Annotated in this window: 46 protein-coding genes and 1 pseudogene (2 of these 47 cut by a window edge); 9 read left to right on the top strand and 38 right to left on the bottom strand. The window is 57.5% G+C overall.

Annotation, left to right across the window (positions count from 1 at the left end):
• The 14 genes from rpoB to ACWTU9_RS27105 all read right to left on the bottom strand — a co-directional run.
• Positions 1 to 1,324, bottom strand: partial view of a DNA-directed RNA polymerase subunit beta gene (gene rpoB, locus ACWTU9_RS27170; protein ID WP_455861007.1) — the start only. 2,813 nt of this gene lie to the left of the window's left edge; the window shows 1,324 of its 4,137 coding nt (coding positions 1-1,324); the start codon lies at positions 1,322 to 1,324; its stop codon lies beyond the left edge, outside the window.
• A 242-nt stretch (positions 1,325 to 1,566) separates the two neighbouring features.
• Positions 1,567 to 1,944 carry a 50S ribosomal protein L7/L12 gene (rplL, locus tag ACWTU9_RS27165; protein WP_142864855.1) on the bottom strand — a complete coding sequence of 126 codons (378 nt, stop codon included), beginning with the start codon at positions 1,942 to 1,944 and terminating at the stop codon, positions 1,567 to 1,569.
• 54 nt (positions 1,945 to 1,998) lie between these two features.
• Positions 1,999 to 2,517, bottom strand: coding sequence for a 50S ribosomal protein L10 (rplJ, locus tag ACWTU9_RS27160; RefSeq protein ID WP_023667437.1), 519 nt, complete (start codon positions 2,515 to 2,517; stop codon positions 1,999 to 2,001).
• Between the two features lie 375 nt (positions 2,518 to 2,892).
• On the bottom strand, positions 2,893 to 3,591 hold the full coding sequence (rplA, locus tag ACWTU9_RS27155; RefSeq protein ID WP_112566728.1) for a 50S ribosomal protein L1: 699 nt from the start codon (positions 3,589 to 3,591) through the stop codon (positions 2,893 to 2,895).
• A 4-nt stretch (positions 3,592 to 3,595) separates the two neighbouring features.
• On the bottom strand, positions 3,596 to 4,024 hold the full coding sequence (rplK, locus tag ACWTU9_RS27150; RefSeq protein WP_112566731.1) for a 50S ribosomal protein L11: 429 nt from the start codon (positions 4,022 to 4,024) through the stop codon (positions 3,596 to 3,598).
• Between the two features lie 172 nt (positions 4,025 to 4,196).
• Positions 4,197 to 4,724 carry a transcription termination/antitermination protein NusG gene (gene nusG, locus ACWTU9_RS27145; protein ID WP_125006877.1) on the bottom strand — a complete coding sequence of 176 codons (528 nt, stop codon included), beginning with the start codon at positions 4,722 to 4,724 and terminating at the stop codon, positions 4,197 to 4,199.
• Between the two features lie 27 nt (positions 4,725 to 4,751).
• Positions 4,752 to 4,955, bottom strand: coding sequence for a preprotein translocase subunit SecE (gene secE, locus ACWTU9_RS27140; RefSeq protein ID WP_023667439.1), 204 nt, complete (start codon positions 4,953 to 4,955; stop codon positions 4,752 to 4,754).
• A 532-nt stretch (positions 4,956 to 5,487) separates the two neighbouring features.
• Complete coding sequence (locus ACWTU9_RS27135; protein ID WP_455861006.1) at positions 5,488 to 11,010, bottom strand: DEAD/DEAH box helicase; 5,523 nt, start codon at positions 11,008 to 11,010, stop codon at positions 5,488 to 5,490.
• On the bottom strand, positions 11,007 to 12,026 hold the full coding sequence (locus ACWTU9_RS27130; protein ID WP_455861005.1) for a hypothetical protein: 1,020 nt from the start codon (positions 12,024 to 12,026) through the stop codon (positions 11,007 to 11,009). The genes ACWTU9_RS27135 and ACWTU9_RS27130 overlap by 4 nt, the downstream gene beginning before the upstream one ends.
• Positions 12,023 to 13,933, bottom strand: a complete 1,911-nt coding sequence (locus ACWTU9_RS27125) for a hypothetical protein (protein ID WP_455861004.1) — start codon at positions 13,931 to 13,933, stop codon at positions 12,023 to 12,025. The genes ACWTU9_RS27130 and ACWTU9_RS27125 overlap by 4 nt, the downstream gene beginning before the upstream one ends.
• Positions 13,930 to 15,537 (bottom strand): competence protein CoiA family protein, encoded by a 1,608-nt coding sequence (locus ACWTU9_RS27120; protein ID WP_455861003.1) that lies wholly within the window; start codon positions 15,535 to 15,537, stop codon positions 13,930 to 13,932. The genes ACWTU9_RS27125 and ACWTU9_RS27120 overlap by 4 nt, the downstream gene beginning before the upstream one ends.
• A gap of 23 nt (positions 15,538 to 15,560) precedes the next feature.
• Positions 15,561 to 16,763 carry a Druantia anti-phage system protein DruA gene (locus tag ACWTU9_RS27115; protein WP_455861002.1) on the bottom strand — a complete coding sequence of 401 codons (1,203 nt, stop codon included), beginning with the start codon at positions 16,761 to 16,763 and terminating at the stop codon, positions 15,561 to 15,563.
• Positions 16,764 to 17,221: 458 nt separating this feature from the next.
• Entirely contained in the window at positions 17,222 to 17,872 is a 651-nt protein-coding gene (locus tag ACWTU9_RS27110) for a hypothetical protein (protein WP_455861001.1), read from the bottom strand.
• 37 nt (positions 17,873 to 17,909) lie between these two features.
• Entirely contained in the window at positions 17,910 to 19,577 is a 1,668-nt protein-coding gene (locus ACWTU9_RS27105; RefSeq protein ID WP_455861000.1) for a DUF4403 family protein, read from the bottom strand.
• Positions 19,578 to 19,988: 411 nt separating this feature from the next.
• Here ACWTU9_RS27105 and ACWTU9_RS27100 point away from each other — a divergent pair, with 411 nt between their 5' ends.
• Positions 19,989 to 22,067, top strand: coding sequence for a DNA/RNA non-specific endonuclease (locus tag ACWTU9_RS27100; protein ID WP_455860999.1), 2,079 nt, complete (start codon positions 19,989 to 19,991; stop codon positions 22,065 to 22,067).
• 66 nt (positions 22,068 to 22,133) lie between these two features.
• On the opposite strand, the gene ACWTU9_RS27095 is transcribed toward ACWTU9_RS27100, so the two are convergent.
• From ACWTU9_RS27095 to ACWTU9_RS27075, 5 genes are all read right to left on the bottom strand, one after another.
• Positions 22,134 to 23,048 (bottom strand): ArdC family protein, encoded by a 915-nt coding sequence (locus ACWTU9_RS27095; RefSeq protein WP_455860998.1) that lies wholly within the window; start codon positions 23,046 to 23,048, stop codon positions 22,134 to 22,136.
• Between the two features lie 411 nt (positions 23,049 to 23,459).
• Positions 23,460 to 23,870 (bottom strand): arsenate reductase (glutaredoxin), encoded by a 411-nt coding sequence (arsC, locus tag ACWTU9_RS27090; RefSeq protein ID WP_455860997.1) that lies wholly within the window; start codon positions 23,868 to 23,870, stop codon positions 23,460 to 23,462.
• The gene (locus ACWTU9_RS27085; protein ID WP_455860996.1) at positions 23,867 to 24,565 is read right to left on the bottom strand and encodes an aquaporin; all 699 of its coding nucleotides are present in this window, start codon (positions 24,563 to 24,565) and stop codon (positions 23,867 to 23,869) included. Before ACWTU9_RS27085 ends, arsC begins: the two co-directional genes overlap by 4 nt.
• Before the next feature lie 373 nt (positions 24,566 to 24,938).
• Positions 24,939 to 25,292 (bottom strand): hypothetical protein, encoded by a 354-nt coding sequence (locus ACWTU9_RS27080; protein ID WP_455860995.1) that lies wholly within the window; start codon positions 25,290 to 25,292, stop codon positions 24,939 to 24,941.
• 395 nt (positions 25,293 to 25,687) lie between these two features.
• Complete coding sequence (locus ACWTU9_RS27075; protein WP_455860994.1) at positions 25,688 to 26,137, bottom strand: GNAT family N-acetyltransferase; 450 nt, start codon at positions 26,135 to 26,137, stop codon at positions 25,688 to 25,690.
• 539 nt (positions 26,138 to 26,676) lie between these two features.
• On the opposite strand from ACWTU9_RS27075, the pseudogene ACWTU9_RS27070 reads away from it, so the two are divergent.
• From ACWTU9_RS27070 to ACWTU9_RS27045, 6 genes and pseudogenes are all read left to right on the top strand, one after another.
• Positions 26,677 to 27,867, top strand: a pseudogene (locus tag ACWTU9_RS27070) (IS701 family transposase); the annotation flags it as partial.
• 739 nt (positions 27,868 to 28,606) lie between these two features.
• Entirely contained in the window at positions 28,607 to 29,170 is a 564-nt protein-coding gene (locus ACWTU9_RS27065; RefSeq protein WP_455860993.1) for a MucR family transcriptional regulator, read from the top strand.
• Positions 29,171 to 29,888: 718 nt separating this feature from the next.
• A complete protein-coding gene (locus ACWTU9_RS27060) occupies positions 29,889 to 30,941 on the top strand; it encodes an ABC transporter substrate-binding protein (RefSeq protein ID WP_455861013.1) in 1,053 nt (350 codons plus the stop codon).
• 30 nt (positions 30,942 to 30,971) lie between these two features.
• Positions 30,972 to 31,853, top strand: coding sequence for an ABC transporter permease (locus ACWTU9_RS27055; RefSeq protein ID WP_455860992.1), 882 nt, complete (start codon positions 30,972 to 30,974; stop codon positions 31,851 to 31,853).
• Entirely contained in the window at positions 31,829 to 32,575 is a 747-nt protein-coding gene (locus ACWTU9_RS27050; protein WP_455860991.1) for an ABC transporter ATP-binding protein, read from the top strand. The genes ACWTU9_RS27055 and ACWTU9_RS27050 overlap by 25 nt, the downstream gene beginning before the upstream one ends.
• A gap of 48 nt (positions 32,576 to 32,623) precedes the next feature.
• Entirely contained in the window at positions 32,624 to 33,970 is a 1,347-nt protein-coding gene (locus ACWTU9_RS27045) for an LLM class flavin-dependent oxidoreductase (protein WP_455860990.1), read from the top strand.
• A gap of 754 nt (positions 33,971 to 34,724) precedes the next feature.
• On the opposite strand, the gene ACWTU9_RS27040 is transcribed toward ACWTU9_RS27045, so the two are convergent.
• The 10 genes from ACWTU9_RS27040 to ACWTU9_RS26995 form a co-directional block, all read right to left on the bottom strand.
• Positions 34,725 to 35,018: a hypothetical protein gene (locus ACWTU9_RS27040; protein WP_455860989.1), complete on the bottom strand. Its 294-nt coding sequence runs from the start codon at positions 35,016 to 35,018 to the stop codon at positions 34,725 to 34,727.
• 27 nt (positions 35,019 to 35,045) lie between these two features.
• Entirely contained in the window at positions 35,046 to 35,453 is a 408-nt protein-coding gene (locus ACWTU9_RS27035; RefSeq protein WP_455861012.1) for a DUF6236 family protein, read from the bottom strand.
• Positions 35,454 to 35,463: 10 nt separating this feature from the next.
• Positions 35,464 to 35,682 carry a hypothetical protein gene (locus ACWTU9_RS27030; RefSeq protein WP_455861014.1) on the bottom strand — a complete coding sequence of 73 codons (219 nt, stop codon included), beginning with the start codon at positions 35,680 to 35,682 and terminating at the stop codon, positions 35,464 to 35,466.
• Positions 35,683 to 36,083: 401 nt separating this feature from the next.
• Entirely contained in the window at positions 36,084 to 36,266 is a 183-nt protein-coding gene (locus ACWTU9_RS27025) for a hypothetical protein (protein ID WP_454508448.1), read from the bottom strand.
• 307 nt (positions 36,267 to 36,573) lie between these two features.
• On the bottom strand, positions 36,574 to 37,887 hold the full coding sequence (locus tag ACWTU9_RS27020; RefSeq protein ID WP_454508449.1) for an O-antigen ligase family protein: 1,314 nt from the start codon (positions 37,885 to 37,887) through the stop codon (positions 36,574 to 36,576).
• Positions 37,884 to 39,023 carry a tetratricopeptide repeat protein gene (locus ACWTU9_RS27015; RefSeq protein ID WP_455860988.1) on the bottom strand — a complete coding sequence of 380 codons (1,140 nt, stop codon included), beginning with the start codon at positions 39,021 to 39,023 and terminating at the stop codon, positions 37,884 to 37,886. The genes ACWTU9_RS27020 and ACWTU9_RS27015 overlap by 4 nt, the downstream gene beginning before the upstream one ends.
• 7 nt (positions 39,024 to 39,030) lie before the next feature.
• Positions 39,031 to 41,409, bottom strand: a complete 2,379-nt coding sequence (locus ACWTU9_RS27010; RefSeq protein ID WP_454508451.1) for a GumC family protein — start codon at positions 41,407 to 41,409, stop codon at positions 39,031 to 39,033.
• A 45-nt stretch (positions 41,410 to 41,454) separates the two neighbouring features.
• Positions 41,455 to 42,195 (bottom strand): polysaccharide biosynthesis/export family protein, encoded by a 741-nt coding sequence (locus tag ACWTU9_RS27005; RefSeq protein ID WP_454508452.1) that lies wholly within the window; start codon positions 42,193 to 42,195, stop codon positions 41,455 to 41,457.
• A gap of 23 nt (positions 42,196 to 42,218) precedes the next feature.
• On the bottom strand, positions 42,219 to 43,028 hold the full coding sequence (locus ACWTU9_RS27000) for a tyrosine-protein phosphatase (RefSeq protein ID WP_454508453.1): 810 nt from the start codon (positions 43,026 to 43,028) through the stop codon (positions 42,219 to 42,221).
• 276 nt (positions 43,029 to 43,304) lie between these two features.
• Positions 43,305 to 43,814 (bottom strand): hypothetical protein, encoded by a 510-nt coding sequence (locus tag ACWTU9_RS26995; protein ID WP_455860987.1) that lies wholly within the window; start codon positions 43,812 to 43,814, stop codon positions 43,305 to 43,307.
• 497 nt (positions 43,815 to 44,311) lie between these two features.
• On the opposite strand from ACWTU9_RS26995, the gene ACWTU9_RS26990 reads away from it, so the two are divergent.
• Positions 44,312 to 46,198, top strand: a complete 1,887-nt coding sequence (locus tag ACWTU9_RS26990; RefSeq protein ID WP_454508455.1) for a hypothetical protein — start codon at positions 44,312 to 44,314, stop codon at positions 46,196 to 46,198.
• On the opposite strand, the gene ACWTU9_RS26985 is transcribed toward ACWTU9_RS26990, so the two are convergent.
• Positions 46,179 to 47,501 carry a hypothetical protein gene (locus ACWTU9_RS26985; RefSeq protein WP_455860986.1) on the bottom strand — a complete coding sequence of 441 codons (1,323 nt, stop codon included), beginning with the start codon at positions 47,499 to 47,501 and terminating at the stop codon, positions 46,179 to 46,181. The two genes, ACWTU9_RS26990 and ACWTU9_RS26985, sit on opposite strands and share 20 nt — an antisense overlap.
• Before the next feature lie 835 nt (positions 47,502 to 48,336).
• On the opposite strand from ACWTU9_RS26985, the gene ACWTU9_RS26980 reads away from it, so the two are divergent.
• The gene (locus ACWTU9_RS26980) at positions 48,337 to 48,669 is read left to right on the top strand and encodes a hypothetical protein (protein ID WP_455860985.1); all 333 of its coding nucleotides are present in this window, start codon (positions 48,337 to 48,339) and stop codon (positions 48,667 to 48,669) included.
• Positions 48,670 to 48,942: 273 nt separating this feature from the next.
• On the opposite strand, the gene ACWTU9_RS26975 is transcribed toward ACWTU9_RS26980, so the two are convergent.
• The 8 genes from ACWTU9_RS26975 to pseH all read right to left on the bottom strand — a co-directional run.
• Positions 48,943 to 50,025 (bottom strand): glycosyltransferase family 4 protein, encoded by a 1,083-nt coding sequence (locus ACWTU9_RS26975; protein ID WP_455861011.1) that lies wholly within the window; start codon positions 50,023 to 50,025, stop codon positions 48,943 to 48,945.
• Positions 50,026 to 50,146: 121 nt separating this feature from the next.
• Positions 50,147 to 51,280 (bottom strand): non-hydrolyzing UDP-N-acetylglucosamine 2-epimerase, encoded by a 1,134-nt coding sequence (wecB, locus tag ACWTU9_RS26970; RefSeq protein ID WP_455860984.1) that lies wholly within the window; start codon positions 51,278 to 51,280, stop codon positions 50,147 to 50,149.
• A gap of 98 nt (positions 51,281 to 51,378) precedes the next feature.
• The gene (locus ACWTU9_RS26965) at positions 51,379 to 52,287 is read right to left on the bottom strand and encodes a dTDP-4-dehydrorhamnose reductase family protein (protein ID WP_455860983.1); all 909 of its coding nucleotides are present in this window, start codon (positions 52,285 to 52,287) and stop codon (positions 51,379 to 51,381) included.
• Positions 52,288 to 52,366: 79 nt separating this feature from the next.
• Complete coding sequence (locus tag ACWTU9_RS26960) at positions 52,367 to 53,395, bottom strand: polysaccharide biosynthesis protein (protein ID WP_127229668.1); 1,029 nt, start codon at positions 53,393 to 53,395, stop codon at positions 52,367 to 52,369.
• An 18-nt stretch (positions 53,396 to 53,413) separates the two neighbouring features.
• Positions 53,414 to 54,580 carry a glycosyltransferase gene (locus tag ACWTU9_RS26955; protein WP_455860982.1) on the bottom strand — a complete coding sequence of 389 codons (1,167 nt, stop codon included), beginning with the start codon at positions 54,578 to 54,580 and terminating at the stop codon, positions 53,414 to 53,416.
• A 70-nt stretch (positions 54,581 to 54,650) separates the two neighbouring features.
• Positions 54,651 to 56,114 carry a capsular polysaccharide export protein, LipB/KpsS family gene (locus ACWTU9_RS26950; protein WP_455860981.1) on the bottom strand — a complete coding sequence of 488 codons (1,464 nt, stop codon included), beginning with the start codon at positions 56,112 to 56,114 and terminating at the stop codon, positions 54,651 to 54,653.
• Positions 56,111 to 57,172: a pseudaminic acid synthase gene (pseI, locus tag ACWTU9_RS26945; RefSeq protein ID WP_455860980.1), complete on the bottom strand. Its 1,062-nt coding sequence runs from the start codon at positions 57,170 to 57,172 to the stop codon at positions 56,111 to 56,113. The genes ACWTU9_RS26950 and pseI overlap by 4 nt, the downstream gene beginning before the upstream one ends.
• On the bottom strand, positions 57,169 to 57,671 hold the 3' portion of the coding sequence (gene pseH / locus ACWTU9_RS26940) for a UDP-4-amino-4,6-dideoxy-N-acetyl-beta-L-altrosamine N-acetyltransferase (protein WP_455860979.1). Its footprint extends 34 nt past the window's final position; 503 of the gene's 537 nt are visible here — the last part of the coding sequence; the start codon falls outside the window, past its right edge; the stop codon is at positions 57,169 to 57,171. Before pseH ends, pseI begins: the two co-directional genes overlap by 4 nt.

Raw genomic sequence — 57,671 nt, 5'->3', positions numbered from 1 at the left:
GCGTCTTGACCACGGCCAGGATGTCGTCCTTGCGCAGCACGCGCACGGTGTCCTCGGCCTTGAGCTCGAGGCGCATGTTCATCTTGACGCGGCCGACGGCCGACAGATCGTAGCGCTCGCTGTCGAAGAACAGCGAGTTGAACATGGCTTCCGCGGTTTCCAGCGTCGGCGGCTCGCCGGGGCGCATGACACGATAGATGTCGAACAGCGCGTCCTGGCGGCTCTCGTTCTTGTCGACGTTGAGCGTGTTGCGGATATAGGCGCCGACATTGACGTGGTCGATGTCGAGAACCTTGATCTCCTGCTCACCGGTGCCGAGCAGCACCTTCAGCGTCTTCTCGTCGATCTCGTCCCCTGCTTCGAGGAAGATCTCGCCGGTGCCGTAATTGACGATGTCTTCAGCCAGGTAATTGCCGAGCAGATCCTCGTCGGTCGCCTTGATCGCCTTCAGACCCTTCTCGCCAAGCGCCCTTGCCTGGCGGGCCGTGATCTTCTTGCCCTGCTCGACGACGATCTCGCCGGAGTCGGCATCGACCAGGTCGCCGACAGCCTTGAGGCCGCGGAAACGCTCCACGTTGAACGGAATGCGCCAATGATCGCCGGCGCGCTTGTAGGTGATCTTGTTGTAGAAGGTAGACAGGATCTCTTCGCCGTCCATGCCAAGCGCCATCAACAGCGACGTCACCGGGATCTTGCGGCGGCGGTCGATGCGGGCGTGCACGACGTCCTTGGAATCGAACTCGATGTCGAGCCACGAACCCCGATACGGGATGACGCGCGCGGCAAACAAAAGCTTGCCCGACGAGTGCGACTTGCCCTTGTCGTGGTCGAAGAAGACGCCCGGCGAACGGTGCATCTGCGAGACGATGACGCGCTCGGTGCCGTTGACGATGAAGGTGCCGTTCAAGGTCATGAGCGGCATGTCGCCCATGTAGACGTCCTGCTCCTTGATGTCCTTGATCGACTTGGCGCCGGTATCCTCGTCGATATCGAACACGATGAGGCGCAGCGTCACCTTCAGCGGCGCGGCATAGGTCAGGTCGCGCTGACGGCATTCGTCAACGTCGAATTTCGGTCCTTCGAACTCGTACTTCACGAACTCCAGCATCGAGGAGCCGGAGAAATCGGAGATCGGGAAGACCGACTTGAAAACAGCCTGCAGTCCTTCGTCCGGACGGCCGCCCTTGGGCTCGTCCACCATCAGGAACTGGTCATAGGATGCCTTTTGAACCTCGATCAGGTTCGGCATCTCCGCAACTTCCGGGATCTTTCCGAAGAACTTGCGTACGCGTCTGCGGCCATTGAAAGTCTGGGTCTGGGCCATCGTCGCTCCTTAGCTCTAAACTCGGGACGAGCCTCGCCGCGGCTCGCCTTGCATACTGAGCCGCCTGGGCAGCGGCCCTCTGTCTGTTTCTCCGGCAGGCTGCCGGTAAAACGGGAGAAAACCCGTTTCCTGAAGGCCGGTTTCGGCCCTCAGGAAAGAGGTTCCCGTACATCTCGCGCTACGCATCCTCCCTTCCGCGAAGGGAGTGGCGGACGGCGCGAGGCCGCCCGCCGCTTTTACGCTTACTTCAGGTCGACCTTGGCGCCGGCTGCTTCCAGCTGCGCCTTGAACTTCTCAGCGTCAGCCTTGGAAACGCCTTCCTTGACCGGCTTCGGAGCTGCTTCGACCAGATCCTTGGCTTCCTTGAGGCCCAGGCCGGTGATGGCGCGGACTTCCTTGATGACGTTGATCTTCTGAGCGCCTGCCTCGGTGAGGACGACGTCGAATTCCGTCTTTTCCTCGGCCGGAGCAGCAGCAGCGGCAGCGCCGCCAGCAGCGGCAACCGCCACCGGAGCAGCAGCCGAAACGCCCCACTTTTCTTCAAGAAGCTTCGACAGCTCGGCCGCCTCGAGGACGGTCAGCTTCGAAAGGTCGTCTACGATCTTTGCCAGATCAGCCATTGTTGTATTCCTTCATCAGGTTCGAACGTGTGTTTGTGATAGCGAGGAACGGCCTCATGCCGCCTCGTCCTTCCGGGCGTAAGCGCCGATGACGCGCGCGACCGAAGCCGCTGGCGCATTGACGATCTGGGCGATCCGGGTTGCCGGCGTGGCGATCATGCCAACCAGCCTGGCGCGCAGCTCATCGAGCGACGGAAGTGTGGCGAGTGCCTTCACACCGTCGGCGTTGAGCGAGGTGGTGCCCATTGCGCCGCCGAGAATGACCAACTTGTCATTTCCCTTGGCGAAATCGGACGCGACCTTCGGCGCCGCAATCGGATCCTCCGAATAAGCGATCAGCGTCTGTCCCTTGAACAGGTCGATGATCGATGCGGAGTCCGTGCCCTGAAGAGCGATTTTGGCGAGACGGTTCTTCGCGACTTTGACGGTGCCACCGGCAGCGCGCATTTTCGACCGAAGGTCGTTCATTTGCGCGACGGTGATACCGGCGTAGTGGGCCACGACGACTGAACCAGCGCCTGCAAAAGCACCATTCAGGCCCGTGACGAGTTCGCGTTTTTCCGCTCTGTCCACTGCCTATCTCCAGTTGACCCCTGCCCTTATGGAGGACAGGCGTCGGGTTGCCTTTTTGCCGGCCGGGCCATCCAGTAACGGATCTCCCGAACGACGCTCGAGGATCCTGCCCCCTTTCGCCACATCGACAGTCAAGCCGGCGATGCGCAGACAAAAGGCAAACACGGTTCGAACCTTTCATTGGAGCTTGTTGCTCCGTTGTCAGGTTTTCACCCGTCTCATGCAGGCCCAATTGAATTAAGGCTTCTGGGCCGCCTGCAATCTCGGACAGGATGTCCGGAAACCTCTCGGTTTCCGGTACCGGGCCGCCGACAAGTCGGAGGCCCGGAATTCACTTGCGGATCAGCGCTTTAGCGGCCGATCCAAATGTTCGTATCAGGACGCTGCGAGCGTCGAGACGTCGAGCTTGAGGCCCGGGCCCATCGTCGAGGTGACAGACACCTTCTTGACGTAGTTGCCCTTGGCGCCAGCCGGCTTCGCCTTGGTCACCGCATCGGCGAAGGCGCGGATGTTTTCTTCCAGCGCCTTGACGTCGAACGAGACCTTGCCGACGCCGGCCTGGACGATGCCGGCCTTCTCGACGCGGAACTCGACAGCGCCGCCCTTCGATGCCTTGACGGCCGCGGCGACGTCGGTGGTGACGGTGCCGACCTTCGGGTTCGGCATCATGCCGCGCGGGCCGAGCACCTTGCCCAGACGGCCGACCAGCGGCATCATGTCCGGCGTGGCGATGCAGCGATCGAAGTCGATCGTGCCCTTCTGGACGATCTCGACCAGATCCTCGGCACCGACGATGTCGGCGCCGGCGGCTTTGGCTTCCTCGGCCTTGTCGCCACGTGCGAACACGGCCACGCGGACCGAGCGGCCGGTGCCGTTCGGCAGGTTGACCACGCCGCGGACCATCTGGTCGGCGTGACGCGGGTCGACGCCGAGGTTCATCGCGACTTCGATGGTCTCGTCGAACTTCACCGTCGAACGGTCCTTGAGCAGCTTCAGCGCTTCACCCAGGGCATAAGCCTTGTTGGGATCGATGCCTTCGCGGGTCTTCGATACACGCTTTGCAAGTTTTGCCATGATCTCAGCCCACCACTTCCAGACCCATCGAGCGGGCGGAGCCCTCGACCATGCGCATGGCCGCTTCGACGTCGTTTGCGTTCAGATCCTTCATCTTCTGCTCGGCGATGGCGCGCACCTTGTCGCGGCCGATCGTGCCGACCTTGACCTTGCCCGGCTCCTTGGAGCCCGACTTCAGGTTCGCAGCCTTCTTCAGGAAGTAGCTCACCGGCGGCGTCTTCATGACGAAGGTGAACGACTTGTCCTGGTAGTAGGTGATGACGACCGGAATCGGCGATCCCTTTTCCATTTCCTGGGTCTGCGCGTTGAACGCCTTGCAGAATTCCATGATGTTGATGCCGCGCTGACCAAGCGCCGGGCCGATCGGGGGCGACGGCGTAGCCGAGCCCGCGGCAACCTGGAGCTTGAGCTGGCCTGCAATTTTCTTAGCCATCTCTATTCCTGCCTTTGTCTATGCCGGCCCCATCTGGGAAACGCCGGCGGTTGCAGTCTGGTGGTGCGGTTCGCGCGGCCGGCTAAAGCCGCCTTCGCCTCCCACCCGTTCATGGCCGCGCGGTTTCCCGCACCGCCTCCCCTTGCCGGCGAACCGGCGCAGGGTTTTCGGATCAGCCCTTTTCGACCTGTCCGAATTCCAGATCGACGGGCACGGCGCGCCCGAAGATCGAAACTTCCACCTTGAGCCGCGCCCGCTCCTCGTCCACTTCCTGGACGAAACCGTTGAACGAGGCGAACGGACCATCCGAAACGCGGATCGCCTCGCCGATCTCGAAGGTGACCGACGGCTTCGGCCGCTCGACGCCTTCCTGGACCTGGTTCAGGATCCGCTGCGCTTCCGCCTCGGTGATCGGCACCGGCTTGGAGTCACCGAGAAAACCGGTGACCTTCGGCGTGTTCTTGACCAGCGAGAACACCGCGTCGGTCAGGTTGGCCTTGAGCAGCACATAGCCCGGAAAGAACTTGCGCTCGGCATCGACCTTGCGGCCGCGGCGGATTTCGACGACCTTCTCGGTCGGCACCACGATCTGCTCGATATCGCCGGACAGGCCCTTCTGCTTGGCCTTGTTCTCAATGTCCTCGGCGACCTTTTTTTCAAAGTTCGAATAGGCGTGGACGATGTACCACCGCGCGGTCATTTCAAGACTTCTCCGTATTCGCCGAACTTAATGGCCGAGGCTCAGTAGCCGCTCGATCGCGTAGCCCATGGCCACGTCGGCGGTGAAGAAAAAGATCATCGCGATGACCGCAAACACGAGCACCATCACCGTCGAGATCATCGTCTCCCGGCGCGACGGCCAAGTCACCTTGGCGGTCTCCGCGCGGACCTGCTGGAGAAAGACGAAAGGATTTGTGGTTTTCGAAGCCATATGCCGCTCTGTCTTCAAGACCCGTTGGCCGGGTCTCCTGGATGATCCCGCTGGCCGGGACGTGCCGCCTGGGTTTCAAGTCAGCGCCGAATCAGCGCAACCATTTCGCCCATGCAAATCGGACGCGTAAAGCCGGCTTCCCAGCTCCACGCGTCGCGTGTCTGTTGTGTCTACATAAAACCGATTCTTGATCCACGCAAGTGGCAAGTGTCCGCTTTATGACCAAACGCCGCCTCGGAACCATCCAGTCGTCCCGTCCCGGCTATGAGGGCCTTATGCCTCAGTTTCCCTAATATGGCAAGCCACCTGCCATTTTTCAATGCGGGGCACAGGACCGAGTTCGTTCGTGAATCGCCATTTGAGAAATGGCACGGGCAGCAGGGCTCGAACCTACGACCTGCGGTTTTGGAGACCGAATAGCCTTTCCATATCCCATTGCCTACAAAGCGATATTTGGGATTTTGTGGATTGATGTGCAAGGATTTGTGTAACAATTTGGGGGCATTCCGAGTTCGAAAAGACAATCTGTGGGCTACTGCAAAACCGCTTTGCGCACCATCTGATGCTCGTCTGGCAGATTTCGCCCAAGGATGAACTCATTCAAAACAATCGTCGCCGTTCCTGCTTTTAAACCTCCAAACGAGTGGTCTTGCCATTCAGGCGCCAGGAGCGCCGGGCGGAGCCCAACCGCCACCTGTCGGTCCAGATGACGAACGACGAGTGGCACGGTCACACCTTGGACGTTCTCTGGGCTGCTACAGTCGAAGCTCTCCAGTTCAAGCAGTCGTCGTAGGTTGCGAAGCAAGGTGGCCTGCGCTTCCGGGGCCTTCTCTTCGGGCAACGTATCATCGAGCGCGTAGCGCAGCAGCTCGGCACCAAGGTTCCTATCAAGACGGTCCTTGATATATTGGTTGTGGTAGTGCCGCAGACAACTCTCGCATGAGGCCTCGCAGTGAGAAGGACACTGCTCCAGCAGAGCGAGGGTCTGTTGCAGAATCTCCTCGATGTTCCTCGCGGCAAGGTCGGCATAGCCGGCGCCGCCGGACAACGTGTCGTACAAGTAAACGTCAAGCAGCAGGGTTTGGTCGTCGTGGTTCGGGACGATACGAAAGCCCGCGCCGAACTCAGAAGGATCGAGGTCGATCTGACGGTGACGGCTGGCTGCCAAGCGAAGGCCTTCTGCCACCGAGTAGAGCGCATCTTCGAGTATTCTCAACTGCAACGGGTCGCCCGTATCGGTGATCAAGGGCGGCTTCAAGCTGATGCGCAGCAGCAACAAATCGGTAGAGAAGACGTGCCCTAAAAACACGTTCTCATCGGTGCCCGAACACAGTTGCCCATGCTTCGGTTTGCCGTACGAGGGCTCAATCTTATAGGGCCGGGTGTGGGGAGCATGCGGCGGTTCTTCCACCGACGCACGGCCGCACTGGTTGCAAATCCAGAATCCGCCACGACCTTCTGAGGTCTCCTGTCCCTTATTGACGGTCACCAATTGGCGATCAGTGGTGACCACGCAAGCGAGGTTGCGGCCGATTGTCCTTAGACTGGGCAGGTCGTCCTTGCCGACCGGCACCGGAAACTGTGCAGCGGTGGCGTAAGTAATGTCCTGCTCGCGATCATCCTCTCTCAGCGCTCGCCCATCCTCTGGCAGAAAGACTTGCGGCACCACCATATGAGTGTGCCGTAGCTCGCCGCCACAGACCGGGCACTGACCGTCGCGCTGCGAAGGATCATTCAAGTCCGCGACAAAGCTGCAATTCTCGCAATGCACCAGCGTACGGCGCCCGCGGAAGATCGCTTCTGCGCGGTTTTCGACGTCGGGCAACGTATTTGCGACGACGCCGCCAGAGCGATAAGTTTCCTTGTTAATGACTATCAGTCGCCCAGGCGCATATTCGCTTAGCGCCTTCCCGATAGACTGCTGAGGCCGCTCGATGACCTCCATCTTCCACTCATTGTTCCGCTGTTTCAGGCGCTCCACAAGGAAACTCGATAGGTCCGTCGGAAATGCGTAACTTGGCAGCAGACCCTTGGCGAATAGGAACTCAAGCAGTTCCTGGTCGGTGATTGCTTCGCGCTCGGAACGTTTGTCATCGTCCTCGTCGCCTGCAGTAGCGTTCTCTCCAGTTTCACCTGCCATCGCTGCCGCTAATTCAGCCTTGAACCCGGCGAGCGTCGCCAGCAGGTTTTCCGCCTCGTCTTCGATCCAGACATCGATCGTTCGTGGAGCAACTCGGAGATCATCCGGCAACCAGTTTCGGATTAGAGGACGCAGTCTGCCGTTTGGCGCAATAAGGTCTTGACGGACCCACGCATCGAAACTGACGACGTCCAAGCCGGACATCGGCTCCCCAAGGAAGAAATCTGTGGCCTTCCCGAGCGCTCTGAACAACGCAGAAGAACCGGCGCCTACCGTGACGTCATGATTGTCCATATAGGAATGGAAAAACGTCTGGAAGAGGTAGGCCGCTATGTGGCGTCGAGCGATCTTTGGGTTATCGATCTTGACGTCTGGATTGCGCGGGTCGCCCGCGACGATCTCCCGGGGATGGTTATAATAGTACCCGTCGTGAGGGCCATTCTGCGCGTACGTCAACACAGTTGAGAGCGACGAACCGCGCCGCCCCGCTCTACCGGCTCGCTGCTGGTAATTCTCCCGCTGCGGGGGCACGTTCCGCAGGCCGACGGCGACCAAAGAGCCGATGTCGACCCCCACTTCCATGGTCGTGGTGCAGCTCAATACGTCGATTGGCTTGTCACTCTTTGCGATGCGGACATCCTTGAAGCGCAATTCGAACTGCTCGGTCGTCGCATGTACCCGCGCATTGTCGCGGTTCGACAGTTGGGCGGTATGCTCTTCAACGGAAATACTGCGCAGACGTGCACTCCCTGTCAGCACACGTTCCACCGGTGAGCGCCAAAAGCCTTTTCTCGCGCGGACATATTCGCTTTGGGACGGTGTAATAGGTTCGCAAGATCCCGAACCACATGCCGCGCAGTACCCGCGAACGGTCATCGGCAATAGAGCCGTACAGGCTGCACATTGATACCAGGTCATCTCCAAGTCGATCTGGACTGCCACTTTTGCGGGATCTATGAATGTCGCCCCACTAGCGTCAGCCAGTCCGAGTTGGTCAGCAAGTTCTTTCTCGATCAGGCCGAGAGTGGTTAGATCGGTTTGAAGGGCGGTTGCGAGCGCGGATCGGATCGCTTTTGGAAACCCTCCGCTGCTACCCCACGAACCTCTCCAGCGGCCTGCTGCCTTTCCGCGCACGTTGGGCTCTACGGTATGATCAAAGGCATAGCTGTCCGCCGAATGCATCAACCAGGCGGCGGCGAGCCCGGACATGTCTGCGGCTGGAATGGCTGGTATCAAAGGAGTGATCGAGGCAACAAGCCTCGTGAGCGCGCGTTGAGCCGGAACAAGGCATCCCACCGTTGTGCCAGCCAATGAGTAGTAGCGGCCACATAGTTGCTTGAGAAGCGCGATTGTGTAGCGGCTCGGTGGCTGCCCAGGATCGAACTCGGCCAACAGTTCGTCGATCGGCTGGTCGGAATAGTCTTTTTGGAGGCGCAATATCTGATTTTCGATGGCTTGGGCATCTTTACCGTCAAAGATAGGCAAATTGCTGTCGCTCAATACCTTAAGCACAGCGATGTAGAGCCCCCTCTCTGGCCTTGGTTCACGACCAGCTTGGCGCAGCATGCGCGTGGCTAACGCTAGCACTTGCCGGAAAATATCTTGCTCCACCTCTCGCGGAATATCGCGAGCTAAACGGGCCGCCTTCTGCCGCCCGTCCGAAAACAGCAGCACCTTGCGGCCGCCATTAGGATAGTCACGCGTCTCGGGCCGCGAGGCTGGCTGACCATCCAACTGCGTTTTAACCAGGTTGGCGAATGGCGCCTCGCCCTTAGTGGCATGGTCCATAATTGTGGACGTCTCGCTTCGCATCGTTGGCTCGCCGCAGGCACAGCAACCGGCAAACCTAACGCCATTTTTGGTCCAATCGTGGCTCGCTGGAGGCAGATAGACGCGGGTAAAGCCTTGGGCCGGCTTCTCGCCGCTATAATCCAGTTTGCCGCTCCGCATATCGAGCCAGGCAGCAACACAGTCGCCGAAGCGCGAATTCGGCGGTTCCATCAGCATTTCAACCTCGACCAAGGGGGGCTGATGGCCTTCGCGAAACGGCCCGGACGGTGTGCTCCAAAGGAAATCGGGCTGGGGCCTATCGGCATAGCCCCGGAGATAGGCAGTCCCGCATTCACGGTGCGTCAGAAGTTCGAATATCCGGGCACCGCACAGGCATTGGCGGCGTTGATGCGTATGTAGCCTGCCAAGAATTCGATCCGAGCCTTGATGGCGTGCTTGCGAACAATTGGGATCCACACATGCGAAAAGCCCCGGTAGGCCACGAAAGAACATATGCAGACGGGTCGGCAACAGCACCCGGTCGTCCACCCTGCGCCGCGCAAAGGGACCTAAAGCCAGCAATGCCGCTAGCGCGCGTGCACCACCCGGATGGTTTTCAAAGAGCTGCTTTTGTAGGTCGGCGAGTGCTATGGCCTGTCCCGATACAAGTTCGACGAGCTTTTCAAAAACCGGGAAGCCAGTAAGGTTGGCAAACAGATAGTCTGGTAGATCCTCGCTTGACGGAGGTTCGGGCCAGCCCAACCCAACGGCCATGGCCGCTACCGCATGCCACGCGGTTTCCGGGTGGGTTGCGTTTTGCTCAAAAGATGCAAGATCAAATTCCGCAAGCACGTCAGTCACCCGGTCACTAGGCAGCCCGCTGCCGCGCCGTAGCTCGCGCGTACCTGTGATAACCGAGAATTTGCGGCTTGATGAATGTGGCAGTCCGGTCAGATTGCGGGCGAACTCTTCTATGGCCGCCTCGGCGGCGACGCCTTGGCCCAAGCTGGCGCTGGTCAAGATGAAGCGTACACGTTCGCGGGGGACGCCTAGGCGCGCGAGTAAACGCCGAATCAGAAGAGCGACTTCTGCACCACCAGCACCACGGTACATGTGTGCCTCATCCAAGACCAGGATAAGTTCGTTGGCGCTATCGCTGTGCAACCAATCTCTGGTCTGCTGAAAGATCGGCCGCTCAATCGGCCGCATCAGCATGTATTCCAGCATTGAGTAGTTTGTGATCAGAATGTCAGGACAAGCCTGCTGTGTCTCATCTCGGGTCATCATCTCACGGTCACCTGGCTGGGTGATGAGACGGCGATTCCAATGATTATAATGCCGTGGCGCCCCACCTTTCGAATTGGGCTTCAGCTCTTCATGGTGTTTGCCATAGAACGCGACCAAGTCCTTAGATGGCCATTGGCCGATCTTGATTAAGCCCGAAACAGTCTCCGGTTGGGCCATCAACGGCAAGTAAAACTCCTCGAATAGCGGCTCTATTCGCGCACTGTCGCGCCCAGATGAACGCAATCCTGGGTATGGTGATCGGCCGGTGTAGCTACCAAACCGCACCGGCCGCTCACGTCCGGCCGAAACAATAGCGGACGCAGACTCGTTACCAAATAGCCGCCGGATTCGCCCTAACTGGTCATTAACGAGTGCGTTCATCGGATAGAGTAACAGAGCGCGACAGCCCGGTGCTGAAGCAATTGCCGGCCGACCATGTGCCTCTTGGACAAGCTGGCCAATGATAGGCATCAGGAAGCTTTCAGTCTTACCTGACCCAGTACCGGTTGCGACAATCAGGTCCGAGCCATCAAAATACTTTTGAAGCGCCTGCGCCTGATGCACATATGGCCGAGGAAACAGGCCGACTTTAGCTGCCGCAAGGTCTTCCAAAGCGGCAGCCACAACAGGCGGAAGGTCAAGTTGGTCATAGGCAGCGTCAAGCTCATAGACAGGAGTGGACTCGACGAAGGGCAACTGAGCGACAGTACCTGCCTCATGCAGCAGGAGGCGCCGTTCTTCAATGAGTGCCGAGTTGCGCACGTGGTACTGCGCTTCGATATAGGCCCGCAGGCTTTCCCCAAGACGCCCAACTGTGGCATGGACGCCGTGCTCTTGTTGCTCTCCAACGATGCTCATGACGTCGCACCCTTCACCTTTATCCCCAGGCGCCCGAGGGAATGCGCTAGGAACGGCACCGCTTGGACCGGGAAACCCATACGGTAGACCGACGGAATGCTAGCTCCACCAAGCTCCCAACCAAGCGCGAGAACTCGCTCTTCCTCGACGGGCAAATCCCTCGCGAGGGTGACCTGCACTGTGTCGTTGGCTTGTTTCAGTTCCACTGTGCGTGAGGCGCCGAAGGCCTCATCGAAGGCAAAACGGAACCGTCGTGCATGCTCATGATCGATGGTGGTTGCCCGCCGCAACGACACCCCACTGGCTGTACGCTCAAACTCCCCGAGGTAATATGGACGGTCGTATAGAGATGTCGGCTTTGCCTGAGCGCGGCATAGCCGCAAAGTGGCGCCGTTTAGCTCGACCTCTTGAGGGCTTATCCAGCGCGACCGAAACTGCCGCGAAGCTTGGTCCGGAGCATATATTTCAAGATGGTCGGCCGAGATTCCAGCCTGCTGGAGAGCTGGACGATATTTCTTGAGCGCCTTGGCCATCCATACGCCAATCGGTTCAGCGCGACCAAGCCAATCGTCAAACCCTTGCACGACCATTTCGTTAGCTCTGCCCGAAGCATAGCGAAAGGCCCCCGCAGCTATGAAGCCGCCATTTGGAACTACTCCAAGCAGGAAAGATCGGCCATCTGACAGAGAGACGGCCCGTGGAGGTGTAGAATGCCAATAGCCTCCAGGCGAGCGCCAAAGATCACCAGCTCTCTCAAGGGCTTCCAGCACTTCCTTGACAAGCGGGCGAGCCTCGCCAAGTCCCAACAAACCCCCAAGATTCCCCTCGATCATATCGGTGAGGCGTCCGGTGAAAACACCGTGACCGTTTCGCGTTCCCTCGCCTTCGCACGCAGCGCGCAGGTGTGTAGCGATCAACGCGCGCCGAACCGACTCTGAGGATCCTTGGATCGAAAGGCCGGCTACGACGTCGGCCAACACTTCAGAGGAGGAAAGGACGCGGAGTGACAGGGTCATCTCGGTGCTACTCTCTTGATACCGGCGAGGTCGAGGAGGAGCCGCAACCGCGCGTCAACATGGTTCTCACTGTCCACCTGGCCGCCGTCCAGTTCTTCCTCGATGTCCTCAGCCGCCAAGCCGGTCATGCGCCAGAGCGGCCACAACCAACCGTAGGCGAGGGATTGGAGGGAAGTCGGAGTATCTGAAGTCCGGAACCCCTCAAGAGCATTCATGAATGCTGTCGCAGTTCGTTCAACGTGCGGATTTCGGAATGAAGGGGCCCGCCGCAGAAGCCGCACCAATTCTTCGCTATGGGCTTTGCCGTTTGAAGCCTGCACTGACAAGGCTTTAGGACTAAGTGATGCCAATACGCCGGCGGTCACGGTCGCATTTGCCTTCGGGAAAACGCTCCATTCCAGAACATCCGTGTCGAACACCGGCCCCAGTTGAAGATGGAGCACCTGCTCTGGAAACGTCGTAACTCCGTCAGCCAATGTTGCTATCACCACGATATTTTCGTTCTGGACTAGGTCCGCGGTGACATCCGCCAACAGTTCGAACGGCACATTGTTCACTCGTTCCAGAACCAGCGCACCGACCGCTCCATTCCGATCTCCAAATGCTTTCGCTACGTCTGTGTCGAGTGTCGACGCGTCTACGAAGCCCACCGGAACTCGCGCCCGAACCACATGAACCCCGACCAGTGTTGTTGCCGTTACGCGCGCCAGCTCTGTCGAAAATGATCCCTTGAAAAACAGCACCTTACAAGCAAAGACGGCAGTGAGCACTTCCTCCCCAAAGGTAGTCGCACTCGACGATTTAAGCCCTATGGCAGCATAGTTGGACGCCAGTAGGGCTGCAGCTTCCACAGCCGTAGTGAGCGTCCTAACCGGGCCGGTTTGTCCTATCAGTTGCACGCGTACCGATGGGGTCGGCTGTACGACGGCTAGGTCGCTCTGCGCGATCACAGGGCTTGTCGTCTGACCAAATTGCGCGACCCGCTGGGCTATGTCAGTAAGTTGTTGTTCGAGTTGGGAGGTGCGCTTTCCCGTTCGGTCTTCGGTGTCGCTCCAAAGCGCCTCGAGGTCTACGACGCCATGCTCAACCGCCTTCAATCGAACCTCCGTTGCGGCGGTCACGCGCGTAGTGGTCTGGCCATTGACTTCAAATTCCTTTCGCAAAGCGGCTATTTCAGCAAGCACACTGTCCAGTGCGCGTTTCGACGTGCCGTCGTCCACTACCGGCGCTGGGCGTGCAACAATGCCGGCAACGGTTCCTGCTAACCGCGCCACCTCTCCCGACAAGCCTTCAATGTCACCCCGCAACTCTTGCAGGCGCATCTCATGGCCTTGAATGCGGTTTGGCAAGACCGACAACTCCCGGTCCTTTTCAACCGCCACCAGGGGTTTTGCTCCACTAACCAATCGTTCAAGGGGATCGGTAACCTCAAAAGGACTAAACTGGAGCAGTCGCCCGATCGTCTCCGCATCGCAACGGTTAAGGAACGACTGCTCGTGCAAGCTGCGGAATAAGGCTTCCACTTCGGCCTGTGGCTGATCCGCAGCCACTTGGGGATGCTCTTTTTGCGTCGCGCTTTCGATCGCATCTAGCAGGGGAGCAAGTCCTTCGACATGCTCTAGGTGTTCCTCTGCCCACGCCCGCCAGATGTAATAGTAAGCACCTTCGGCGCGCCCCTTGTTAGTTTTTGTAACACCGCCTTTCTTAAACAGTTGATGGAGCAAAGCCTGCTTACGCTTCGGCAGGCTAGCAGCGCTGTCTTTGCGAAAGCCATCAACGCTCGGAAGAACAGCTAGTAAAGCCCGATTGTTTTTCGTGGTCACTTCGTTGAAGAAGGCCAGAAGCGCTCGCTCACCAAGCGTGCGCAGTCGCTCGAGTGCCTGCCGAGTGGGAGACGGCTTTGTCATCTTGAACCCCCGTTGCCACGTGCAATGCGGGCCAAAGCCAGCCGGCGGTGGGACTCAAGCCAGCGCGGTGCATTCAAGGCGCGCAATGCGGCCGATAGTTCCTCGTCTGACCGATACCTCAAAGGTACCCCTGCGCCTGCGAGAACCCAACGGGCATGTGCATGAGTAGCAGGTGGCAGTTGCCGGGTCACGATGGCCGCGCGCCCGGTAAACCACCATCCACCGAACGGACCCAGGTCCACGTGAACGTCGCACTCAGCGTCCCGCAACACTGCGTGCAACGTGGCGAGAGCGTCCGACGTCACGGTGTCATTTAAGGAATCGGTCTCGGCGGGCGTGGTCGCCACGGCATGCACATCCCAATCGATCGAGTCTGCTGGGCGTGAACGAATTTGGGGGGCTAGGCCTCGGGGAACCTGCAGTCCAATGAGGGAAAGCAAGCCTCTGCGAACTTGGTCCAATAGTAGGCCGGCCTCGGCCGAGGTAGCCGAAATCGACCGAGTGGCAAATGTCAGAATGGCCGCCCGTGCGGTCCGTGCGACGGGCCTGGCAATCAGTTCTGGTAAAAGCCGGCGGTCGACATCTAGGACTGGCGGCAGGGCAGCCGAAAAGCCGCAAACTTTTACGAACTGCCATTCTCCGCGTGTAAGCTGCACGCTCGCATCGCTGTCGCTGGCGCGCGCAGTCAGAATTGCCTCATCCTGACCGTCCCCGGCGTGCATCGCGAGCGTGATTTCGCTTCTAGTGTCCAACACCACTCGCGCAGACGTATCGACAAAATGCATCGCTGGCGTCACGATACCCCAGCGGCGCTTGGCGGGTTGCACTTTAAGGCCAGTCGCCTGTCTGATCCACTTGGCCAACGGCTCGTCGGCCACCTGCGGTAGCATAACGAGCAAACAGCTCCATTGCCTAAGGTTGGCAAGACGGGTGACGGCCAGTTGCGGCGGCACTCTCGTGGCCAAATCGGCCCGCTGGACGAAATAGTAGGTGGCACCCCAGTCTAGTGCGGCCTCTATCGGTTGATGGCTGCCTCTTCCTGCTGAAAATACAGTGGTTTGCTCGGCGTCCAAACCCGGTATCCGCTCCCGCACGGCGTCGGCGTAAGCGATGTCCACATCCGGGCTGACCCAAGCTACGCGGAACGTAGAGGAGTCGGGGTTGACCACGTAGGTCTGCGCTCCAGCGTGCAGTCGTGCACACGCCACTTGGAGCCGAAACCCGTCACCGCCGCCATCGAAGGTCAACATTCCCTTCGGCGTCGGCGCGCGCGGGATCTGCACTTCAAGGCCCCAGAAGGCCGGTTTCTTCCCAGCCGGTGGCTGGACATGCAGGCTAAGCGAAAGTGGCGCGTGCGAGATAGGAGGCAGTGGCCGAAGTTGAACGATCGACTCCGGCGCCGGCCCCTGCCATCCGGAAGATGGGTGATAAAGGTTACATTCAGGCCGTGCGGCGCCTGAGACATGGGCGAAATGTGCATAGCGATAAGAACCCTGACGGAGGCCAACACGCGCGCCGCAGACAGGACAGGCATAACGCCGGTATCGTTGGGCCGCCGATGCCGCGAGCTCCTGTCTGGTAGCAAGGTCAATGGCGAAATACATCTGGGTGCCCCTACGACGGCGACTTACGCCGCCTGGTTCCTCAACTCGTCGAGGCTTCCAGCGATGGTGCCGCGCACCAGCAGCGGAACTGTGTTCCTGCGCCAATGGCGAAAGGCCGGCTCACGCATGCCGCGCGGGGCCATCCAGCGCGCCACCGCCAGCGCGGACACCTCGGCTACGCTCAGGAGATCACTATAGTCAGGATCGGCACCGCTCCCCTGCAGGATGTCCACTGTGTTTCCGGCTAAGTTGCAGAGAAACACCTGCCTCTGAATGCCATGTTTGAGCAAAGAGTCTTTAAAGCCCAGCCGAGTAAGCGCAGCTTTGATGGTACGCAGCCGCCAATTTGGCCCTTTGCCATACGCATGGTGGTCCGCATAGTCGTGTTTGAGTTGACGGAGATAGGCGCGCAATTTTTCAAATAGGGCATCAGTGATGTGAAAATGCCCCCAACCGGTCGTATAGCCCACCGGCTGGAAATATCGCGTGCCGTCTAGTGCCAATCGGTTATAGACCGACGATCGTCCCATCGATGAGGTTGTGGTCACCATAAGCAGGCTGGCGTGCTTGGCGGCCCCTGAAATGATGCCAACGGACTCGCCATAGGTGTCTTTGAAGTCTTGGACCACCTCTCGCGTACGCACCAGAGCAGCCACGGCCTTTCCGCCGAGTAGGAACGAATACGGCGGCACCGCGCCCAGCACATAAGCGTCAAGCAGGTGAACCAGCCGCAATGAACGATCTGCGGAGTTCCAGCCCACCAACTTGTCCCGCACCGATAAATTGAACACGGGGTCACCCAGAGCGATCACGCCTGCCAAGCGGTTGTGGCTCTCGTCCCACACGAGGTAACGTAGGCGCCGCCCAAACCCCGCCGATACAGGGACTGACCATGTTAGGGTGGCCAGCCGAAACAGGTCGGCATCCTTCGTGCCACTGCGCACCCGGCGAAGAGCCAACCTGATGTTTGAAGGTTCGATTTCGTTGCCATCCGCAAAATGCGGCAGCAGTTTTGTTTCATAGCGGGCAAGGAAGGCTGCGTTCGCTTTGAGTTTGTCGCCGCGTTGCTCCGCGTGAACCAGCCGCACGGCCTCCTTGTCCTGTCCGGGGGATAATAGTTGGCCGCTCTTGCTTTTTTTGAAGCCGAGGCGCTTCAGATCCTGGCGAACCGCCCGTTTTAGCTGCGCTTCCGGCGACGGAAACTTGACGAGCACGCCCTTCCTCATTGGCACCTTCCCCCTTATCCTTCTGGTTGTTCCAGATTGTTGTTTGCATTTGAAAATCAATCAACAGTCTAAAGTGGCACCGCTGCCTAGATGGCAGGCAGTAGTATCAATTAAGCCATCGGCATAAACAGAGATTCGTTCGCATTTGTCGACCCTCCGCCTCTGATGCGGTACACGACGACTCGAGCACCCTCTCCCCCGTTGGTCGCAAAGAAGACGCCTCGTTACACGAGCGCTACATGACACAATTCCGAAGTTGGAGACATCGCGCAACGCATTGAAATTCATGGTGCCGGCAGAGAGGATCGAACTACCGACCTTCGGTTTACAAATTTGCTGGGCCGCAAGCATATTTCATCGCCTGCGACTGAGTGACCGTTGCGGTCCGCTGATAATCGCCGGCCTGACCTCCATCCCTAGCTGCCACTCGGTAGCAGCGCGAAGACTTGCCGCCTAACTTACTGGCCGTGGGTCGTGATCGATGGGGGCTCATGCAGTTGGCCCGTCACCACGGCACGCCAGTGCATCGCGAGTACGACAATGGCCGCGAGGGTTAGCGCGCCGAAGATTGTTGGCTCAAGGCCCGGCAGCACGGTCGCATTGTCGATACACGGATCGGCCAGCTCCTTGTGAAATTCAGTGCAGATACGAGCGGGATCGTTTAGCGTCCGAAGCTGCGACCAATCCCAAAGGCTGGCGCCTGGGTCCTTCTTGCCGTCGTTCAGCATTACCGTCGCGGAGAGGAACGTACACCAGAAATAGACCAGCGCAATCGCGGGCAGCAGGGAGAAGACTGTAATCATGACGCCTTGATAGACGCGGCCTTCGCGCGAGCCTGTATCGATCCCGTCGAAGCCGACAACCGGTATTCGCTCATGCCATTTCGAGCCGGCGCGTAGGGAAAAGACCCGTCCAACGAGTGAGGTTAGTGCGAGCAAAATTGAACATATCGGGATTGCGATCATTACTGCAGGCACCCTCGCCTTCATGACCAGCTTTGCACCGAATATCTCTTCCCCGCCTTGCGCTACCACCCAAGAATTCAGGGCGTAATAGAGAAGGAGCGCACTGACCACAAACCAAACCTTGCTAAGCTGCGATTGAGTCATTTGCACCTCTTGGTGGTTATGGGTGGCGGCACACGGGCTACTGACCTACTAAATCAGCCGATAGCGCCATATCGAAATTCATTTTGAGGCGGGCACTGGCAATCAGATTTTTCGGCCCGACTGTGATGTCGAGAAGTTCAATCGACGGAGTGTCAGCGGAAATCTTCAATCCCGGAACGTTGGTATTGTGAACGGCCTTCAAAATCTCATCGGACGCGTCGTTGATCTGTTTGTTGAGATCGACTTTCGAATGAGCCTCTAAATCTGCCAGGATCTGGGTTTCAAATAGGGATTGAGCTGCCTTCCAGAAGGCGTTGTCCAGGACGGTCGCGAAATGCAATTCATCGATCGAGATCGCTGTTCCAGTTTTCTCGACCCGGGGCAGCCCTGAGAGGTAAACCCAGCCGGTCGTATTCAGGAACTTGCCCGGCAGCTTTGCCTGTACCTTCAAGCCAACCACGACGGAGCCAGCGCTTGGATAGAGATCAACATCGTCGACCTTGACATCGATGGCGCCTGCGGGCGTCTGCTGCTGGAAATCGCGACCCTTAAGGTTCTTTGACAGCTCGGCTAACAGCAATCCATAGGGTGCGGTTGCTTGCAGGGTGATATCGGCCTGACTTCGTTCGGCTGATGTTTTACCCAATGGCGGCAGAGGCTGGGACTGCGTGGCAACTGGTTCTGCGGCAAGACTGGTCTTTGCCGCGACACGCACGGTCATCTTCATGCCTTGCGCTTCACCGACCAGGCCCGAAAAGCTCGCCGCTGTCGGGACGATGTTGAGATAGACGGGCGTGCTGTCCGCTCGGTCGATCTTGATCGAAATGGCGTGCCATTGGGCCTCAACCTTTGACCGAAGCGCGTCACAGGGCAGAGCTTTGGCGATGGCATCCTGTATCTTGGAACGGTGGTCATTGATCTGGCCGTTCAACACGTCGGCCAGTCCCAGATTTATCGGCCCTGCGCAGACTTGGGGGTGCCCTAGGTTTCCAAAATCAAAGCCGAGGCAGTTTTTGCCCACTACCTCTACCGAAGCACTGCTCACCCATCTGCCGGTTGGGGTTCCCGCGAGCACGGGGCACCACTTATCGTTCATATCGAGCTGCAGATCGAGGCCTGGAACCAGCCGAGCCTCGAAGTTCTTTCCGGAAAGCGAGAGCAGGTTGGCGAGGTCGCCGCCGGCGCCGGCCTGACCCCTGACAAACAGCGGCTGTTCGACATGAACGCCATTGCCCGCCTGGGCCACGACAAGAGGGCCATCCGTTTTGATATCAGCGTGCCAATGATAGTCGGCGCATTGATCTTTAAACTCAAGGCTTGGCGCGGTAATGTCAGGCACTTCAGCACAAACACGGATACCGATCCATCTGCACTCGGTATGATGCCCCACGTGTCCTCCATTTATTTGAGGAACACCGGCACATCCGATGTGACCATCTCCTTGCACCGGAACGGATTGCGGTATCTTCGATTGCGCTGCCTGCACGAGCGTCCCATACGGGATTTGTGCCACCAGCGTGAGCACACTGTCCGTCACGGGTGCCGGCGGCACATCGGCAGTGCCACCACGGGGTGGCGCCTGGAACAGATTTTTTTCGCAGCCCGAGACGCTAAGCAAGATGAGAAGGACCGGAACGAACCGGCGAGCGGCGGCGGCAAAGTGAGCGACACGCGACTTCGTGTCCGGTCCGGTACGCGCTGTCATGGACGTCTCCCCCAAGAATGCTCTGCACCTGCTGAAGCGGTGGCGCTGAAGTCACCGCTTTGTGATCTCTACGTGATCGAATGACCTTCAGGTCCCCATGCGCAGGCCGGTGCCGCAGCGCCTGCCGCCAAAGACAACCAAACAAGCGATCCCGCCCTAGGAACTTCGTTGAGAACTCTATTCTTCACATTGACCGCACATTACTCTCTGTTGCATAATGATGTAAGAGGGGGCTAGGGCTTTTGAAAGAAATTTTCCAGATCAGCAGCGTGAACCGAAAGGCCTGCGAGTGGAGGTTGTTAGCCGCTTAAACATACATCGTTTGAACGCTAATCGTTTTAAGTTTCTCAATTGCTGTCGTCAAATAGAGTTCTATTGACTTCCCCTATTCCTTGGACGGAGGAATCTACCATGGCCGCGACTAATTTGTTCGACGAGCGCCGCCGCGCGGTAATGATTGCGGCTGCAAAACGATGGAAAGCGCAGCCGCCAACGCCTGCGACGACGCAAGTGACGCCATCGGAACAGGCGCGCTACGACGCTCGCCGTTCGAGCTTTGATCAGGCGAGCGAACTGAAGGCACAAGGCCGTCTTCCGGTGTTCGTCGAGCGCAAGATGGGCCCTACGCTTGACTGGTACACCTTGCCGCCAGACGATGCTGCCCGAGCCGCTGGCCGGCCGGTCGCGCGCATCGTGGCCAACGTCGATCCGAAGGTCGATCCGGTCGGGTTTGCGACCGGGTTCATGGTTTCACCTAACGTTCTTCTGACCAACTGGCACGTATTTCCAGATCCCGGCTCGGTACGAGGAACCGGCGCCAACTTTCTTCATGATGAGACGGCATCGGGTGTCGCCCGCGGCATCATTTTCGAGTTTGATCCGGACGCCCTTTTCTTCTCGGCGGAGGATCTCGATTTCGCGCTCGTCGCGGTGAAGCCGAAGGCGATCACCGGCGAGCTTCTCGCCTCTGTCAACTTCCTGGCGATCAATGGATCGCGGTCAAAGATCCTGCCTGGAATGCCGATACGGATGATCGAATATCCTGACGGCGGGCCAAAACGCTATGCGATGCAGAATTGCCGGCTGCTTGAGCTGCGGGACGACGGTTTCCTCCGGTACGAGACCGACACCGAGGAAGGATCATCGGGCTCCGCCTGCTATTCGGAAATGTGGGAGGTCGTCGGTTTGCACCACGCCTCTATCCCAAAAATGCGTGGCAACACGATCCTCAACAAGGACGGTTCTCCGTGGTCACCTGGGCAACCAGACGACGGAATAGACTGGATCGCTAACGAGGGTGTGCGGATAAGCGCATTGGTCAAGGCCTTCGGCGGACTTGTGCCGACCACGCCCGCCTCCAAGCATCTTTTGGACGAATTGCTGGCCAATACGACCGATCCTACCGATGAGGTCGCGAAGCTAGCGACGCCTCGCGCGCCAGAAGCGCTGCTACTACCTGATCCCTCCAAAATTTTCGCAAACACGAAAGGAAACGTGATGGGCGGCGTTACCATGAATTTTTCCGGACCAGTGACGATTTTCGTTGGTAGCGGCGGGCCGGCATCACAGCGTCCTCAGGCGACGGCCGAGATCGCGGGAGACGAGGCGCTCGAGAAAGCACTTCGCTTCGACCCCAATTACGACGATCGAGAAGGCTACAACCCTGATTTCCTCGAAAACGATATCACCGTGCCGCTGCCTCGCATTTCGCAGGAGCGGGACCAGGAGATGTATAAGGAAAATGGCCAGACCGTCGTGCTCAAGTACCATCACTTCAGCCTGGCAATGAACGCTTCCCGGCGAATGCAGATGTGGTCAGCGGTTAACGTCGATTACGATGCATCGAAAAGGACCTCCAGCGGCCGCGCCTTCTTCGGTCAAGATCGTTGGGTGTTTGACCCGCGAATCCCGCAGCAATACCAGTTGGGTGATCCCGATATCTACGCGCCCGCCAAACAGATTGACCGGGGCCATATCGTGCGCAGGGAAGACAATGCCTGGGGCGATACGCCGACGGAAATCGAGTTTGCCAATTCCGACACGTTTCACTTCTCAAATTGCACGCCGCAGCACGCCGCCTTCAACCGCTCCCAACCAGGAAAGCAATGGCCAGGAGTTCAAGGCTTGTGGGGCGGCTTCGAAAATCACATTCAACGCGACTTGCAATCCGGTGACACGCGCGCCTGCATCATAGCGGGACCGATCTTGGACGCGAACGATCCGTCTGAGGATTTTGGGACCGGCGTCGTGCAGTATCCACTTGTCTTTTGGAAAGTGGTTGCGGTCTCGGCGCGCGACACCAATGGGCGCCGGTCACTACGCACCTACGGCTTCAGGCTTTCCCAAAAGGATGTCGTCGACCGGTTCGGAGTGGAATTCGCGCCCGGCGAGTATGCACGCTATCAAGTGAGCCTGTCTTCCATAAGCGACGAGGCCGGCGTTATTTTTGACGATGTCCTCTTGCGCGCCGATACACACGCCGAGGCGTAGAGGCACTCGGCGTGGCAGCGACGGCCAGCTGTCGCATATTATCGCCTCGGTCCGGAAGGCCGCCGCTCACGCGGCGGCTGCTTCCGAGGCGCTGAAACGCGACAGATAGTCTGCGGCGCGCTGCGCGTGTGCCGCGGCGGCGAAGATCGCTCGCTTGTCCCCCTTCAGCACGGACAGCCAGTGACCGATATAGGCGGCGTGGTCGTCGCGATCCTCGAGGCGCAGCCCCAGGTCGGCGCAAAGGAACGCGGCGCCCAACTCGGCGACAAGCTCCTCAAGGGAATAGCCGTCGTCTCCGAGCCGCTTGCCGCCGAGATCACGGTCAAGGCGCGTGGCGTGCCGGGTCCAATGTGCCGACTCGTGGGCAATTGTTGCATAGTACGCCTGCGCATCCCGGAAGGCCTCGAAGCCGGGCATTTGGATAAAGTCGAGAGCCGGGCTGTAGTAGGCGCAGTCGCCGCCGTGACGGATATCCGCGCGCGTCGCGGCGAAGAAGGCTTCGGCATGGGCAATTCGCTCATCCGGGTTGCGGACATTTTCGGCGCGGGCATAGAAGTGAGGGGGCAGATCGTCGACCTGCTCGACATTGAAGACCGTGTAGGCCTTCAGGAACGGGATGAAGCGCTCGGCCTCATCGCCGGTGGCCTCGTCGGTCTCGGTGCGCCGCAGGGTGTCGGCATACACGACGGGAGAGCCCTTTTCGCCCTTGCGGACACGACCGCCCAGCTCGATGGCCTGCTTGAAGGTCATCCAGATCGGCGCGGCGTAGTGCCCGGTCATCGCGGACGCCCAGAGCGTCAGGACGTTAATGCCGGCATAGGGCTGGCCGTTGTGGCGAAGTGGCCGGGAGACGTGGCCGGCGGCATGGGCGGCACTCCAAGGCTGCGTCCAGGGTTTTACGCCCAGCTCGAGGGCTTCGATGATCTGGTTGGTGATGCGGCTGTAGACGTCCTGCCGCGGGGTTTCGTTGGTGTCCGACATGACCTTGCTCCTTTTGCGTCGGGTTTTTCTCAAGACGCGTAGAAGCAGGACCGGGCGATTGAGCCGGCCGGTCAGGCCCTAACACGGTCCCGCCGCTTTCCGGCGGGAGTGGTGCGGGCGGGGTTTGACCGGGCGGCGCGCCTGGCCGATTTCGCGGAAAAGATTGAGAAAAACCGCTGCAATGGGCAGATCGCCGGAACGCCGACCCGCGCGGCAGGGAACGAGACAGGGAGCGCTACTGCAAAGGCAGGCAGCACGCGCGTCAAGGCAAATGGACGTTCTATGAGAGACGAACACTGCCACAGCCGTTTTCCGGTACGAGTCCATGGCTGGCCAGTGCGTGCGCGGCGACAACCACGGTGGCCGGTCTCCATAACCGCCGCGCTTATTCGCCGGCTGCACGTCCGCCCTCTAGTTGGGCTGTGTATAGGCGACCTTCTCGCCGTCTTCCTTGACGAATTCGCGCACCGGATGGTCGAGCAGCGGCAGCACCACCTCCGAAGGCCGGCAGAGCCTCGTTCCCTTGGGCGCCTCGACGATCGGCCGGTTGATCAGGATCGGATGGGCGAGCATGAAATCGACCAGCTCGTCATCGCTCCATTTCGGGTCGGCGAGGCTGAGCTCGGCGTAAGGCGTTCCCTTCTCCCGCAAAAGCTCGCGCGGGGTGATGCCCATCACCGCGATCAGTTCGAGCAGCCGTCCGCGGCTCGGCGGCGTCTTCAGATATTCGATCACCACCGGCTCCTCGCCGCTGGCGCGGATCATGGCGAGCGTGTTGCGCGAGGTGCCGCAAGCGGGGTTATGATAGATCGTGACCGTCAAGGCTTGGCTTTCTGTGGCTTGGATTGCTGAGCGGTTTCGCGCCGCAGCAGCCAGCCCATCAGCGCCAGCGCGATCAATGCGCCGAGCAGCTCGGCGCCGATGAAACCCGGCAGATCGACCGGCCTGATGCCGGAAAAGGTGTTGGTGAGCGAGCGCGCCACCGCGACGGCCGGATTGGCGAAAGACGTTGACGCGGTGAACCAGTAGGCGGCGGTGATGTAGAGGCCGACCAGCCATGGCACGGCTCTTTGCTCGAACCGAAGGCCAGCGAGAATGACGGCAACAAGCCCGAAAGTCGCGACAGCTTCGGAGAACCATTGTGCGGGGCCGGCACGCAGCTTCGTCGCGATCTCCAGAACCGGCAGGGCGAACATGAGATGCGCGGCGACCGTCCCGGCGATGCCGCCGACGACCTGCGCCACCAGATAGACCGGGAAATCCCGGACCTGCAGCCTCCGGTTCAAGCAGAACACCAGCGAGACGGCCGGATTGAAATGCGCGCCGGAGATCGGTCCGAGGATGGTGATCAACACCACCAGCATGGCGCCGGTCGCCAGCGTGTTGTCGAGCAGCGCCAGCCCCACATCATGCGTCAGCATCTCGGCCATGATGCCGGAGCCGACGACCGTTGCAACCAGGAGGCCCGTGCCCAAGGCTTCGGCGGCAAACCGACGGCGAAGATCGAAGGTTGTCATTTCATGTTGCTGCCTGGATTGATTGCGCCATCAGCGCAGCGGTGACGAACAAATGTGAGGTGCACAAGAAAGAACCTGCGCGATAGCGGCGGGAAGTGCTGATCCTACTTGGCGAGCCAAGCCGTGACAGAGCAGGACCCCGGGATTCGCCTTTGATTAGACCGTCTCCGCGGCCAAAATGCCCTGCTCCTGTTAGAGCGGTCCCTTCCGGAGTAACACCTATAAAATCACAATACCCAGGTAGATGAGGGTAGATAGCGCAAAAGGCAGCCATTTGGATCCAATATTTAGCCGCCTCTCTATGGCTTTATGCTGGTCGGCGGAAAGGCCGGCCAATTCCTGCAGATCGGCAAGCGTGTCAATCACTACGGCATCAATCTTCGACAACATAAAAAAAATAGAGGCTCCAGCTGACAACGAAGGCAGCCGTTAGGCCGATAAGAACAAGGTAGTCTGGCCAACTCCAACTGGACAACTGCCAAAGTGGGCGCAGCATTTCACCCTTAGTCTGGTCTCGTTCGATCAACCAGGCTCCGAATCCAAGAACGGCACCGAGCGCCGCGAGGATGATTAGGCGTCTCGTATCCATGTTGCGCTTGAAAAGATCGAAATAGATGTCAGCCGGATCCACCAAACTCACCCCCTTTTTGCTGTCGGCGAGAAGCCTGCCCACTGCGAAAAGCGCTCGCCTGAACTGCCCGCCTGACTGAAGGAACCACGAAGACATGTTCATAGCCCGGATCAGGCGATCCAGCAGCGCATCCAGTATATGCTCGCTGCTTGGCGAACGTCATAATCCTGAGCGCTTCTAGTGCGTTGCGGCACACTCTTTTGCGTGTTCGTTTTCAGCTGATTCATTGGTTCTGCCTGGTAAGAGCAGAGCAATCAATTTTCTTTCTGGTATCGGGAATGTGTGACAGGTCTATGAAACATGCAGAACGCAAAATAGCCCCACTTGGGGCGTTAACGGCAGGCGTTGCCAGCATCTGCTATCGGTGACCGCCCCGCAAGCTTGAGCTTGGGAAAGGTTCTGTGTTGGGCTGACCATCACCTTGCGCAAGCCGACCACTTTCCAAACCGTGATCATTCGATTTCCTTATTCGGATATACTTAGGGCCAAGGTTACTGCCCTCCTTTTCCGAGCGAGAAGCGGTATACATTGCTGTCGCGTTTCTGAAATCCAAGCCTTTGGTAAAGTCGGTTTGCAGCCTCTCTGGATGGGCGGGAAGTCAGATCGACGGTCCTCGCTCCCGCGGCTCCTGACCGAGCGAGCGCCTCGCGAGTGAGGGCTTCGGCAATTCCTTGTCCGCGATAAGCCTCATCAACGACTACGTCCTCGATGATTCCGCGCACCCCTGTAGGAGTGCGGAAGACTACAAGAGTAAGCATACCGACAATCTTCTCGGAGGCGCGTGCGGCCAAGACGACGGTGGCCGCAGAACCCACAATCTCTTCAAGTTCACTCTTGCTAGGCATCCTGGCTGATGATGACAGCTGCCTCACCAGTTCTGCGACCGCCTCAGTGACCGCTGGCGTGATCGCAACTACTTCTTCTATCTCAAACTGAAACAATGAGAACCCGCTCCCCATCGCAACGCCAATTTAGCCACCGTGCGGAGTGACCGCAACGGGCTCCGCGCCGGGTACCAAGCGTAAGGTTTGACCACTAGTGTCCAACGTATATAGCGTTAGGCCTAACGCGCTAGAGAAACCCTCTTGCGCGTTAGGCGTTGTTCGCAGCAATACATGCTACTTCTGAATCTAAGAAGGAAATTCAAGGCCATTGATGCGCGTTAGTGCAAAATTTCAGGTTGCCACCTTTTGTATGTCGTATCCGTCACATATAGCCGACTACATGATCGAAGCTATCCAACGCTTATTACTTACTTAGAATATTTTTGCGTGAGCTCAGCCGCCATTATCATATCCATCCTTCGTGGCGATGCTTGAGCCTTGGATTGCGGCGCCCTTATCGCAATCACGATTTGCCGAGTCAAGCTTGTTCTGAGAAAGATAATGTGAGAATTGTCTTTCGCCAAAATCGTCGCTATGACGTCACTGTTATCGATAAAAAACAATGGAGAAACAGCACAGTATTACAATTGCGTTTCATGGGTGAATTACTCATTTTTTCGGTTCCGTGCTGGGCAGCAAAGGCGGGGTTATTGGTAGTGGTTGAATCGATTGAAACGACATTTGGGATATGGGACGCGTCACTTCGCGAAGTGAAGTCGCGCATCAGGGGGCTTTTCCCTCAGGAACGAGTGGCGACTTCGGCCGGTCTGTTCCTTGAAGGCCTGCTCCGGGACGAGCACCGCAAGACCGGCTGGATGAGAGCTAAGGCTGCGGGCGACCCCGGGCCCTGGCGCCAACAGGCCATTCTCGGAAGGGTCAAATGGGACGCAGACGCTTTGCGGGACATCGTGCGTAAATATGCGCTCGAAACACTGGCCGACAGCGACGCAGTCCTCGTTATAGACGAGACGGGCTTCATCAAACAGGGCAAGACGTCCTGTGGGGTAGCGCGGCAAATCAACGGCTCGACGGGCAAGATGGCAAATTGCCAGATCGGCCTGTTTGCTGCTTATGTGTCCAGGCACGGGCATGCATTCATTGACCGCGCCCTGTACCTTCCGAGGGCCTGGACGGAAGACTCTGCCCGCTTGGCGCGGGCCCACGTGCCTGTGGGCGCGACTTTCGCGACAAAGTCCCGCATGGCGCTGGGCATGATCGCACGCACCGTCGCTGCCAACGTACCTTTAAGCTGGATAGCTATTGATCACGTCTGGGGTGTCGACATTGAGATGGCTCTGCGGCGCTGGTGCAAGGGCTACGTGGTTGGCGTTAGCGCGAGCCACAATTTCTTCCTCACTCGCCCCGCTTTTTCCCAGCAGGTCGGGACGGCCGACGACATCGCACGATCCGTCCATCCCTCTCAGTGGCGGAGCCTACCTCTAGAAGAGGGTCCGCAAGGTTCTGAAACTTGGGCTTACTGCCCCTTCGCTGACCTGGATGTCGCGGAATACGACAATGCACGTTCTGGGCTCTGGACTGCAGGGCTCTTGATCCGGCGCGATGCGAACCACGCTTTCCGGTACTTTTCAACATGGTCTCCAGCAGGAACCGAAATCGAAACACTCTTCGCAGTGCAGCAATGTTGCAAGATCGCCGAGGAAGGCCTCGGCACGGCGAAGAGCGAACTGGGTCTCGAACATAACGAAACCCGTTCTTGGCACGGGTGGCATCGCCACGTCTCGCTGGTCATGCTGGCTTACGCGATGGTGCAGACCGTCCGTCACAAGACGGGCCACTGGCCCTCCGGACCAGTCGGACGATTCATGGTGGCCAGCCGCCGGTTCGACCGCTTGCCAAGGATTCCCAAGAGACCCAAACCGGGATCGCTCGGCGCCGCGTCAATCACCCCATGGAACGATCAATCTGGCGAATGTCGCCGTAAGCCATTCCTCATCAAAATGCCGGTCAAACAGTAGAAGCCGATAGTTCTACCATGAGATCACCCCTCAAGAGAGCTCCCAGCCGTATGCCCGTCGCGTTCCGCCCGGTCGGCAAAGATGAAGACTCGGATATGCAGCAAAAGCCCTAATCGCTGTCAGGTCGATAGATCGAGATTTCAGTGGTCTTGCAGTAGCAACTGGTTTGGAAGCGGGAATGCCAGTGAAACAGTCCAAAGAATTGCAGAACTTGCACTATGCCCAGGCAATGTTGAGGCAAATTCGTCAAACAGCGCAGGCGGACGGAGAGAGCCTCCTGACCTATTTGGTCGAGATGGCTTACCTGGAAGTCAGTGATCGGATTAGGGCAACTTGGGCTTCGAAAGGCAGCAATCACAGTCCCGACCCCTAGATCCCTCGGTCGAGCGATTTTCCCGGCCGCGCGGATTGCGACAGCGACCCTGCTGGCCAAGGGAATGGTCCCCAGTTTGGGACCTGCTCGTACAGCGTGTTGTCCCCATGCACCACGCGTATTGGACCATCGAACGTTTGAATCGTTGCGCAGAACAAAAAAGCAAGGAGAATATTTGTGACTAAGAGCAATACAGAACTGACGACGGTGGACGGGGATAATACTGAACAGTCACCAGTCGAGCAGCAGGACGCCGAACGGACAGCCGCTGAAGAGAATAATGTCGGGCCGCCGACCGTCGATGACGAGAAAACTGAACTGTCAACTGTGGATTTGTCGGCTCTTACGGCGGATATCGTGTCGGCCTATGTCGGAGCCAACGCGATGCCTGTTGACGCTCTTCCGGACTTGATCGCCAGCGTGAATTCTGCGTTGAGGGGGATTGTACAGCCGTTTGCTCCCGAACAGCCTGACCTCGTTCCGGCGGTCAACCGCAGGCGGTCCGTGTTCCCCGACTATATCGTCTGCTTAGAGGACGGAAGGAAGCTCAAGTCGCTAAAACGGCATCTCAGAACGCATTTCGCTCTGACACCCGACGAATATAGAGCAAAGTGGGGACTTTCCGCTGACTATCCGATGGTGGCGCCCAATTATGCCGCTCATCGGTCCGACATTGCAAAGTCCGCTGGTCTTGGCCGCAACACCGCTGGTCGTAAGTCATCTGCAAAAAAACAAGGTTAAAATCTGGCCTCCTCCCTGCCGCTCGCGACCTCTGCACTTTTTGCCGCGGCAACGCATCCTCCCCTACGGAGTGATGGTGATGGGAATGCGGTTCAGCCATGGCGTAAAGGGCGAACAGCACGGTGGCGCACGCTTCTCAAAGCCCGTTTTGCAATCGTTCTAGCGCTGATTAGGGGTCTGCCGCCTTATGTCGCGGCCGACGACCGACCGCGGCTGCCGCTCAAACTCCTGTGGACGTCATGGAGCGAGCCCCACAGGGCGCAAGGCAGGTTATGACACAATGGAAACGTCAACGACCGGGGCGAGCATATTTGTCGCGTGCCGGTCAAGGAATATTACGTGGCCTATGCGTACAAAAACCCTGGGCTTCTGCTCCGAATGGGAAGCATGTGGGCCGGTTGGCGAACGGCCAAAGTATGAAGAAGCCTAGAACGTCCCTTCACGGATGTAGCCGCGAAATCATGCTGTTGTAGCGATGGGCAACCTCGCCCCTCGTTCCCCGGCGGCCAGGCGGACTCCCCTTTCTCCTATCTTCGCTATAACAGCGGCGGTCTTGCGGCGGACCCTCCGCCTTTTTGAGGGACGCGTGCCCCAAATGAGCATTGGAGACGAACAGCGTTTCTCTCTGGCAGCTAAGAACAGCATCCGATACTTTATCGTCTACATAATTGATAGACATACTGGACCTCGTGAGCCATTTCCAAGGAGCAAGACGAGGATGTTAGCTGTGGAGAGATTTTCGAGAAGGAAATTTGGCGCCCTCGTGGCCGCTTTTGCGGTGACCTTGGTTGCTTCTTCCGCCCCTTTCGGTGCCAAGGCGGGCAGTCCGGGCGCGGGTAAGCTGCCGTCCAAAATTCCGGAAGGCGCTGTCCTTCGGATCGGCGATCCCGAGACGCAGAGGGCGCTGGAACTTTCCGGACTGATCAATCAACTACCGTTTAAGGTCGAATGGGCCAATATCAGCGGCGGCCCACAGACAATCGAAGCTTTTCGCGCCAACGCGCTGGACGTCGGATCCGTCGCCGACATCCCGCCTATCCACGCGACCTGGACGGGCCTCAAGGTCAAGATCATTGCCGCGAAGTTCCGCAAAGAACCGGTCGCGCACCCGATTTATCAACTCGGCATTGCGCCCGGCGTCAAGGTCAAGACGCTCGCGGATTTGCGCGGCAAACGGATCGCCTTCAGCCCTGGTCAGGCACAAGGCGCGCTGGTGCTGAGGGTGCTGCAGGCTGCAGGCCTTAAAAAAGAGGATGTCACTCTCATCGAATTGCCCAGCAAGGGTGATGCCTATCCGGTGGCACTTGCCAGCAAGCAAGTCGACGTCGCACCGATCTGGGGTGTCCTCGTCAAGCACTATCTCCACCAGTATGGCGCCGACGGCGCCACCACCATCCCACACGGCCTGCGCGACGATCCAGCCCATCTCTATGCTCCACAGGCCGTGCTTGACGACCCGGCCAAAGCTGCCGCTCTCGGCGAATATGTGCGCTACTGGGCTCTTGCGACCCGATGGGTGCAGGAACATCCCAAGGAGTGGATCGCGGGCTACTACGTCGCCACCCAAGGTCTCAACGCAGAAGATGGCCAGTATCTCGTCGACGCCGACGGTCAGTTCGACATTCCCTCGGACTGGAACGATGTGATCGCGCGCCAGCAGGCGACGATCGATCTCCTGGCCAGGGAACTGAACAGGCCTAGGATCAAGGCCGAGGACCTTTTCGACAGGCGCTTCGAGACGATCGCCGCAAATGCGTTGAACGCGTCCTGACGCCCGCTTCCCGGACTGGAGACGACCCAGATGAACGCAATCTCAAATACCGCCGCGGTTGCACTTCCCATTCCCTACGCATCGGATGAAAGAGGGGTGATTACGCCCGCTGTACAGGCCCGCAAGACCGCGACGAGGCGTCGTCTTGCGCTTGGGCGAGCGATCCCGTTCGGCGCGCTGATCGGGCCCGCACTTCTTCTCGTGATCTGGTCCATCGGCAGTATCGCCGGCCTGATCGACCCAAGAACGCTGCCGGCGCCGTGGTCGGTTATTGGCACGGCCATCGATCTCATCGCCGAAGGGAAGCTTCAGGTTCATTTGATGACGTCTGCGTGGCGGGCGGCACAGGGGCTGGCGTTCGGCGTCCTGATCGGGACCACCCTCGCCCTCATTTCAGGTTTGTCGCGGCTTGGCGAGGCCATCATCGACGGCCCCGTTCAGATCAAGCGGGCGATACCGACCCTCGCGCTGATCCCGCTGCTGATGCTGTGGTTCGGCATCGGCGAAGGCATGAAAGTAACGACCATCGCGCTGGCTGTCCTGATCCCGATCTATATCCAGACCCACAGCAGCTTGCGCAGCATCGACAGCCGTTATGTCGAACTGGCCCAAACCTTACGAATGGGCTACGGCGAATTCATCCGTGAGGTCATCCTGCCGGGCGCCCTTCCCGGCTTCTTCCTCGGCCTGCGTTTGGCGGTGACCTATGCCTGGCTATCTCTGGTGGTGGTCGAGCAGGTCAATGCCACCAGCGGCCTCGGCTATATGATCGATCTGGCGCGCAACTATGGCCAGACCGACATCGTCATCGTCGGCCTCGTCGTCTACGCGTTGCTCGGTCTCGGCTGCGACGGCATCGTCCGGCTCTTCCAAGAAAGGTCGCTGTCATGGCGTCGCACCTTGGCGGATTGAGCGGCGCACCGCTGGTGCGGGTCGAGAGCCTCGTGAGGAGTTTCGGGCCGCGGACCATCCTGGACGGCCTCAGCCTCGACATCGAAAAGGGAGAGTTCGTTGCCCTTCTCGGCCGTAGCGGGTCAGGCAAGAGTACATTGTTGCGCGCGCTCGCCGATCTCGATGACAAGGTCTCCGGGTCCGGCCGGCTCAAGACACCCGATAAGAAATCGGTGGTGTTTCAGGATGCCCGACTGTTGCCGTGGAAACGCGTGCTGGAGAACGTGGTTCTTGGCCTGGACCTGCCGGATGCCGCCGAACGCGGACGGATAGCTCTAGAAGAGGTTGGCCTGAGCGGCCGCGAGACCGCATGGCCGATTGAACTGTCTGGTGGCGAGCAGCAGCGCGTGGCCTTGGCGCGCTCGCTGGTTCGTGATCCTGAACTGCTGCTTGCGGACGAGCCGTTCGGCGCACTCGACGCGCTGACCCGCCTGCGCATGCACGATCTGCTGCGCCAGCTCTGCGCCCGTCACCAGCCGGCCGTGCTGCTGGTCACTCATGACGTGGACGAAGCCGTGACGCTGGCGGACCGAGTCTTGGTGCTCGACAAGGGCGGCATCGCTGCCGACATCGTCATCGATATCCCCGGGCCACGCGATCATGGCTACCGCCGGTTCGGCGAGATCCGCTCCGAACTTCTGCGTCATCTCGGCGTCGAGACAAGGCCTGTGCTGCCGGTCTGAGGGCCCCAAGACTTCTCGCTCAGCCTCACCACCCAGGAGGACCAACATATGCCCGCCAAATCACGACAGTTGAATCTCAACCTTTTCATCTATCCTGGCGGCCATCATGAGGCCGGTTGGCGCTACAAGGATTCCGCCCCAGATAGAGTGCTGGACATCGCCTATTATCAGGAACTGGCGAAGAAGGCCGAGGCGAGCAAGTTCGACGCGCTGTTCTTTGCCGACGGGCCCGCGCTCGCCGACAACATCCGCTACGCGAGCCGCTTCAGGCTGGAGCCGCTGACCTGGATTTCGGCGCTCGCCGCCGTAACGGAAAGAATAGGGTTCATCGCGACCGCCTCGACCACCTACAACGAACCCTACAACCTGGCCAGGCTGTTTGCTTCCGTGGATCATCTGAGCGGTGGGCGCGCCGGTTGGAACATCGTCACGACGGGTGACGAGTCCGCAGCGTTGAATTTCGGCTTTGACCGACATCCAACCCACGCCGACCGTTATGAGCGCGCCGGCGAGTTCGTTGATGTGGTAACCAAGCTCTGGGACAGTTGGGAGGACGACGCGCTCGTCTCGGACCGCGAGTCCGGCATCTTTGCCGACACCGACAAGATCCACCCGGTCAACCACATCGGCAAATATCATCGGGTGAAGGGTCCGCTCACGCTTCCGCGCCCTCCGCAGGGGCGTCCGGTCTACGTCCAGGCGGGTTCATCGGAAGACGGACGGTCGTTCGCAAGCCGCTATGCCGAGGCGATATTCACAGCCCATCAGACTCTCGGCAACGCGCAGGAATTTTATGCCGACATCAAGGCGCGGGTGAAGTCGGTTGGCCGCAACCCTGACCACGTCAAGGTCTTGCCCGGCATCAGCCCGTTCATCGGTTCGACCGAGGCGGAAGCCCGGGCACTGCATGACGAGTTCAATGAGCTGACGCAGGCCGAATATTCCCTTCACCAGCTACGCCGCATCGTAGACGCCGACCTTTCCGGCTACAATCTGGACGGCCCATTTCCGCGCGAGCTCATCAGTGTCGAGGGCGAGCGCGGTGCGAGCAGCCGCTTCCATGTCGTGCTTGACATCATCGAGCGCGAAAATCCAACCATCCGCCAGTTGCTGCACCGCCTCGCCGGCGCGCGCGGGCATTGGGTGCAGGCCGGGACGCCCGAACAAATCGCCGACAACATCCAGGAATGGTTCGACAATGGTGCGGCGGACGGCTTCAATGTCATGCCGCCCTATCTGCAGGGCGGGTTCGACGTGTTCGCCGAGGAGGTGGTGCCGATCTTGCGCCGGCGCGGACTTTTCCGGCACGACTATGAGGGGGCGACGCTGAGGGACCATTTCGGTCTGCCGCGCCCTGACAATACCTTCAGCCAACCGCAAAAGGCGAGCGCCTGATGTGGTAAGACGGCGCAGACCCGGGTTCTCGGAGGTGGCTCGAGGTCGAGACGTCTTGACCACGGCGAACATCATCATCGTCTACGCGCTAACTGGGGCGGCAGCCGACGCGGACACGACCGCTGTTGCGGCGGGAGCCGTGACCGGTCTCAACCTCCTCTATTCGTAAGGATTCCCCGCAATGGCGCTTTGGATGAGCGATAAGACCGGAGAGCAGTGGGACGACGGCGAGAAAGTGAAGCCGAGCGACGAGGGCTTCAGCCGCGATTTGGCTGCCGCGCATTTCAATGGTGATGCCTTCAGGCACGCCGAATTGGGAAGCTCCCGCTATAGCCGATGTAGTTACGGCAGACGGGGTTGGGGTAAGGGTAGTCTGATGGCTGGGCCATCAACCCCTAGGACCAAGACGCCACATTGCTGCAGTTGTGGGCGGACTATCGCGACGAACTCGAGGCGGAACGGAGAGACCCTCGGTCGCCATTTTATGATAATAATCTAGAACAGCATGAGCCGTGCATCGCCGCAGTCCTGTGGCGATACGGTGATAAGAGGGGATTGAGCAAATGAGACCACGCAATGCGGTCGTACCCACAATTCACAGGACAGCAATATGACCAACCAAGCAGCCGCGGCCGACCGCCGCCCCGCCGAGGCCGCCATGCGAATTGCCGCATGAGGAGCTCACAATGACAGTCAAGCTTGCGGTGGCTTTTCTGGCCGCCTACGGAGCAGCATGCCTATTCCGCGACCTCGGCTAAAAAATCTCTTTGTGGTACGACGAGACGTACTTGAACGGCGTAGAAACGGCCTCCCGCCCCTTGAGCGCCCCGCCGACTTCCAAAGATAGCCCGGCGGCAGCACCAGCTATCATACCAGGAATGAGCGGGAGGCCCATCCAATACGCAGAGAGAGCGCCAGCCCCAATCGAGATGAGGTTAAGGCTGGCGCTTATGTCGGCCAGCCGTAGCTTAAAGGGCGCTTCGCGCCCGGCCTTGAGATGATCAGCGACAGCCTTCTGCAGTTGCTCCACCTCGGTATTCCAGGCCAATGGACCATCCCCTGCGGCAATAACTCGCTAATAGACACTCTCAAGGTGGTGGCGAAGGGCAAGCAATTCCGACCGGCGCTTCTCGCGAAACTCAAGAATGTCGACAAGGGAAGCGTCTTTGTTTGGAACGGGTATCGCGTTGTACAACTTTACGAGTACACCTCGGCCCTCATCGATATCGTTCGATGCAAACGAAAGGGATCGTTCGCCAGTGGCAATGCTCCATTGGCCGGGCTCGTTTTTGTCTAGAAGACGAAACGCCCCTACATGGGCCGCGCGGAGGACATCGCCCATCGAACCTCCGGAGAGGCCGACCACGGTGCGCTGTAGGACGCCTGCCGATTTTAAGAATTGTGCGTCTGCATCTAGTCCAAAGGCAATCATGTTTTGAGCTGGGAAATCTAACCTGTCCCAGAAAAGTAGGTTAGATCTCATCTCTTGCGGGTCAAGGCCTGAAGATGCCAAATACACGCTTCCGCCATCTACGCGAATTGGTGGAGATACGACCATTCCACGCATCAAGACTGCTCTTTTTTCTGGCCATTTGACCGCAACGCCGTTCCTTTTCTATGGTGACAGGATGTTTTCTGCGTATTTTTCTAACAAACTGACCGTCTTTTGAATTGCGAAACACTGTTTTCTTTGCCGGTGGCTTCTTGACCATTTGGAGGTGCTCCTGCCACATCAATATTGATGAATGGCTAGAATATCGCCGAAAGACTAGTCCGCCAGCACCCCTCTCTGCCCTCCACAGGAAACATTATGGCCAACAACAACCAACCAGCCGCGGCTGGCGTCTTTGGTTCCTGACGACCGCCAATATCTATCCCGACTATGAGCCGTTGACGCTGTATGATGTTGGCCCGGAGTTCGGCGGTGGCAACCAGCAACACCAGATGAAGCGGCCAGCCTTCCTGGCGCCAAAGATGGCCTCGCAGAGCTTGCCGTGCCGCTGTTTTCGGCGATGATCGCAAGCCGGGCCTAAACCCACGATACGCGAACGCCAACATCTCGCCAGTCGAGGCATTGGGCCATCAGCCGCAGTATCGCAGGTGATGTTCCCTTCTACGAGTCCCGGCCCGTTGTGATGTCCCCTGCAGCGGCCCTCTGTTCGCGCACATCTCGTTGCGCTGCAAGATCCTGCCGCAGCGTCAAATCCAACTTCCCCCAGAGCGATGTCTTCTGGTCGGTCTTGAACTTTCGGGACGTCTTCTTCTCGACGACGAACGGCTTTGTCTGCTGACGCATAGATCCTCCAGGCGACGAATCGCAAAATGAACGATATCGCCAGCGACGCTGAGTGCAACTGGGGTCGAACGACGAGCTGGTGCACTCGCTGCACATTCGAGCGGACGAGCGGACAGCGTTGTCCTTTGCTGCCCGACTGCGTCGGCTTGACACCATAGCCCTCGGCCGAGACCCGAGACCTCAGCGTCAGTGCTTTGTAAGCACCGATCGCGTTCTTTGGGCGCGGGTGCGGCGGTCAAGGCATCACTGAAAGGAAGCGCCGGCAGCTTCGATCATCGACCCGCAATTTCGGCCGCAGGCTCAGGCCCTATGGAGACGAACCAACTGGAACAAACAGCTTGTCTCCATTGTGGTCGACTTCTAAAAGCTCCGGCTTTTGCCTCATGCGCTCCACATTCCCGCGATGAAAAACGATCGCGTTCATATAGGCAAAGGTGATTGCGAGGGCGGCGGTACGCAACGGGTAGTCGACCAGGGAATGCACAAGCAAGAACGCTGTAGAAAGGAACGCTGCCTTCTGAAAAGAGTCCCGGCGAATTCCGGCAAACGCAAAGAGAAGGAGGAATAGGTACAAAGCCATCAGAACGGCAGCGATTACGCCGCCTTCGAAAGCAATTTCGAAATACTCGTTATGGGCATGGTTCACATACGCGCTGAATATCATCCCTTCTTTTTCATACATCTGGTAGGCCTTTTGAAAGTTCCCAAATCCGACGCCGGTAACCCAATTCTCCTTTATTCCATCGATGGTCGTTCGGGCAAACTCCGCGCGTCCGAAGGCAGGATCAATTTGTTTTGCGTCGATCGTCGTCCACGCTCCGATCGTGTAGACGGAAAGCCCAACGAAAAGGGCAAATACGCCAAAACCACTTATTCGCGAGCGGGCTGAGAGAAAGCAGATGGATACTACGGTGATGGCCAGCCCGATTAGCACGCCGGCGCGAGACCCTGCCGCCAAAAGGAGCAGCAGAAGCGCGACCAGGCCGATCGCCGAGGACAACAGGTGCCCACGGAACAGGCCGTAATAGATAACGAAGGGAATGGAGACGAAAAGCAAAGCCGCAAAATGGTTCCGATTGGCGAAGAGGCCTGCATTGATCGTGAACGGCAGCAATCCCTCGATCGCTATGTTATCTGATAACGAGTATTGAATCGCTCCAGCCAATCCGTTGCACATTAATCCCATGAAAAAGAAAGGAAGCAGGCCATAAACCTCCTCTGCGCGCAAACGCATCACAGCCAGGAAAAAAGCAGCTGACGCGGCGACATACAGCAAACACTCGATTGTTCGCCCTACCCCGAGGCTGATGAACCGCGTTTCATCAATCAGCCAGGGACGGCCGAGGAGCACTTCCGGCCGCAGACCGGCAAAAATGCTTGTGGGCAGCGGGACGATTTGAAGCACAAACAACGCCACAACCAGGAAAAGCAGCCAGAGAACCGATCCGGGGATTGCTTGATTCGTGGTTCGGGAAAAGGCGAGAGCAACCGAGATAAATGCCGAGATCTCGATCAGTGTGTCCGTATAGAGTCCGGACGCCGTGCCCCCGCCTATGAGCAAGGCGGTGAACAAAACCGATCCGAGGAGATATTTTTCCCAGTCTGACCGCCGCGCGTTCAATATGAAAGTCTCTCTATGCTGAGTTTGTGCATGACCAGTGTGCCGATATAGCGAGACCGCCAACTCTCTGCGATCGCAGCGGTTTCCAAACGCAACATATGCATCGGGCATCCGGCCGGCCCAACCGAAAATTCTTGGCTCAGACTCTGGCGGTTGAAGGTGCCCTCCGGGACGTTAAACCGCGCTATTTCGCTCACCGGATCCACACATCTGATAGCCCAGAACAGTTCTTTGGGGAGCTTCAGGTTTCGCCCCGATGCGACCAACGAAATCCGGTAGGAACCGGGCGGCAGTTCGATATATTGTTGGAGAGCAGTGTTCTTAATCGGCGTATCTAAAAACCGAAGCGTGGCCCCGCCGTCGCCTTCCACTGCGTCCTGGGATGTCGCAAACGTAACTTCGACACCCGGCTGATCGCGAACCTGCCAATCGAAGGGCTTCCCATCATAGCCCGGTTCGAAGGTGCTATTGAAAACATAGCCACCCAGCTTTCGCTCCTCATCGGACAGAGTGAAAAGAAACAGCCGATAAGCCTGTTCATATTCCTTCTGAACGATATACCCTGTGATTACGGAGGACAGTTCCCCGGATTTCGGTGGGGCATCGGACCCAACCAGGTCAAGGAGCAATTGATTTGCAAAATCGAGCCCTTGGCGCGTTTTTCCCAGGACCGAGAACAAGTTCGCCCGCCACGGCGCTTGCGCCGCAATTGCTGCCAGCATGGCGTGGTATCCGTCCGGGTTCGAAAGGATTGCCGGAAGGCCCTCCGCGACGGCCGGAAACTGATCCGGCCAGCGCCGCAGTAATGTATCAATCTCGCTCACAGCCTTGGAAAGATCGCCGATCTCGACTGAATGGCCAATCGATCTCTTGAGCGCGTGGATTTCCGTTTTCGACAGCTTTCGTGCCTGATCGAAAAGCGCGTAGGCGTCATCCTGCTTGCCTTGGCGGTATTCGATCTCCCCCATTAGACTATAGAGGCGTGCATCACCGACGTTATAGCGAAGTGCTCCGCTCGCCCTGGAATACAGCGCGTAAAGATCAGGGGGGTTAGCCGTATCATTCAGGTCGCCTGCAACGTCGTCTATCAGCGCATCGACATTCAATGGATCGAGCGCCATTGAAATGGCTGGCATGTCCGTCTCAAGCAGTCGACTTAGTTCGGTCGACGAAGCCGCTAACACCAGAACGAATGCGACGAACCAAACGCCTGAACGTCCAAGATTTCGCGCGAGCGGGCTGGTCTGCGCCGTCATCTACTTTACCCTCGATTTTCTGGGTAGCGGTGCCATAGTTATAATATTGGTAGTTCATATACTTGTACGCGTAGTTGTAATCGAACTTATTTACCGCGAACTTTGTCATGGCGGCCCCGACCACGTTCGCGCCAGCTGCACGGAGGCGCTTCAATGCAGTCTTTGCCGACTTGCGAGTCACCTGGTTGGTGGAAACAACCATCAATGTGCCCTCGGCCAAACGGCTGAGGATCGGTGCATCTGAAAGGCCTACGATCGGAGGAGCGTCGATGATCACCACGTCGTGTCGCTTGCCCAGGCTGGTCACGATCAAGGCCATCTTAGGTGAAGACAGAAGATCGGCGGGGTTGGGGGGGATCGTCCCTGAGGTCAGAACCGTCACATTAGGGTATTTCGTCGGCCTAAAGATGGTCGCAAGGTCTTCTCTGCGAACGGTGTTTGTCAGGAGGTTGCTCAATCCGATCGTGTTATCGAGACCGAACAGTCGGTGAAGGTTGGGCTTTCGAAGATCCGCATCGACAAGCAGCACTCTTGCCCCGAGTGCAGCGAAATCTTGCCCAAGTTTGAAGGCGGTGGTGGACTTGCCCTCCGCCGGCTCAGAACTCGTGACCAACAGCGACCGCGGAGCCCCTTCCGCGCCGGAAAACTGCAAGGATGTTCGGAGCGACCGATAGGCTTCGGACAAACCTGATTTCTGGTCTGCAATGCTGGCAATGAGCTCGCGATCGTCGACATGGGGTAAGATGCCGAGCATAGCGAGTCCAAGTTCCTTTTCGACCTGCTCGGGATTGGTAAAGGTATTGTTCACCAACTCGATAACATAAATAATCGAGCCGCTGATGGCCATGAAAAGTGCGAGTGCAATTGCGAGATTGATGCTCAGGCGTGGCGAATAAGGCGCCGTCGGCTGCGTCGCGAAATCCACGATTGCGGCATTCTGCGTCTTGAGTTCTGAACTAACTCCGACTTCGTTTAATTTGGCAATAAGACTGTCATACTGAGACCGATTTGAGTCGACTTCACGCTTTAAGATTGTGTATTTAATATTCTTGTCGTTGAAGACAACCTGCTGCTTTTCCATGTCAGCAAGCTTGTCTTTGAGATCGGCCTCCTTTTTCAGAGCCTGCTCGTATTTCAGCCGCAGCGAATCAGTGATCGCGAGCACGCCGTTATTGTAAACGCGCTGCAGCTCCTTGATCTGGGACTGCAATTGCTGCATTTCCGGAAAGCCCGGCTTCAGTATGCCGAGCTTCTGTTGATACTGGCTATTTAGATCCGCCAGTTTATCGCTGAGTACCTGTAGCCCCTTACTTTCCAGCACTGGGCCGAGGCTAACACCACGTCCCTTGTCAATCTGATCCACTACCGATCCGGCGTCTGACCGCTCCTGGGCTGCTGTCTGGAGCGCTGCATTCAGGACAACGATGTTCGACCCGATAAGCGACTTGTCGTCACCGGTAATTGTAATGCCAGCATCCCTCGCGTACGCGACGAGCTCTTCCTCGGATTTCTGGAGCTTCTGCTTGACCTGCAAAACCTGCTCCTGGATGAATTGCCGCGCCAGGTCCGACGTTTCGCTGGTCTGATCCAACCGCTGATCGATATAGCTCTGGGCAACTTGGTTGGCCACATCGCTTGCGTATTTTGGCTTCTGGTCCAAAAAGGTGATCGACAATAGACTTGTGTTGGTCACCAAACTAACCGTCAGATCGTCCAAAACGCGCTTGATCGCAATGGCTTCACGTTGCTCGGGCGTTTTCTCTTCGATTGCGGGAGCTTTAGAGATCCCGAACGCCCGGTAGAAAATGTTGCTGATCGAAAAGCCCGGTTTCGGAAACAGGAAGTCCGGCTTCTCGCTAAGCCCCAGTTGGAAGACAACGCGTTGCGCCAATGCCCGGCTCTTCAATTTTTCCCGGGCGGTCTGAAAGGCTCGGATATCGCTGTTTTCGGAGACCACCTCGATGTCCTGGAAGACCTTCGCCGAAGGGACCAAGACCTCCAGCTGGGCGGTTGCCTGATATTTCGGCGTCTGCATCATGGTCACGACGACGCCGGCTACAAGCCCTGCGGCCATCATCATGGCGATCAGCCATCGATACCGGACAACGTAGAAAAGCAACTGGAGCGGATTAAACTTCTGATCCTGTTCAGCAAAATCGCGTCCGTATTGGCTGTGATTTTGGTTGCCGTCATAGTAGAGATCCGAAGACAAGGCTTGGCCGTGTCTAGGAGCTGGTATTTGGTGCTGCCTGCTACGATCAAGCATAGTGCGGGCGATCCTGATCCATACGGAGTTGATTTGCCAGCCTGACTACGGCGCGAGTACGCCAATTCTGACTGCAGTTGACGCAACGCCGAGAGCGTCCTTGAGGTTGTTCAAGGCGATTTTCGATTTCGAAGGGAAGATGATCACCTTATCGCCACCGTAGATGCGCGGATTGCGGCTCTTGCCGGAGCGAATATTCTCGACATTATAGTTGGAGACCAATGTGTTTTGACCAATGCTTCGATAAACAAAGACCTTTCCCGCATCGCCGATGTTATTAAATCCTCCGGCAAGCGCGATGGCATCAATCAATGAAGCGTTGCTCGCTACGGGATAGATTCCGGCCTTGTTGACCTCGCCATCAACGGTGATGCGTTGTCCGGCGGAATCCTTGACGAAAATTGTAACGTCGGGTGACTGAAGGTACCGCTTGCCGTACCCGGTCTCGATTTCCTTCTCCAACTGACGGACGGTTTTCCCTGCTGCAGGCACGGCTCCGATCAGCGGGAGCGAAATTTGCCCGCTGGCGTCGACCTGAACCGTCCTGTGCAGATTGTCGACTTGGAAGACATCGACCTCGAGCACGTCATTCGGCGACAACGGCTGTTCACTGCCGTTCTGAGTATTTTGTGGAGCAGGAAGATCCTTAACAACCTGTAGAGCGCCACCGCCGGAAAGGGCGACCGACGATGATGATGTGAGTTGCAGCGCATCGACCGAAGGCGCAGTTGTGCTGGTGCAAGCCGACATCGCAAGGGAACCGAGCACCAGCACCGCGGTGGTCATGGCGCACTTCTCAAAATCACGCATTAGGAGGACACGCCCTTTAGCAGACGACCAAGCCTCCCGAAGTGGCCGACGTTGTCGGGAGGTGATTTGTTTGCAAATGTTTTTCCAACTGGCTCAAGTGGTCGGTCCGCCAATATGTCGGTCGGGCGCGTCACCACCATATTGTAAGCCTCGTCTTCCCCGCACCGTTTTGCGGCGGCCTCAACCGCCCGCGAAAGGCCAGGTCGACGGCGATCGGCGCTATGAGTATCGGACGCGATAATATCCACCCTGCCTTCGTCTATCAGCTTTTCCGAGTAGTAGAGAGCCGTACGCCCGAAGGCGCCAATAATCGAATCCGCAGTAATCTGCATAAGGCACCCGAGCCTATTCAATCTTTCGATCACGTCATAATTCGCCTTGATCCAAGTTAGACGCTCCGGATGTGTGAGAATGGGAACGAATCCAGCCTCTATGAGGCGCAAAGCGAGCTCTTCTAACCGCGGCGGCAACACATGGTGGGGCGGCTCGAACAGAAAATAGCGCGACCGGTTCAAAGTCGGGATCCTACCGTTCGTCAGCTGACTAGGAAGGTCGGGGGCTATATGGACGTCGGCGCCAACATAGAGGGCAAGCGGTATCGCAGCGCGCAACAACGCTTGCTCCAACGAATGGATCGCTGCAGCGATATTTTCTGTCCGGTTTTCATACATGCCAGGCACCACATGGGGAGTGCACGCCATGTGGGTTATTCCGTCGGCTACCGCCAGCCTCGCCATTTCCAGCGAAGTAACAAGGTTGGGCGAGCCGTCGTCGAGACCAGGCAAGATATGAGAATGCAGGTCAATCATAAGCTTTCTTGGTCACGTGACAGCAACACAGCGATTTCGCCGCAAAAAACACAAACTTGCCACGCGCTTCATAGCGGCTGATGGACTTGACAACCGCAGAGCGCCGACCGTTCAGATCCAGCTACCTGCAGAAAGAACTATTATCTTCCTGAAGTGATTGAGGGATGACGATGAGCGCTGCCGACGACGCGAAAGCCGAGACGGTACCGTACCAATAGCGAACGCTCATCTACCCCCCTTTGATCCCCTACCCGCCTGAAGCCCGGACAAACAAGGCTAGCGGCTCACGCCATTATCATCGTTCTGCGTTGCAGTAAGCACACCGGCAGTGATGAGCGCGCCTGCAAAAAATGTTTCAGGCAGGCCAAATGCAAACTTGCCGGACGGGCCAATGGCTCCCGTGTGCTCCGGGCTTATGGCGGCCGCGGTGTGTTCGGGTTTCACGATCCTGAGACAGATATTGTTCTCTACACGTGAAATGTCGAGACTTGAGTTCGCTGGCACGCTTAGCTTGCAACCACCGACCCGAACGGACGCCAAGCCGTTGGCGCCGACCTGCAAACGGCTGCCGAAATCCAAGGCGCCCCCCTCTTTGGCGGGCCCATAACCGGCCGTCTGCGAAACCAACACATTGCCACTTACACTTTGAATCGATCCGATTGGATTTGCCGGCCCCTGATATGCCGTTGCACAAGTGCACGATGCATCTTGAGCGAAAGCCGAAACTAAGCCAAATCCGAATGAAGCGGCCATCCCGGCCAGCGCTGCTTTCAAAACAATGTTCATGTGCCTCGATCCTTTGTTTGCGCCTTGCAGACGCGCCCAAGTCATTATCCGCACCTAGCGCCTAACAGCTTTTCGCTCGGATTCCAAGCTATTTCGCATGTGCGAGATGAACCTATGATGTACGGCGTTACTATTATACCACAATATATTAGCGCTTAAGAATATTTCCATTATAGGCAAGCTCCAAGATTTACCTCGCGCTGTTTACGCCATGTGAGGCTATTGATCTATTGTTGCTTCGTTCACTTATAAGTTACCGTGAAGCGGAACTATCTTGTCACACCAACACATAATTGCCAGAAAGGATTATATCTTCATGCGAAGTTACGTGCCAGGATGAGCAAGTTGTTTTCTGCTTCGAAATGTCGCTTCCACCGAAGCGATGGCTCTACCTCGATACCCATGGAAGTATCGAGCCGTCACGCGGCACTTTAGAGGTCAAGATCAACTCGATGAGCACGCTCAAGTGACACCACGCTGCGACAAGGGAGCGAAGTATGGACCGCCGTCAATTTCTCAGCGCAACGCCAAGCCTTGGTCTCATCCCGGCGATTCGAGCCGGCCAACCCGTTGTTGGACCAAGCAATCCAAACGCAAGGGCTGCAATCTCACACAGCTTCGCGACCGTCGCAGCCTGTTTGGCCGATACCATGCTTTGCTATTCAGAAGGCATTGGCAGGGTGCAGATTCGCGCTGGTGAAATCGCCGAGGCTCAAGGCTTCCGCTACCAGGTAGCAGCGTCTGCTGCCAGCGACCAGCACATCACAACCGCGGGCGGAGTGAAGCTATACGTTGTTCCAGGAGATGCAGGGTTCAATGTCTTAGCCTTCGGGGCCGCAGGCGACTACAGCAACCTCACGGGGGTCGGCACGGACGACACGGGCCCAATACGGGCAGCCTTCAAAGCCGCCATGACCGTCGGACTGCCCGTTCATCTCCCAGGTCGCCAATACCGGATTACGGACACCCTATGCATGCCGAATGCTGACTACAAGTTCTCGTTCAAGGTGATCGGCGACAGCGGCAACTCGACCCGCATCTGGTTTGATAACGCGGTGCCCAAAAAGAATATGTTCTACAGTGACCTCAACATCAGCTACCTCAATTTCGAGGACATTGAGCTCCTCGACAGGACCCCGGGCACATCAAGGGCGATCCAATTTGTTGGTACTTTGTCAGGTGGGCCGGCGTGGAAGCACCTGTTCAAAGGCGTTCGGATCGTCGGTTTCCAAGAGGGGGCGCGCTTTGACGGGGGGGCCACTATCTTTACAGACGCCTATCAGTCAGAGGTGATGTTCCTGCACAGCAAGTTCAAGAATTGTAGAAAGAGCCTCATCTACAACAACATCCAGGCGGTCAATCACCAGCTGATTGGCCTCGACATTGAGAACGACGACGTGGCCGACGCGAGCGAGAAATGGCCAATGATCGTTTTCGAGCGCGGTAGCTTCATCAACCATCTGGGCGGCTCGGTCATCGGGTACGGCCCCTATGTGTCCTTTACTTACCCCCGCGTCGGTGGCGCGTTTCAGGTAACCGCACAGTTTGCAAGTCGGGGTGTTCGTATGGAGGCCCGTGGGGATGGCCCCTTTATCGACCATCACACGGCAAGTGATATCTCGGTAAGCAACGCCTTCCGGCTGCGTTTCGAAGACATGGCCGTCAGAGCAAGCAGGTCCGCGAGCCCTATCCTGGCTAGGTTTGGGGGCCGCGTGTACGCTCGGTTTGACAATGTGCACTCCAATGTTCCCATGGACGTGCAAGCCTACATGACCGCTGACCTCGGAAGGCACTCTGAAAATGGAAAGATTGACCTTAACGGTTGCCGACGCCTGAACTACAAGCGCGTGTCGGACCATGCGGCCTATGGCAGCGCCGCTGTGCGCGCATCCGATCGACGAGCTATTCCGGCAGAGATCAGCATGGAGGAGGAGGGCCCTGCAGGGACCGTGGTGGATGGCTACTACCAGCTCACTGCCGACCGGAAGACAATCTACTCCGGCAACTGGCAAGTCGCCGAGTTGAAGACCTTAACGTGGGCGCCGAGCGACGTGAGTGGATTTGGTGGCGGAAGCAATCCCGCCACCATGCAGGTCTTCCTCCCGCAGTACGCCAGGCCCTGTAAGTTCCGGCTGCTCTGCGATGACATCAACGCCGCGGCGGCCATTGTGTTGGATCTCTATTTTGTGGTGGCCGGCAAAGAAGTCTTAGTGGCCACGCTTGCCCCACGAGATGGGGGACACTTCGAAGCGAACATCAGAGGCCCCTCAAAAACCCTGGTGATCTGGATCGCCGACGGCCTCGACTGGGACGGCAAAATGAAGGTCGTAAAATCCGGATCGAGCGACAGCTTTGTCGGCCTGATCATGATCGACTATATGTAATTTCCGTAACGGAGGGACGGCCGCGGCTGCCATTTGTCCAAATTTTTCCTAGCCCTGAAAGGGCCAGGATTGGAAGAATTACGAACCATGCGCGGGCCCCAAACGCGGCCATCCCGCCCCAGAAATAGGTGAGAAGGGTTGCGTCAAATGCGATCAGAGCCGCTATGCTGTCTTTTCCTGAGAGCCAAACGAGTGCTCTCCTTGTCAGGATCACTGATGCAAGTACGATCATCAACCCAATCGGGTATGCCTTCCCTAAAGTGAACAGCTGATCACCAACAAAACCCAACGAGACATTGTAGTCGTCGCCAACACCGACGCGCCCCCAAAGGTAGTCGACGGAATAATACCCAGCCCCCACTGGTTTTCCAACCCACTGGTCCCTCGGGAACCAATTGAGGTAGAACAACTCCAATTGCTTCAGGTATGGACCCAACCCGACATCACCATAGCCCAGGCCGGATCGAAGGTACTCTGTGAACCGCATATGGTCGGTGACGCCGACAGCAGCGGAGCTGGTTATGCTGTTGGCGTCTTCACCTCTCACGAGCATTGCCCATATCAGCAGAGCAGGCATGGCCAACACGAGATAGGAAAACCTGATACCGATCCGATGGTACGAGCACAGCATCGCAAACGGCATAATGAGGTACGCGGCCACAGCGAGTCTGCCGTATCCTCCCCAATAGAGGAAAAGATTTCCGCCGATGGCGGCCTCAAACAGTAGAAATACGATTACTGACCCACGTCTTTGCTGGCCGCTCTTGATCAAACACTCCTGAAAATGGAGTGCAATGCCAATGGGTATCATCAAGCTCATTTCAGGCCGCGGTGCTGCAATTCCGATAAATACGATCGACGATAGGCCAACAGCGAGCCCGCACCACTGAAGCCACTTTCCCGAGTGTATAACCGGAATGAAATCCGGGGTGTTGTCAAACACCCTGAGGATGTCCGAGAAGATGATAAAGATTGAGATGATCACGGACGCGTCCACGCCGTCAAAAATAAGTAAGTTCGGAGCGAAAGGCACATAGAGCAGTAGGAAGGCGATTCCGATCACCATATCGAGCGGAGAGCGAAATTTAATCAGGCACAATTTTGCTGTATGGCAGGCGATTAATACGAACAAGTAGCTAGATGTATAAAGTTCGGTGATCGACTGTCCTATGATGCAGAGCACAATGGTGAGATACGTGACGATAACTAAGGCAGAGCTCAAAATGGCCCCGCCCTTTTTTTCACTAATACCAGCAAGGTTATGCAATGCTGATGACCCCCCGCTCCTGGTCGGTAACCACATCGACCCTCTTTACCGCGCGCCGGCACACAATGCCGCCCGAGCCCCGTTCTCGCTTATCGTGTCGAACCTTGTGCGAGCTCAGGTAGCCCGCACTGAATGGCGGGCTGCCTATCATCGGTATCAACAAGCTCGATAAGTCGCCCCAACCTGATCAGGCTGCCCACAAAGCAAGCCCCTTTGAGCGAGAATAGCGGCCAGGTCCCCACCGTCTGGCATGAAACACTGCACGACGATTGCATCCCCCATCCTGGCTCCGGTCTTCCCATCGCAGGGGGTGCCTGCGCCGACCGGTTTGCAATTCAAGACCATTCCCTGGAAATCTCGCCGGGCGGCTTCCGTTACCATGTCACGTAAAGCCAGTCGTTTCGTCAAAGACGCCCCGCACAGGACAATTTTGCGGCCCCCAACCCGCAGGTCGTCTATCGAAGGAATGTTCAGCCGTCCGCTGAATGGCGAAAGCGCGGCGCGTGGCGGTGGGCGTGGCTGGCCTCTCTGCGAGAGTATGACAGCCATGAAGGCGACGGCAAACACAAGCCCGATAACGGGAATAGCGACCAGTTTATTCATAGTGCTGAGCGGAGTCCTCGATTCAGATTCCTGACGGGCCACTGCTGCCAACTGCGGCGGATGGCGTTCAGGCCAAGACCCACCCCTATGGCGACACCTCATCGAGGTGATCACGCCGGCGGGGTGGCGTGCGCTGTCGATCCCTGAAAGCAGGAAAGCAGCGACGAAGTGGCTAGGCGCCGTACCGGCGTTCCAGCGCGGTGGCAATTCGCTCGCAAAGCAGCTCTGAGGTCACGACTGTCAGGTGGAGGCGGAGGCGAACTCCGGATTGATCAACCAGGGTAGTGACAATACCGCGATCAGAGTACTCGGCGAGGTCGAGAACATCGGCGATGACGAAGTCCGGCATTTCGCGAAGCCTTTTAGGGCGCTCATCGGCCGAATTCTCCCCCCAAATTGGACACTTTCCGGGCAGGCCCAGTCTAATCCGTTGGAGTTCGGCGTAACTCTCGGCAGCGTCCTGAGCGCTGAACAAACGCCGAGTTACTTTGCCGTTTTCAACGACTTGGACAAGCCATCGGCCGTCGACGTTTTTCAACCGTACGTCGTTTGGTTCTCCGACAACCATATCCGCGATCCGTTTCATCAATCAAAGAACTAACAGTGGAAGTGCCAAGCTACTGTTTCGCGCCGTAGGCCGATTCGACTTCGATCAGATTGATCCACACGCCGATCGGGATGTCGTCGACGAACACGGGGCTCTGGCCAGACACTGGCGAGACCCACGGCGACCGTGACCCGAGATCCCAGTCGCCGCGGCGGCTCCGGCCGCGTGGTGATCTTTCGAGGTCAGCTATCGCGGGAAACAGGCAGCACTCTGATCGGCATTAGAAGTCCAGCGCCCTTCCCTAAGACGAAGACCGCAGCGTTATGATCATCGCCTGGAAAGGGCTTCAGCGATCTGGGACACCGCCTGCTCGACAGAAAACTGTCGATCGAACAATCGCCTGCAACGTCCTGGCAGATCGGCATCCGTCTCTATTTGTGCCAGCAACCTCTTCGCCTTCGCCGCCAGTTCATCCAACTGATCGCTCTGGCACTCTTCGCCGACCCGCTCGTTTCGGATCAACTGGGCCAAGTCGTTGCCGGGGTTCAAACGCGCGAGCACGGGGAGGCCATTTTGCATATAAGTCAGGAACTTTCCTGGTATGTTGTGCGATCTGTGGCGGAGGTCCAACGATACGATCCCAATTCGGCACTGTGCGTAAAGGTCTGGGATTTCGTCGGGGTGGATCTCATCGAAAAAGACCACGTTGGTGAGGCCGCAAGCCTGCGCTTTTTCTCTCAGTCTTTGGGCCTCGCTGCCTCGGCCAACCAGCACAAAGCCTACGTCGGCCCGGGATGCCATTCTCTGCGCCAAGTCCAATACAATGCCGACGCTTTGAGCGACGCCCATGTTGCCCGCGTACACGAACAGCTTTCGTCCGGCCAACGGCGTCTCGCTGATGCGGATCGAACAGCGCACGTTTGAAGGTTTGCCCAGCCAGTTCTGCAACACCTCAACCACACGCCCCGACTTCCGGCGCCACCGATCGAAGTAAACCAGGTTGCCCGGCGTCTGCACGCCGATCACATCAGCAACCGAGTACTGGTAGCGTGCGATGGAATCGAAGAAACGGTAGGGCAGACCGCGGCCCATCAGGCCCATATCAACCGCCCATTCGGGAAAAATATCGCGAATGATCAGATACCCCTTGCAGCCGCTTTCGCGCTTTAGCGCGCTCGCCATAGGCCCATGGAAGATAGAGGGAGCGTACCAAACAATCCCGTCCCATCGGCGCCCTGCCAGCGGGCTTTTGCGCAGATTGCGCAACATGGCAAAAGGCATGACGAACTCATTCCAAGTGCGCCTCACATAGCCAATTTCCTTGGTAGGCGGCGCGCGCAAGCGGAGAACAGTTATCCCGTCAAGCTCTTCAAGCGCCCAAGGACGGCCCAACTCGGCGGTTGGCAGCATGACCGTCAACCGATGCCCTTGTCGCGCGAATTCCCGCGAAAGGTCCCTCAATTGTACCGCTCCCGACGTCCGCAGCGGCGGAAAAGTATCTGCTATCAACGCGATCCGCATCTGGCGCCGCTCAGTACTTCTTCCATACAACACGGTTCACGTAGTCGGTATAGCTGTGGATTATGCGAACCACCTTTTCGCTGACATTGGGTGCGTTATAGTCGGCAACCAAACGAAGCCCGCGCTCTGCCCCTCGGGGCTGGCTTTCCAGGATCGCAAGGCCCTGGCAGACCCGGTCCACGTCCAAGCCCACCATCATTACCGCCCCCTCCTCCATTCCTTCGGGACGCTCATGGGTTTCGCGCAAGGTGAGCGCCGGAAAGTTCAAGATAGAGGACTCCTCCGTGATCGTACCGCTGTCGGACAGAACCGCTTTCGCATTCATCTGCAGGTGCACATAGTCCAAGAAGCCGAAAGGCTTCATGAACTGGATCCTGGGGTTCATTTCGATGTTAAGGGAGTCCAGCCGCGACCGGGTGCGGGGGTGCGTCGAAACAATTACCGGAAAGTCGTGATCCTGCGCAATGCGATTGGCGATCCCAGCAATCCGGGTCATTTTATCCGGATCGTCGACGTTTTCTTCGCGATGAGCACTCATAACGAAGTACTTCCCTCGCTCAAGAGAGAGTTGACTCAAAATACTCGATTTGTTGATCTCATCCATGTAGTAGGCGAGCACCTCACGCATCGGGCTGCCCGTTACGATGATCTGTTCGGGCGCAATCCCTTCTCGCAGCAGATAGCTTCGCGCAATCTGGCTGTAAGGCAGATGAATGTCGGCCACATGATCAACTATACGGCGGTTGATCTCCTCCGGAACCCGCGAATCGAAACAACGATTGCCGGCCTCCATGTGGAAAATAGGTATCTTCAACCGTTTGGCGGCTATTGCTGCGAGGCAGCTGTTGGTGTCCCCAAGTAGCAAAACCGACTCAGGGCGTCGTTCGCGAAGCACCTGATCCGTTGCCGCGATCACACGTCCAATCGTTTTGGCGGCCGTGCTTTCTGACGCTTCAAGAAACAGATCCGGCGGGCGAATCTTAAGCTGCTCGAAAAAGATTTGGTTCAATTCATAGTCATAGTTCTGGCCCGTATGCACGAGGCATTGGTCACACGATTGATCCAATCGGTCGATTACCCGCGACAATCGGATAATCTCCGGGCGCGTCCCGACGATCGTCATAACCTTCAGCCTGTTCACCATCTACTCCACATTCTTGCCCCGCAAGGCGGAACCGCGCGCTGACCAGGCCGCAAGCCACTCAGTTAGCAATTCCAAACGAAAGCGCGCGCATCTGCTAACTACGAGCTATGCACTCCCTTCGGAGCACTAAGCTTGTTATATTCCAGATAGCTATCGTACATTTTCAAGATAAGTATCGACCATGCATCCGGTATAAATCCCGTTGCTTTCTTGAATAAGTCCGAATTCAAGGATCGATCTACAGTCACCGTTGTGTCGGGGATGATATCAATCTTTTTCCCGTAGATCCTTGAGATCAAGGAGAGAAGATCGAATTTGGAAATGGGATCAGCTGAGACGTGAAACACACCCCTCAACTCGGCATTTGGCACGACAAGCTCTATAATCACCCGGGCCAGCTCAACCGCTGGCAAACCTGAAAAGACGGCATTCTTATAGCCCTTCACCTGGTCATTCTGGCTCAAAAACCAGTCAACCAGACTTTTCGAACTCTCCAATTCGTGGCCGATGATTGAGGTCCGAAGCGTCACTGCATTCGGGTAATCCACCTCACCTAGAAACTTGGTCCTTCCGTACAGATCGTTTGCATCGGCAAAATCGGATTCCCGGTAATTGCCCTTCGCGCCCGAAAAAACACAATCCGTGCTCACATGCACTAAGCGGGCTCCGGTCATGCGGCAAAGTTGCGCCAGGCGGTGAGGGAGAGAAGCGTTGATCGAAAGTGCCGTGACATGGTTCCGGGAGGCGTCAAGCTGCTTAATGACGCCCACACAGTTTACTACGACATCCGGTTTGGTGTCGGCAAACAGGGCCACCAGATCTCCGTCGTTCCGGACGTCGAGATTGGAGATTACGACTCCTTGCTCATCGGGCAGAAAATAGTGTGCTTTGGCCGATGATCGGAGGGTGCCAATCGTTACAAATCGATTGTCGGCGGCGAAAACGCGGAAGACCGCGTTTCCCAACATGCCGCCTGCGCCCAGGACGAGGATTTTGTTCGTCTTCACGTTGCGTATCGTCTTTCTGGTGAGCGCTGCGCCATAGCGCTAAATGGGACCGCGGAGCCTTGGACGTTCGCCTTCTGGCTCACTCTTCTGGCTCAACATGCTCTCCGCGGACAATAGCTTGCACAAAGCGAAGCTTCATCAACAGCGACTGCATCTCTTTGATGCCCAACCTTGTGGTGTTGTGTGAATTGTAGTCGGTCGATTCCGAAATCTCGATCTCGCCCTGCTCGAAAAATTTCCCATAGTTCAGATCGCGGAGATCTGGCGGAACACGATAGTAGTTGCCCAGGTCCTGGGCCGCCACTTTTTCCTCTCGGCTGAGCAGGACTTCGAACAGTTTCTCACCGTGTCTCGTACCGATTATTCTAATTGGATGGTCAGGAGCGCCCAGGAGCTCCGTAAGCGCTCTAGCCAGGGTCTCAATCGTGGCCGCCGGCGCCTTTTGCACGAAGATCTCACCGGGATTGCCATGCTGGAAAGCGTAGAGCACCAGGTCGACCGCGTCGTCCAGTGTCATCATGAAACGCGTCATGGCAGCATCGGTGATGGTAATAGGCTGGCCCGCGCGAATTTGGTTGGTGAACAACGGGATCACCGAGCCGCGCGAGGCCATCACATTGCCGTATCGAGTAGCGCATATGGCGGTATTGTTGCTCAATCGCGACTTGGCGACGATGACCTTCTCCATCATCGCCTTGCTGATGCCCATGGCGTTGATCGGATATACGGCCTTGTCTGTGCTCAGGCAGATCACACGCTCCACACCGGAGTTTATGGCCGCTTCCAAGGTGTTCTCAGTTCCCAGGACATTGGTTTTGACGGCTTCAAGCGGGTAGAATTCGCAGGAGGGCACCTGCTTGAGTGCGGCAGCGTGATAAATGAAATTGGAGCCCCGCACGGCGTTAAGGACCGACTGATAGTCGCGAACATCACCAATATAGAACTTAAGTTTTTGATTGTTGTATTTTTTCCGCATGTCGTCCTGCTTCTTCTCATCCCGGCTAAAGATGCGGATTTCAGCCAGGTCAGAATCGAGAAACCGCCGCAAAACAGCATTTCCGAATGAGCCTGTACCGCCGGTTATGAGGAGGGTCTTTCCGGTGAACATCGAAAGTCCTTTTCTATTTCAATTGGCTGCAACGGAACGGAACATTTTCAGGGTGTCCGATCGCGCCTCGTCGGTTGCGGCGTAGCGGTTTGCGAATTCAAGCGCGGCTTTTTCGAGTGATCGTTGTTCTTCGGCATCCCTGTCCGCGGCGCGCGCCAGTTGCTGTCGCCAGACGTCAACGGAAACGAGGGGGATTACCGTGATTGCGCCCGTTGAAACGGCACGCCAGGGTGTCCGATCGCTAACCAGCACGGGTGTGCCGGCGCGCAGAGCTTCAAAGATAACATGCCCGAAATTTTCCCCCAGAGTGGGGAATGCGAACAAATCATATGCAGCAAACGTGGCGGAAACCTCATGAGGCTCGAGCGCTCCACGGTATTCGACGGTGATGTGGGTCGGGAGGCGTTTGATGATGGTCTGGCAATTCCGCCAGTATGCAGCGTCCTCTACGGGGCCAAAAATGCTAAGCTTGATCTTGCGATCCACTCGGCAGAGAATCTCGACGAGGCCTGTGAGATTCTTCATAGGTGAGATGCGCGATATGAAGGCAATGCTTAGTTCGCCCGCCCTTTTTCGCTGACGTTTCAGGCGCGTAAAGCTTTCACCTGCCGCGGACACCGGATCAGCCGCGAGATGGATTTTGCCCCTTGCATTGGGAAACTGCCGCTGAATATCTTCAGCTTCCAGTAGGGTTGAGGCGTGCCAGTGCACATCCCGATAAAGCCCAACTAGCTTGGCGCAGCTCAGATAAATTCTTTTTTTAAAACTCTTTATCGAGAGCGCGCCTGCAGAGAACTCGCCACGTGGCGCGATGCAGACACTCGCGCCATTTCTCCAGACCAATCGCTGCTTGAGATAAATCGAAATTGATGATCGATAGCCAAAAAAGCTGTTCAGGTACAAAACGTCGAAGCTGTGAAGCTTCGCGGCTTTGGCCACGTGTCCGGCATTGAATTTGCTCGGGTCAGCATAATATATCAAACTGCTCGGCGAGCGCACCCACCTGTTGACACGGACTCCCGGATACGGCTCATCGGAGCCCAAATCGCGATCTCTTGTGAAAATCGAAAACTCAATGTTGCTGCGCAGAGCTTCACACATATTGGCAAGCGTACGAATTGGTCCGCCCGCCTTGAAGCCCGGCAAATAAAAATCGGCAACACAAAGGACTCTGATCTTGCTCATGTTCGAAAAAGAGCCGTTGTCGGCAAACCGCCGCCTTCAGATGTAAGCTGTAGACTTTGAAAGTTGCGCTTTAAGCTGCGCTCTTCATCGCCGGCAAACCGCGCAATAGCCCGGCCTTTAGCAATTCTCGGTAGATATGCTCAGCAGCCTGAGCGGCCGGCACACGGTCCAGCATAAGATTGAGTGTTCCCGGCAACGTCGACAGCCAATAAGCACAGACGAAATCATGATTGTACTGATCGTCCCAACCTATCGGCGAGGCTAGGCCGCTCGAAATTATGCGACGGAGGTTGGCAGGGTTTACTATCGGGACGACGCCCTTGTGGAATTCATAAAACACACGGCCATATAGAAAAACGCGCCTTTTGAGCAGAAGCGCCTCGTAGCCAACAGTGCTGGTGAGGGTGATGACCCCGACAGACGATTTGATCAGCTCCTTTGTCGGCTCTTGCGGCCCTAACAACCTGACATTTGGCAGAGATCGAATACGCCTGTAGAAGTCGAGCGTGGGATATGCCCATGCACTAATATGATCCTTGACATACAAGCGGGTGCCCTCAGGCAGACTGAAGGCAATGTTACGGATCACCTCATATTCGTCGAGGTAGGCTCCCGCGAGGATCGACGTAGAGGCTTCGGGATGGAAGTGCATCGGGTATAGAAGAAATTGTTCTCCCGCTACGGCCTTTTGATACATGCCGCGAACGGTGCCCGCTTTGAGACGTCGACGGACATTGCGCAGAAAGAGGCTTGTATGTGTGCGCAGGGGATTGCCGATCTGGAATGAATTGGTCCGACTGTCGGACGCGTGGCGTAGCAGCGCCTTGATCCTGGTAAGACGGTCGCGCCTAAAGTACCGTTTGATCAAGGCGATACGTTCCAGGCCATTGATTTTCATGTAATCGGGAACGATCGTCTCGATGTTGGCGATGTAGTCCCTCACCCAGCGGTGAACATCCGGTTCCACCGTCTTGTAGCCACCTCGGATCGCAGCAAAATTTCTCTCAACAGAGTCATCAGCCAAGGGATCCCCAGAAACTGAAAACCGGCCTGGCAGCCGAGATGCCCCTAGACCAATATAAAGGGCTCGCCGTTCCCGGGCCACGAACAGCGCGAAATGTGCAAATGTATTGGAGACATTCTCGTATAGAACGAGTTCCGTCCCTTGCTTTTCGAATATCGTCTCGAAAAACGTAAGCAACGCACTTTTTAGCCGATCAAAAAAGTCGAGGTCTGCGCCTTTGCCCCAGATGCCATAGGTCTGCGCGCGCTCGAAGTCTGACAGTAGGGCAGAGTTCAAATCATAGCCGGAATAGCGAGCTAGAATGTCGAAATCCACCTTATGGTTCGCAAAAAAGGATGAGAAGTCATAAACTGCGGCGAAACCCGCGGAATCCAGGCTGTTCTCCTTGCGAGAAAATGCGCTGTCTACCGCGACCGCCACGGTGGCTCCGTCGTTGCGGAAACGCGCAGCCAACCCGTTGAAAAAATTAAAATAGTTCGGCGCGCTGTTCGAGAGAAGCAGAATGTTCATTTTGCCTGCCAGCTACCAATCAGCTCAGCGCGCACTGCTGTCGGGGAATGAATGTCCTCAACCACCTGACGGCCCAATACAGCTTCGAGATTTTTAGGCGCAAGGCCAAAGCCCGGTCGCACACTGCGTATGCTGTCTCGAGTGATGACATCACCGGCCTTCAGGTCCCGTACAAAATAGAGCGACCGGCGGAACTTCACGTTCCCCTGCTCGCTCGATTTGCGTCCATAATCGACCTTGCCAAGCGCCTTCCAAGCCGTTTTCGCGCCGGCACACAATGCCGCCAGTTCGGCAGGCTCGAGTGAGAAGCTATCGTCCGGACCGCCGCCGCCGCGGTTAAGGGTGAAGTGCTTTTCGATGATCGAAGCCCCCAAAGCCACACTGGCAATGGCGGTGGTATTGTCCAGCGTATGATCAGAAAGGCCTGTGACCAGTCCGTACCGCTCAATCATGTCGGGTATGGTCTGCAGATTGTAGTCATCGGCCGGTGCAGGATAGCCGCTGACGCAGTGGAGAATTGCTAATTCGCTGCAGCCGCCCTCACGCGCTGCCTCTATCGCTTCGTGGATTTCCTCTGCATCCGCCATCCCGGTCGAGATGATCATCGGTTTGCCGGTGCTGGCTGCGTATTTAATTAACGCCCAATCAACAGCTTCGAAGGAGGCGATCTTATAAGCCGGCGCATTCAAGTCTTCGAGGAGATCAATCGCCGTGTTGTCGAAAGGCGAGCTGAAGATCGTAACGCCGAGTTCGCGGCCACGGTCGAAGAGGAGCTTGTGCCAGTCCCACGGCATATGCGCTTCTTCATAGAGATCATAGAGTGTGCGCCCGCCCCACAAACCGCCGTCGATGCGGAACTCCTCCCCCTTGCAATCAAGCGTGATCGTATCGGGCTTATAGGTCTGCAGCTTGACGGCATCTGCCCCGGCCTTCTTGGCCTCCTCCACAAGGTGCAGGGCCGTTTCGATGCTGCCGTTATGATTGGCGGACAATTCGGCAATGACATAAGGGGGCTGACCGGGCCCGATCCGGCGCCCGGCGATCTGGATACAGCTCAACTGGGTTCTCCAACAGGTTTCATTCGATTATTCCAGTCGCTTCTCAGCAACCCAAAGCAGACGAGGGAGCGATAAACGCCGTCGATACGTTGTTGCTCCCGCAATATGCCCTCCTGACTAAAGCCCAAACGTTCGTGCAGCGCGATGGAGGCTGTGTTGAAATCAACGGCCTGCCCGCAAACCTTGTGCAGCTTCAATTCGTCAAAGGCATAATTCAACGCCGCGAAGCCGAGCATTTTCCCGGTTCCTTTCGTTGCCTGAGGGTCAGCATAAAATCCCCAGTTCGATGCCCCGGCGTGAGCGACATTGTCGAACTGAACGAAGCCGATCGGGACTTCTCCATCCAGAACCACAAGCAATCGGCGTGTTTCCTCTCTGCTCGATCGGGCGAACCAATTCCGGTGCTCGTCCAGGCCGATTTCGTGTTGGGTGAACATGAAACGACGCACGTCCCAATGATTTCGCCACGCCAGCACCATTGGCAGATCCTCGGCGATCA

This window comes from Mesorhizobium sp. 128a (genome assembly GCF_053848025.1).
The sequence above is the reverse complement of the archived record's forward strand: the minus strand, read 5'-3'. Positions and strand labels throughout refer to the sequence as shown.

Bases quoted from the DNA above. Each gene is read 5' to 3' on its own strand.
- ACWTU9_RS27060 (WP_455861013.1), top strand. From the start codon at position 29,889: ATGTTAGCTGTGGAGAGATTTTCGAGAAGGAAATTTGGCGCCCTCGTG.
- ACWTU9_RS26985 (WP_455860986.1), bottom strand. From the start codon at position 47,501: ATGTGGTTACCGACCAGGAGCGGGGGGTCATCAGCATTGCATAACCTT.
- ACWTU9_RS27045 (WP_455860990.1), top strand. From the start codon at position 32,624: ATGCCCGCCAAATCACGACAGTTGAATCTCAACCTTTTCATCTATCCT.
- ACWTU9_RS27000 (WP_454508453.1), bottom strand. From the start codon at position 43,028: ATGATTGACCTGCATTCTCATATCTTGCCTGGTCTCGACGACGGCTCG.
- ACWTU9_RS26990 (WP_454508455.1), top strand. From the start codon at position 44,312: ATGGACCGCCGTCAATTTCTCAGCGCAACGCCAAGCCTTGGTCTCATC.
- ACWTU9_RS27030 (WP_455861014.1), bottom strand. From the start codon at position 35,682: ATGGTCAAGAAGCCACCGGCAAAGAAAACAGTGTTTCGCAATTCAAAA.
- ACWTU9_RS27010 (WP_454508451.1), bottom strand. From the start codon at position 41,409: ATGCTTGATCGTAGCAGGCAGCACCAAATACCAGCTCCTAGACACGGC.
- ACWTU9_RS27135 (WP_455861006.1), bottom strand. From the start codon at position 11,010: ATGAGCATCGTTGGAGAGCAACAAGAGCACGGCGTCCATGCCACAGTT.
- nusG (WP_125006877.1), bottom strand. From the start codon at position 4,724: ATGACCGCGCGGTGGTACATCGTCCACGCCTATTCGAACTTTGAAAAA.
- ACWTU9_RS26955 (WP_455860982.1), bottom strand. From the start codon at position 54,580: ATGAGCAAGATCAGAGTCCTTTGTGTTGCCGATTTTTATTTGCCGGGC.
- ACWTU9_RS27015 (WP_455860988.1), bottom strand. From the start codon at position 39,023: ATGCCAGCCATTTCAATGGCGCTCGATCCATTGAATGTCGATGCGCTG.
- ACWTU9_RS27055 (WP_455860992.1), top strand. From the start codon at position 30,972: ATGAACGCAATCTCAAATACCGCCGCGGTTGCACTTCCCATTCCCTAC.
- ACWTU9_RS27115 (WP_455861002.1), bottom strand. From the start codon at position 16,763: ATGAGGAAGGGCGTGCTCGTCAAGTTTCCGTCGCCGGAAGCGCAGCTA.
- ACWTU9_RS27035 (WP_455861012.1), bottom strand. From the start codon at position 35,453: ATGAGATCTAACCTACTTTTCTGGGACAGGTTAGATTTCCCAGCTCAA.
- ACWTU9_RS27130 (WP_455861005.1), bottom strand. From the start codon at position 12,026: ATGACCCTGTCACTCCGCGTCCTTTCCTCCTCTGAAGTGTTGGCCGAC.
- ACWTU9_RS27005 (WP_454508452.1), bottom strand. From the start codon at position 42,195: ATGACCACCGCGGTGCTGGTGCTCGGTTCCCTTGCGATGTCGGCTTGC.
- ACWTU9_RS26975 (WP_455861011.1), bottom strand. From the start codon at position 50,025: ATGCTGCCAACCGCCGAGTTGGGCCGTCCTTGGGCGCTTGAAGAGCTT.
- ACWTU9_RS27085 (WP_455860996.1), bottom strand. From the start codon at position 24,565: ATGACAACCTTCGATCTTCGCCGTCGGTTTGCCGCCGAAGCCTTGGGC.
- ACWTU9_RS27095 (WP_455860998.1), bottom strand. From the start codon at position 23,048: ATGTCGGACACCAACGAAACCCCGCGGCAGGACGTCTACAGCCGCATC.
- wecB (WP_455860984.1), bottom strand. From the start codon at position 51,280: ATGGTGAACAGGCTGAAGGTTATGACGATCGTCGGGACGCGCCCGGAG.
- rplL (WP_142864855.1), bottom strand. From the start codon at position 1,944: ATGGCTGATCTGGCAAAGATCGTAGACGACCTTTCGAAGCTGACCGTC.
- ACWTU9_RS27100 (WP_455860999.1), top strand. From the start codon at position 19,989: ATGGCCGCGACTAATTTGTTCGACGAGCGCCGCCGCGCGGTAATGATT.
- ACWTU9_RS27120 (WP_455861003.1), bottom strand. From the start codon at position 15,537: ATGTATTTCGCCATTGACCTTGCTACCAGACAGGAGCTCGCGGCATCG.
- ACWTU9_RS27110 (WP_455861001.1), bottom strand. From the start codon at position 17,872: ATGACTCAATCGCAGCTTAGCAAGGTTTGGTTTGTGGTCAGTGCGCTC.
- secE (WP_023667439.1), bottom strand. From the start codon at position 4,955: ATGGCTTCGAAAACCACAAATCCTTTCGTCTTTCTCCAGCAGGTCCGC.
- ACWTU9_RS27050 (WP_455860991.1), top strand. From the start codon at position 31,829: ATGGCGTCGCACCTTGGCGGATTGAGCGGCGCACCGCTGGTGCGGGTC.
- ACWTU9_RS27080 (WP_455860995.1), bottom strand. From the start codon at position 25,292: ATGTCTTCGTGGTTCCTTCAGTCAGGCGGGCAGTTCAGGCGAGCGCTT.
- ACWTU9_RS26950 (WP_455860981.1), bottom strand. From the start codon at position 56,114: ATGAACATTCTGCTTCTCTCGAACAGCGCGCCGAACTATTTTAATTTT.
- rplK (WP_112566731.1), bottom strand. From the start codon at position 4,024: ATGGCTAAGAAAATTGCAGGCCAGCTCAAGCTCCAGGTTGCCGCGGGC.
- rplA (WP_112566728.1), bottom strand. From the start codon at position 3,591: ATGGCAAAACTTGCAAAGCGTGTATCGAAGACCCGCGAAGGCATCGAT.
- ACWTU9_RS26960 (WP_127229668.1), bottom strand. From the start codon at position 53,395: ATGTTCACCGGAAAGACCCTCCTCATAACCGGCGGTACAGGCTCATTC.
- ACWTU9_RS26995 (WP_455860987.1), bottom strand. From the start codon at position 43,814: ATGAACATTGTTTTGAAAGCAGCGCTGGCCGGGATGGCCGCTTCATTC.
- ACWTU9_RS27025 (WP_454508448.1), bottom strand. From the start codon at position 36,266: ATGCGTCAGCAGACAAAGCCGTTCGTCGTCGAGAAGAAGACGTCCCGA.
- ACWTU9_RS27105 (WP_455861000.1), bottom strand. From the start codon at position 19,577: ATGACAGCGCGTACCGGACCGGACACGAAGTCGCGTGTCGCTCACTTT.
- ACWTU9_RS27125 (WP_455861004.1), bottom strand. From the start codon at position 13,933: ATGACAAAGCCGTCTCCCACTCGGCAGGCACTCGAGCGACTGCGCACG.